The organism is Ruegeria sp. YTSC325 (genome assembly GCF_059609525.1).
This window is the reverse complement of sequence record NZ_JBXWLY010000012.1, coordinates 1-52940: the sequence shown is the minus strand read 5'-3', so window position 1 is coordinate 52940 and position 52940 is coordinate 1. Positions and strand designations below refer to the sequence as shown.

Below are 52940 nucleotides of genomic sequence, written 5' to 3'. Positions count from 1 at the left end.
TCGCGGTCACAATGAACATGAACAGGGTCATGACATAGGGGAAGAACTTGACGCCTTCCTTGCCGCAGATGTCTTCCAGCATCTTGTAGATGAAGCCGTAGGCCAGCTCGGCCACCGACTGCATCCGGGTCGGAACAATCGCGCGCTTCGAGGTCGGCACGATCAGCAGCAGAACAATCGCAACGATCGCAAAGAACAGCCACAGCGTCACGTTGGTAATGGTGAACATGCCCACCGCACCGTCGCCGAACAACGGTTTGACGATGAACTGGTCCATCGGGTGGAATACCAGGCTGCTGCCTTCTGCTGCGGTGGTCTCAGTTGCCACGTTCAGTCCCTCTCGTCCTTCTCGACAGCCGTCGCCGCCGTTTGTTTCTCTTGGACCTCTTTCGCGCTGCGGAGCATAACCTTCACGCCCGCGACAAGGCCCAGCAGTGTAAACAGCACCAGAAAGATCGGGATCGTCCCGAACAGGCTGTCCAGCCCGTATCCGATGCCAAATCCGATCCCCAGACCGGATACCATTTCGATGACCATCCTCCAGGCAAGCTCGCCCCCGGATACGTCACTGTCTGCGCGTTTGGGGGGCTGCTTGGCCTTTTTCACCGCGTCGATCTTGGCCTCCAGCTGCGCCATACGCTGCTTTTGGTCATCATCAGTCACGGGCGTTTCCCTCGCACAGTCTTGGGTAGGGTGCTAAGGCGATGCGGGCATAGAGTCAACGGTGTATAGGTCGCACCCGAATTGTATTTAATCCTTTGATTTTAAATATTAAAATATTCCACTGCCTCGCCGCAGGCGCACCCATTGATCCTGCGTGGGCATAAATGGACCGGATCTTCCATATTCAACCAAATGGTTGACCAAAGCAGACCGCTGTGATTGAGCGGAAGCATGTCCAGTGATCTCGATACTGTTTTCGCGGCCCTTGCCGACCCCACACGCCGCGCCATCCTTGCAATGCTGTTGGAGGATGACATGGCCGTCACCGATGTTGCTGAACCGTTCGAGATGTCACTGGCCGCGATCTCAAAACATCTGATGATCCTGACCAAGGCTGGACTGATCAGCCAGGAAAAACGCGGCCGGGTGAAATGGTGCAAGCTGGAACCCGACGCGCTACGGTCGGCCTCGGTCTGGATGCAGGGGTTCGGACAATTCGAGCCGGTCAATCTGGATGCATTCGAACGGTTTCTGGAAAGCCAATTGCCTTTGGCAGACGACACCTGACCGATTGACAATGGCAGGCGCATGTTTCGTGGTATGCTGCCAAAACCAAATCTATCTCTTCTGCGGATGACGCAAACGGTTCATGCCGCACAGGTCGAGACGTTTTGCGGCCTCGGCCTGTTGAGCACCCTTCAGTTCAGTTTCGATCGGCCTTAAAAACACGTTCCGCCCCTGTGGGTCCTTCGGGCCTGAGGAGCATCAACAAAGCAACGCATGTCAGAGCGACGCCGACCAAAACCAGTGCCACGGGGGCGCCGTTGCCCAGCGCAATCTCCCATAGAATGACCCAACTGGGGACAAGATAAGTATAGGCCATAACCTTGGCCGACGGCAGACGCAGGGCCGAAAACTGAACCAGAACAAAACTGGCGGCGGTCGCGAAGATCGACAGATACAGCAACCCGACCCACACGATCATGGGCAGGTTGGCCCAGTCGGTGTCGCGAATGTCGGACCACGCATAGATAGTCAAAAGCAGGCAACCTGCTACCATGGTTCCGAAACTGAACACCACGGCGGGTTCGCCGCGGTTCAGTTTACGCACCATCGGCGTATAAACAGCATGAGCTATACACCCCCAGAAATAAATGACCTCACCCTTGTTGATTTGAAAAGCCATGAACGCTTGCCAATCCGCCCGGAAGATCACCCAAAGCGCCCCAACGGCACCAATGCTTAGCGCCAGTGCCATCCTTGGCGTGGTGACCTGACGCAACAGAAACCATCCGGCGATCGCTGACAAAACCGGAGTCAGGGTAAAAACCGCAGCCGCGCTGACCGGAGGGGCGGTTTTCAACCCGTGAAACATAAGAACAAAATAGGTCGCAAAAAGCCCGCCCAGCACCAGGTAACGCCAAGGAGCTTGCGCAGCGCTGCGCGGCAAGCCTGTGGTCATCAACGCTGTTGCCCCGATCACGATGGCCGCAATTGCAAACCTCACGGCAGTGACCGCCTCGGGCGAGATCTGGTTGGCAATCATTGAGCCTAGTGAGAAACTGCCCGCGACCAAGGCAGAAAAGACCAGCATGGCCAAATGGCCACGCGCCGGAGGGGTCATGGCTGCCAGCCTTTGGATTGCTCTTTCAAATAGGAAAGGAACGACTGCACCTTGGTCGTGCGGTGCAAATCCACATGCGTCACCAGCCAAAGGTTGCCGAACCACTCGGACAGCGGCGGGATCACCTCGATCAGATTGGGGTCACGGGCAGCCTCCCACCGCGCCATGAAACCAATGCCTGCTCCAGAAAGAACGGCCTCGCGGATGCAGAAATTGTTGGTGCAGCGAAAAGTGATGCGATCAGCAGGGACCGTTTCGCGCAACCAACGCGAAAACGGCGCGCGGCTGGTTTCGTCATCGGTACTGACAAAGAAATGGCTGGCAAAATCCTCGACCCCGGCTGGTTTGCCGTGAAGTTCGATGTATGCCGTGCTCGCATATAAGCCGACCTCTTGTTTCATGAATGGCTGCACAACATTGTCGGGCTGACCCGGCGCCGACCCGGCGCGGATCGCCACATGTGCCTCACCATATTCCAGCCGGAATAGACGGTCACCAGTCAGATAGCGGACGATCAGATCAGGATGCAGGCGCTGGAATGTGCTCAGCACCGGCACAACCAACGGCGCCAACGAGGACAGAGAAGTCACCACCAGCTCTCCGGATACGTCATCTCCGCGGCCTTTCATGCGCCCAACCAACTGGTTGAATTGATCTTCGGTCGCTTGCGCTACGCGCAGAAGGTCGTCGCCCGCCTCGGTCGGCGTGTATCCACGGGCGTGGCGCTGGAACAATTTGACCCCCAGCCGCGCCTCGATCGCGTCGATATGGCGGATAACGGTGGCGTGGTGAACACCCAACACTTCGGCGGCACCGCTGACCGTCCCCATGCGCGCCACCTGATACGCGGTTCTCACTTCATCCCAATTGTCCATTGCATCTTGTCCATTGTGCAAATTTTAACACTTACTGTTGGGATATCAGAGTTTTGTTCATCAACGCAACATTCATATTGGGACCAGACACAGAATTCACCGCCTGAAGGAGGCCATCATGACAAAGACAGTTCTGCACATTGACGCCTCGGCCCGCCGAACAGGGTCAACGACCCGTGACCTTTCTGACCGTATCGTCAAGCACCTCGGTGCCAGCCGTATCATCCGCCGCGACCTAGCGACTCCGCTACCGCTACTGACCGAAGCGTGGATCAATGCCAATTTCACTCCCGCTGATCAGCGCGACGCGGTCCAGCGTGACCTTCTATCCCTTTCCGACGCTCTGGTGTCGGAACTGCAAGAGGCCGATACGGTCGTGATCGGCCTGCCCATCTATAATTTCTCGGTGCCTGCGGCGTTCAAGGCGTGGATCGACCTTGTCGCCCGCGCCGGACTGACCTTTTCCTACAGTGAAAACGGCCCGAAGGGACTGTTGGATGGCAAACGGGCAGTTCTGGCCATCGCTTCTGGCGGCACCGCAGTCGGGTCCGAGATCGACTTTGCCACCGACTATGCCAAGCATGTTCTGGGCTTCATCGGCATTCATAATGTCGACGTCATCGCAGCCGATAAAATGGCATTGGACGCTGAAACGACCCTTAGTAACGCGCAAAAGGCTGTTTCGGAATTGGCGGCCTGATTGACCGTTACGCCCTAAAACGTCCAGTCTGCACCTGAACAGACAATTGCAGACTGGACACCGGGCATGAAAAAAATCGGAATTCTGGGCGGTGTGGGCTGGGCCTCGACCGTGGACTACTACCGCGCCATTGCCGAGGGCGCGAGCCGCCATTTCGCTGAACGGGGTCATACATCTCCGCTGCCCATCCCTCCGATGACCATCGAATCCGTCACGCAGGCCAAAACGCGCGCTTTGCGCGGTATCGCCGGGGACGAGGAGAGTTGGTCGGCCTTCGACGCAGTCTTTCGCGAGGCACTGCTGACGTTGGAGCGGGCCGGATGTGATTTCGGCATCATCGCGTCCAACACCCCCCACGCTCGACTTCATTCGATACGACAAGGCGTGGCGATGCCGATTTTCAGTATTTTCGACGCCACTGCAGAGGTGACGGCGCACACCAAAGCCTCTGAAGCGCTGGTTCTGGGAACAACCGTCACGATGGAAGCGACCAACTATGCCGAAAAGCTGGCCGAACATGGCGTTGTCGCCAACAAGCGGCTGCCCGACGCCGAGATCGCCGAGATGCAAGCGATGATCGACAGCGACTTTTACGGTGGGGCGTCCGACGAAGCGCATGCCCGTTTGCTTGCGTTCTGCAACAAACATGCGCGCACTGGCACCGCGATCCTGCTGGCCTGCACCGAACTGCCGTTAGCCTTCCCCAACCATCTGGACGATCCGGTGTTTGAGGCAGATGGGCATCTTTTCATCAACCCTTCCGCCGCACATGTTTCGGCCGCCTTGGCCCAAGCGCTAGGGGACTGATCAAGGCAACCAGTTAATCTCGACCCCGATACGATCACAAAACGCCAGCAGATCGTCCCGTGGCATTGCAACGGTGCGGTCATTGACCAGCGGGTGCATATAGATGACATCCGCCTGCTTGGCTGCGCCGTCCATGAAGAACCGTACCTCGTTCTGCACCCCGTTGATCATCGCCAAAGGGCTCACCGCGCCGGGACGGATACCAAGGTTCTGCAGCAAACGATCCGCCGACCCAAAGGACAGGTTACCGACACCCAGTTCAGCCCCCAACGCCTTAAGGTCGATCTCGGCGTTCTGCTCCAGCGTTACAAGATAGTTCCGCTTTTTCTTGTCGCGCAGATACAGGTTTTTGACCCGCAACGCGTTTTCGCCGGGCACCATGAACTGATCCTCGACCGCCTTTGAATCCTCAACCGTGCGCAGCGGCACATGGGTGTGCAGCGTATAAGTCAGGCCCCAATCGTCCAGTTGCGCCAGCAGCGCGTCGGAACTCAGCGGTAATGTGTCCTGAAAAGCAGATGATGCGTCCATGGGTATCTCCTGTTTGGCGTGCTCATCGCGCAACGTGCGGACAAATTCAAGCCAGACAGCGTCGGAATTCAGTGCTAGCGTGCCGCCATGAAAGTCACGCGCAATACTCCGAACCAATTGATCCTTTCTAATACGCCCTGGTTCATTGGCATCTCACTGATCCTCTTCATCCTTGCCTTTGTCGGCGCTGGTCTGTTCATGGCAACCGAAGGCGGCGAGGGCATTCTGTTCGGTCTGTTCTTTGCTGTGTTTGGCGGCGGGATGGGCATCGGCGCTTTCTGCGTCTTTGTGCGGCGCGTACAGGTGATTTTGGATCGACCCAGCAACAGCGTTTTGATCCGCCGCCAATCCGTCTATGGCTATGACACCGTAGAACATGAGCTGTCGAACCTGTCCCATGCCGAGGTGGAAACCACCACATCGACCCGCGACAGAACCACGTCCAAGATGCACCGACCCGTTCTGATCCTGGAAAAGGGCATGAGTGCAGGCCGACACCCGATTGTCGAAGCCTATGTAAGCGGGCACGGGGCGCAGCGGCTGGTGGATGCGGTCAATGACTGGCTTCCGGCGCGAGCGGTTGACTCTGACAGCCAATCGGCCTAAAGCCCCCTTCAAACATCCGGAAGCGTCTGATCTTCCGGTCCCTTGAGTCGATCAGGGATCGCCCCCCACCAGCGAGTTTCGCCCGTGGGGGCAATGCCATTTGGCATGACCCCCACGTCAAATTCAGTGGGAGGGGGCGTTTGTGCATTTAACCGACGCATCCTATCTAGGAGGCGCCACCAGATAACCGGCTAAGGAGGCCGAAGGCATGTTTGAAAATCTATCCGAACGCCTTTCTGGCGTCTTTGACCGGCTGACCAAACAGGGCGCTCTGTCTGAGGAAGACGTCAAAACCGCCCTGCGCGAAGTTCGCGTTGCCCTGCTTGAGGCCGACGTCTCGCTGCCGGTGGCCCGTGCCTTCGTCAAGAAAGTGCAGGAACAGGCGACCGGTCAGGCCGTCACCAAGTCGATCACCCCCGGCCAGCAGGTCGTCAAGATCGTCCATGACGCGCTGGTCGATACCCTGCGTGGCGAAGAAGACCCCGGCAAGCTGAAGATCGACAACCCGCCTGCCCCGATCCTGATGGTCGGTCTGCAGGGCTCGGGCAAGACGACCACGACCGGTAAGCTGGCGAAACGCCTCAAAGAGAAAGAGGGCAAGAAGGTTCTGATGGCCTCGCTCGACGTCTATCGCCCGGCGGCGATGGATCAGCTGGCCGTTCTGGGGACGCAGGTCGGCGTTGATACGCTGCCGATCGTACCTGGTCAAAAGCCGGTGGATATCGCCAAGCGCGCCAAGCAGCAGGCCACTTTGGGCGGCTATGACGTCTATATGCTCGACACCGCAGGCCGTCTGCATATCGACGAAGTTCTGATGGACGAGGTCGAGCAGGTCCGCAATGTCGTCGACCCACGCGAAACCCTGCTGGTGGTCGACGGCCTGACTGGTCAGGTCGCTGTTGAAGTGGCCGAAGAGTTCGACGCCAAGGTCGGCATTTCCGGCGTGGTCCTGACACGGATGGATGGTGACGGTCGCGGTGGTGCGGCGCTGTCGATGCGCGCAGTCACCGGCAAGCCCATCCGCTTTGTCGGGCTGGGCGAGAAGATGGACGCGCTTGAGACCTTCGAGCCGGACCGGATCGCTGGTCGTATTCTGGGCATGGGCGACATTGTTGCCCTGGTCGAAAAAGCCCAGGAAACGATGGAGATCGAACAGACCGAGCGCATGATGAAGCGCATGGTCAAAGGTCAGTTCAACATGAACGACCTGAAAATGCAGCTGGAACAGATGATCCAGATGGGCGGCATGCAGGGCATGATGGGCATGATGCCCGGCATGGGCAAAATGGCCAAGCAGATGGATCAGGCCGGTCTGGACGACAAGATTCTGCGCCAGCAGATCGCCATGATCCAGTCGATGACCAAACGCGAACGCGCCAACCCTCAACTGTTGCAGGCCAGCCGCAAGAAACGGATTGCGGCGGGTTCGGGGATGGAGGTCAGCGACCTCAACAAGCTGCTAAAGATGCACCGGCAGATGTCGGACATGATGAAAAAGATGGGTAAGATGGGCAAAGGTAAGATGCTGAAACAGGCCATGAAAGGCATGTTCGGCAAAGGCGGCCCGTCGCCCGAGGACATGGCCGCAGGCATGGACCCCAAGGCGCTTGAGGCTGCAGCCAAGGCGATGGGTGGCAAGATGCCCGGTGGCATGCCCGGAATGGGCGGCGGCATGGCCCTGCCTCCGGGCCTTAGCGGGTTCGGGAAGAAAAAGTGAACACCCTCACCCCTCATATCCCCCGGCTTGAGACCGAGCGCCTGATCCTGCGCGCGCCCTCCGAGGCTGATCTGGACGCGGATACCGCGTTCTTCGCCAGCGAGGCGTCGCAGTTCGTTGGCGGCCCGTTGCGGCGGGATGAGACATGGCGGCTTGTCGCCAGCATCCTCGGCCATTGGGCAATCCGAGGTTATGGGTTCTGGAGCGTTGAGGAAAAAGAAACCGGCATCTATGTGGGCCGCGTCGGCCTGTGGTTCCCCGAGGGCTGGCCCGAGCCGGAAATCGGCTGGACCCTGATGAACCACGCCACCGGCAAGGGCTACGCGACCGAGGCCGCAACGGCCGCGCGCACCCACGCTTATGACGTGCTGGGCTGGGACACGGCGATTTCGCTCATCGCCCCGGACAATCACGCCAGCAAGGCCGTGGCCAACCGTCTGGGGGCCACCTTCGACTATCACTATGAACATCCGAAATTCGGCGCATCCGAAATCTGGCGGCACCCCGCCCCCGCCGATCTGGTGAATGGCGGCATGGAGGCTTACGCATGACCGACCCCGTAGCACAAGCTGCCGCGCTGCTGAAAGAGCATCGCGAAAGCATCGACCGGCTGGACGCGATCCTTGTCTATACGCTGGGCGAGCGGTTCAAGCACACGCAGGCCGTTGGCAAGCTCAAGGCCGAACACGACCTTCCCCCGTCTGATCCTACGCGCGAAGCCGCGCAGATCGCTCGGCTTGAAGACCTGGCGAAAGAGGCCGATCTGGACCCCGACTTCGCCAAGGCTTTCCTGAATTTCATCATTCAGGAAGTCATCCGACACCACCGGAAACATCAGGAATGACCCGTCGTTTCCACCCATAGAATACCCGGTCCGTGACCGGTCACGCCATCTTAAGGAGATACCACCATGGCAATGAAAATTCGTCTCGCCCGCGGCGGCTCGAAAAAACGTCCCTTCTATCGCATCGTTGCGGCTGACAGCCGTATGCCTCGCGATGGCCGTTTCATCGAGAAACTTGGCACCTACAACCCGCTGCTGCCCAAAGACAGCGAAGAGCGCGTGAAAATGAACCTGGAGCGCATCCAGTACTGGCTGGACCAGGGCGCCCAGCCCACCGACCGGATCGCACGTATGCTGGAAGCAGCTGGCGCACGCGACAAAGCCGAGCGCAACAACCCCAACAAGGGTACCCCGGGCAAGAAAGCTCAGGAACGCGCCGAAGAGAAAGCGGCCAAGGCTGCTGAGGCGGCAGAAGCTGCCGCTGCACCGGCTGAAGAAGCGGCTGCAGAAGAATAAGCAGGCAGGCGCGTGCGGGATCAGACTTTCACTGACGATTTTCGCGCGCAGTTTGACCTGTTGCTGCGGCTCCGGCGCGATGTGCGTCGGTTCCGCACCGACGCGATTGACGAGGCAGTGCTGACGCGCTGCCTCGACGCGTTTCGGCTGGCCCCTTCGGTGGGGCTGAGCGAACCCTGGCGCGTGATCCGCGTCGAAAACCAGCCCGCGCGCGACGCGGCGCTGCGAAATTTTCAAACTGCCAATGCGCAGGCATTGGAAGGGTATTCCGGCGAAAAGGCGCAACTCTACAGCCGCCTGAAACTGTCGGGGATGCAAGAGGCCCCGGTGCAACTGGCCGTGTTCTGCGACGATGCCACGGACAAGGGGCAAGGTCTGGGCGCAGACACGATGCCCGAGATGCGGCGCTATTCGGTGGTTTCGGCCATCACCCTGTTCTGGCTGGCCTTGCGGGCCGAAGGTCTGGGGTTGGGTTGGGTATCCATTCTGGACCCGGACCAGATGGCGCGTGATTTGGACGTACCCGAGGATTGGCGCCTGATCGGTTATTTCTGTGTTGGCCTGCCAGAAACGCAATCGGACACGCCCGAGCTGGAACAGGTCGGTTGGGAATGCCGCGACGACAGCCTGCCCATCGAGGTGCGATAGGCGCATGTTCGGGTTATTACGCCTTCCCATCCTGTTGATGACCGCCTTTATTGTCGGCGTGTTCTTCGAACGCTCGAACCAACGCGAGGCGTGCGAAGGGATAGGACAATGGGATGATGGGTTTTGTGTTACGGATGGGGCAAATGAGTGATCTGATCTGCGTCGGCAGCATTGCGGGATCGTATGGCGTACGCGGTGAAGTGCGGCTAAAGAGCTATTGCGCCATCCCCGAGGATATCGAAGCTTATTCCCCCCTGACGGACGAGGCCGGTGGCGAACGCTATCCGCTGGTCCTGACCCGGTCGATCAAGAATGGCTTTGCGGCGCGTCTGGGCGGAGTTGAAACCAAGGAACAAGCCGATGCGCTGAAAGGTCTGCGTCTGTTTGCGCGGCGTGATCAACTGCCCTCGTTGCCCGATGATGAATTCTATCACACCGACCTGATCGGGCTTGAGGTCTATGACACCGGCGGCACCCTGCTGGGCCGGGTAAAATCGGTGCAAAACCACGGCGCTGCCGACCTGCTGGAACTGCACGGGCCGGGGCTGAAGGCGACCGTTCTGCTGCCCTTCACGCTTGAGGCCGTCCCCACGGTCGATCTGGATCAAGGCCGCATCATCGCCGACCCGCCCGAAGGGCTGATCTGATGCGCCGCGTCCTGCTGCATCTGGGCCTGCACAAGACCGGCACCACTGCGGCACAGTCTTTCCTTTATGAAAATCGCGAGTTGATCTGGCCGCATTTCGCGTTGGTCCTGCCCTATCGGACGCGCAATTCGGGCCTGTCGCGGGCAGCGACCAACCATTCCGTTTATGGCACCGTCGGCACCTTGTCCGAGTTCGGCAGCCAGATGCGCGACTTCCTCGACTCGCTGGATTTCGGGGAAAAGCGCGGTTTGATCCTCAGCGAGGAAAACTTCGCGGGCCTCCGCCCCAGTCGCAATCTGGAACAGGGCTACGCGGCAGCCCCCGATCTGGCCGCCTGTCTTGTGGATTCGATCCACCAGAGGTTTTCCGGGCAAGAGGTCGAGATCACGCTTTACCTGTCTTTGCGTCAGCGGGGCAGTTGGTTGCGCAGCCTTTGGGCCCATGATTTGCAGCGAATGCGACAAGTGCAGGATTTCGATACATTCCGCGACAGCATCGACCATTTGCCCTCGTTGCAAGAAACCGTAAACCAGATTCGTGACAAGCTGCCCACCGTCACCGTGAACACGGAATGGCTGGAGGAGCTGCAATTGCGTCAATTCGGGCCGGGTGCGCCTTTTGCCGAGTATCTGGACTTGCCTCATGACAAGGCGCAGCAGCTGGTTCCGCCCTCCAAATCGAACACTCGACTGCCCGAGGACGTTTTGGCCGAATTACTGGACCTGAACAGATCACGTCTGGACGAAGCCGCCTTGGTCGCGCAAAAGGCCGCGGTAGTTGAACGGGCGCAGCAGGCGCTGATGGGTGCGACATGACCGAAAAACCATCGAAATCTCATGGGCGCAAGGCGATCCGCCCGACCCTGAAACCGCGTGAGCTGCTGACCCCAACGCCCGACCTGCATGGGGTGTGGAAGGCTAAGATCATCACTCTGTTCCCTTCAGCTTTTCCCGGTGTGTTGGGCGAAAGCCTGACCGGCAAGGCGCTGCAAGAGGGTCTGTGGCAGTTGGAAACCGTCGATCTGCGCCAGTTCGGCGTCGGTAAGCACCGCAATGTGGATGACACGCCCGCCGGCGGCGGCGCGGGCATGGTGTTGCGCGCCGATGTACTGGGCGAGGCGATTGAACACACGATGGCGGGGGCGCGGGGTAACTGGCCGCTGATCTACCTCAGCCCGCGTGGCCGCCGGATGGATCAGCGCATGATGCAGAATCTGGCGCGCTGTGACGGCATGACCCTGCTGTGTGGCCGGTTCGAAGGCGTCGATGAGCGCGTTCTGGAGCATTACGGCGTGCAAGAGGTCTCCTTAGGCGATTTCGTCATGACCGGCGGTGAGATTGCCGCGCAGGCTTTGATCGACGCCACCGTAAGGCTGATCCCCGGCGTTTTGGGCAATCAGGCTTCGGCTGAGGAGGAGAGCTTTTCCTCGGGCCTGCTGGAACACCCGCAATACACACGCCCCGCCGAATGGAAGGGCCGCCTGATCCCGGACATTCTGATGTCGGGCCATCACGGGCGCATTGCCAATTGGCGGCATGAGATGTCCGAGCGGATCACACAGGAACGCCGCCCCGACTTGTGGGACGCCTACTCCAAAGCCAAGTCCGAAGACTAGCCGTTCTTCCACCGCGCCCAAATCTCGGGCGGGCCGTTGAAGGTGTTGATGTCCACTGGTCCCTGCACACCGGGCACAAGCCCCGTGCCCGTGTATTGCCAGAACCGCCAAATCGCATTGGGATAAACGTTCCTTGGATGCCCGGCGACGGACCTCAGCCAGAACTCTGTCTTGGGCAGGCGCCCGATGTCTGTGTCAGCATAAAAGTCCACAGTCGTGTAGACAATCGGACGCCGCCCATAATGACGTTCGAGAATATCGAGAAACCGTTGAGCTTCGGCGCGAACGGTCGCACCGTCTGGGCGTAGAGTGCAGGTCTTGGAATGGGGCGTCCACTCCATATCCAGAACATGCGGAAGGTCCGATCCTTTGGGAACATTCTGGATGAACCACCGCGCCTGCTCGCGCGCTGGGCGGCAGAAATAGTAATAGTGATAGGCCCCCCAAGGCACTCCGGCGGCCTTTGCTCCGCTGCTGTGACTTGCAAACATCGGATCAGCTACATCACCACCCTCAGTCGCCTTGATGAACACAAAGCTAACACCCGATGCCTTGGCCTTTTGCCAGTCAATCGGCCCTTGCCAGCGCGACACGTCCAGCCCGTGCACGGGATAGTGGCCTGGATGGCGCCCCTCCCACGGGTGCGGATCAGCATCGCCGAAAGCCGGGAAAATCACCGCAGGTGAGGTCGTGTCCAGAAACGCGTTGGCCTCGACCTGTTGCGGCGGCGGACTGCTGCGACCGCAGGACAGGATGGCAAAAGCCGCGACAGCAAGCATCAATGCAGTGCGCATGATCAGTTCCTGTTTGAAATGACTGCTCTTGTAATTGCCCTCAGAATGCCTGATCGACAGATCAAAGCAACGATGCTGTTTTGAGGCGGCGGAATCCCACCGTTTCACAGCATTTTGGGCTTGATCCCTGCACATAATGCCCTTAAACGACCGCAATCCGGTGCCGCGTCATGCGACTCCGGTGTTTTGGTTTGGTCCATGTCGTGACGCCCGGCTTTCTTCGGCCACGGCGCGGCGGAACAAACTGGACTAAGGAACATTCGATCTGACCTCTGGCGGGCTGCATGCAGGACCCGGTGAAGACCAAGAGCTCTCAGCCCGTGCCCAAACTTCGTGGACCAACCACGAGCAGATAGGAGTGAATGCGATGGACCTGATCGCACAGCTTGAGGCGGAACAGATTGCCGCCCTGGGGAAGGACATCCCCGATTTCAAAGCCGGTGACACCATCCGTGTCGGCTTTAAAGTGACCGAAGGGTCGCGTACCCGTGTGCAGAACTACGAAGGTGTTTGCATCGCGCGCAAAGGTGGCAGCGGCATCGCCGGTTCGTTCACCGTCCGCAAAATCTCGTTCGGCGAAGGCGTGGAGCGTGTGTTCCCGCTGCATTCGACCAACATCGACAGCATCACCGTCGTCCGCCGTGGCCGCGTCCGTCGCGCCAAACTGTACTATCTGCGCTCGCGCCGTGGTAAATCCGCGCGTATCGCCGAAGTCACCAACTACAAGCCCAAGGCAGGCGCCGAGGCGTAAGGAGCGGAAAGATGAAAAAAGACATCCATCCCGACTACCACTTCATCGACGTCAAACTGACCGATGGCACAGTGATCAAGATGAAATCCACCTGGGGTGCCGAAGGCGACCAGCTGGCCCTGGAAATCGACCCCTCCGTGCACCCCGCATGGACCGGTGGCGGCGCCCGCCTGATGGACGCCGGCGGCCGCGTGTCGAAATTCAAGAAGAAATACGAAGGTCTGGGCTTCTAAGCCAGATCCATTTCAGATGCGAAAGGCCGTCCCAAGGGGCGGCCTTTTTGTTTATCTTCTCAGCGGCATGTGGCGCTGGCTACGGTTGGAATCGATCCGCCTGGTTCGATGCGAGCAGCTCCATCAAAGCCGCATCAGGAGCTGTGGCTTCATGTGTTCGGTCAATCAGTTCAACTTGCTTGAAGACGACTTCAATCGTTTCATCGTTGAAGGAGATCGTCCAAAAGCGGGGTTTCAAAGCCTTCCAGCGTTCGGTTTTTTCTGATCCCGTGACCTCTTGAAAGTCCCATGGTTTGACAGGGAACTCGGCGGCCCGCAAACCTTCGACATTCATTGGATCTATCCGAAATTCGATAACATCATCAAATTTCAGTATCGCGACCCCGCCGCCCGACACCGGTGCAATTTCGTAAGACAAAAATACAGTTCGCCCGTCATAGAAAACAGCGGGGCTTTCTACAGTCCCAATTTCGGGAAACTAACAGCAGGGGAAATGCCTTCAACAGCCAATGCTCACATCCTAATTTGATCCCTATTTTCCAAGTGACCATCCCACTTGGGTGCTCCTCGACGCTAGTGGCTCTAGTCTAATTGGCTGTCAAATCGGCAGCGCTGTGCAGTGGTGGAATTGGTCCACGCAGCAATAGCAGCGCCAACGCCATCCCCAACAAGGCTGCCATCGCTGTAAAGACCATGGCGCTGTCAAAGGCATTGTCCTGAAGATCCCGAAGGGCCTTGGCCAGCGCGCTTCCGGCATTTGGCTTCAGATCCGCCAGAATCTGCTGAATCTGACTGGGTGAACCATGGGTGAGCGCATGCGCCAGATCCTCGCGCGGGGCCGATCCGACAGGCAAGGCGTTGATTACTTCTGACAGTCCCTTACGGGTTGTGAGGGCCTCGGCCAGGCCACAAACGACGGCACCAAGCGTAGCGCCGAAATACAAACACGCATTGATCACACCGGAACCTTGCCCCACGTGCCTTTCGGGTAGCAGGCGCAACCCAAGGCGTGGCAGCAATGAAAAACAGATACCTAGACCAATGCCGACAATCATAAGTTTCCACCAAATCTCGGCGTATTGTGTTGTGTTCGTAGTTGCGGTCAGCGAAAGGAACCCAACCGCCATCAACCCCAACCCTATCGCAACAGGCCATTGGAAACTGTAGGGCGCGAGGAAACGCGGCGCGGTGACCGAGATGACAAACATGCTTAGACTAAGCGGCATGATCGCCAACCCGGCCTCGACCGACGTATATCCGAAGGCGTCGGGTGACTGTACGAACGTGTTGAAATAGACAAAAAATCCGAACAGGGTAAACCCGGTCAAAAACATGCCAGCCGCAGCCATGAAGTAACGCGGGTGGCGAAAGTATCGCAGTTCGATCAGAGGGTCTTGGCTGCGGCGCGAAGCGATGACAATACAAACCATTGCGAATGCGGAGACCGCCAGCGGCACCAATGTCGAAGGCGTATCCCATCCAGCGCTTTCGCCATTGCTGAGTGCAAAAGACAACGGCCCAAGAAACAATAGAACAGCGCTTGCGCCAACGTAGTCAAATCTTGCGCCCGCAAGCCGCGTGTCGGGTACATAGCCCCGCCTGCTGACCGTTAGACCTATGGCAAAAGCGCCGGCCAGCAAGATCAGGTCGGTGGCAAAAACGGCTCTCCAGCTGATGTAATGAGCAAATGCCCCACCCAAGATAGGGCCCACGCCAATCGCCAACCCTACAATTGCGCCCCAGGCCCCGGTGACGCTTGCCCTCTGATCTTCGGGCGTTGCAGCCGTCAGCAAGGAAAGAGACGTTCCGAACAAAGCCGCTGCCCCTGCACCTTGCGCGGCGCGTCCACTCAGTAGCATCGCTCCGTCATGCGCAAACAGTACAGTCGCTGAACCAAGGGCAAACACTATCATTCCAAAGAAGAACACGCCCATTTTGCCCGTTATATCGCCCAGTCGGCTAACAATTGTAACAAGCGAAGCACTAGCGACGGTATAGGTCGCCATCACCCATTGAAGCTCTGCGGGAGTAAGGTCAAACTCGGCCTTGAGGTTGGGCAGGATCGTGGCAACAGCCGTCGTATTGAAACCAACCACCATCATACAAATCGCCGTCATTGCCAAAACAACACGCGCTTTGTGCTGAGGTGATTTCGCATCCGACATCGCCAAGCCCTCGTATCCGCTGGGTATTTACCCGCCACATCAGAATCTTAGCAGAGTTCATCCTTCGACATAAGGTCAGATCCAGTAAGACAACGCCAACGGTAAAACGAGAATGGTTACCAATGTCGAAACCAGAATGAACCCCGCAACGTCCGGTCCGTATTCGGGCATGTGCTGATCAACGAACAGATAAGTTGCGACCGATGACGGCATCAGACAACACAGGATGACCGCCCCACGTTCAGCCCCTGTGAACCCGAAGGTCCAAACCAACACTGAGGCAATCAGTACCGCCATCCCAAGGTGCAACATGGTCAGCACCACTGACCGGCCCAAGCTTTGAACGCGTAGGCCAGCCAGTGTGTGGCCCAGCGTCAAAAGCATAAGTGGGATCGAAAGGCCGCCCAGGATGTCGAACGATTTGGCCACGGGTGCAGGCAAGCTGTACCCAGTCGCCATCAGGCCCAGCGAAATGGCGACAGCATAGATAATAGGCGAGGTTACCAGCTTTTTGGCCGAGAACGCTCCGGCCGGTATCCACATGCCTACGGTAAAGATACTGATCAACACGACGACCACGAACGCCATCGTGTAGGCCATCCCGGCATCGCCCAGCGCCAGCAGAGTAATCGGCAGACCGATATTCCCGACATTCCCATGCATCAACGGAGTCAGAAATGCCCGCACCGGCAACTGAATTGCCCTAAGCGCGACCAATCCCAAAATGCCGAAGCCCGCAATCGCCAGAGCCGCGGCAGCCATGACGTCGACAAATGTGCCAACGGCAATATTCGTTGTCGACAGATGCGAGATAATCAGCGTCGGATACCCGACCCGAGAAACGATCCCGCCAACAACTGTGTTGTCGAAAGGCGCCCGAGTGATGGCCAAAACGTAACCGATCCCCGCGCAGATAAGTACAGGCAGCACCACATTGAGCACATTCAGGAATATCTGTTCCATCTCAAGCCCTTCCCGCTGCCGCCTCAGGCCCACAGTGAGACAAGGGTGCCAAACTGGCAAGCAGCACGTCCATTCTTGGGTCTATGAATTCGCAACAGGCTTTCAGAATGGCGTTTCGGGTTCTTCCCTTCCACGTTTCCACAACATATAGTGGTGTTCAACAACGTGTGGTCAAACACGGCGGGACTTGGGAATACAGGCATGGCACACATTATCGTAGTGGGGAACGAGAAGGGCGGCGCGGGCAAATCGACCGTCTCGATGCATGTGGCCACTGCGCTGGCGCGGCTGGGTCACAAGGTCAGCACTCTGGATCTGGATTTGCGCCAACGCAGCCTTGGCCGGTACTTCGAAAACCGTGCCAATTTCCTGAAAAACTCGGACCTGTCTCTTCCCAGCCCCCGCCATCATGACCTGCCCGAGATTGACGCGACCAAGCTGAAACCGGGCGAGAACATTTATGACCACCGCCTTTCAGCCGCCGTGGCAGAACTGGAAAGCGACAGTGACTTCATCCTGATCGACTGCCCAGGCTCGCACACCCGTCTCAGCCAGGTTGCACATTCGCTGGCCGATACGCTGATCACACCGCTGAACGACAGTTTCATCGACTTTGACTTGCTGGCCCGCATTGACTCGAAAGGCGAGAAAATCCTTGGTCCTTCGGTCTATTCCGAGATGGTATGGAACGCGCGCCAGTTGCGGGCACAGGCCGGATTGAAGCCCATTGACTGGGTCGTCGTAAGAAACCGTGTCGGAACCCAGCGCATGGTCAACAAGGAAAAAATGCAGCGCGCGATCGAGATGCTGTCGCAACGCATCGGCTTCCGCGTCGCCTCGGGCTTTTCCGAGCGGGTCGTCTTTCGCGAACTTTTCCCACGCGGCCTGACTTTGCTGGACCTCAAGGATATCGGGGTCAAACAGCTCAACATCTCGAACATCGCGGCCCGTCAGGAACTGCGAGACATGATGAAAGAGCTGAACCTGCCGGGCGTCGAAATCGACTTTTAGGTACCTCTCGCAAGTCAAATTTACGGATTTTTCTGCCGCCCAAGCCCTCGGGTCGAACTGTCACAAACTGTACTACCGGACATTCGCGCCCGGCGAAGTATCCACTTTTGAAGTCCGAACTAATCATTGAAGTCTAGTCTGTGCGCGACTTTTTGTTGATGTGTCTTCGCCATTGCCCCATAGAGGCAGTGCGCTGGGTGTTTGTCAGGCCACGCGCCCAGAGGGCAGGCAGCGAAAGCCAGACGAAGGACCCTTGTGGCCATCCCCAGGACAGCAACACTTGCAACGGAATCCATGTCACTGCAACGTCCGGAAGAACGAGCCGCACCTGCGGCAATAGACTCAACCGGCGTGCGCATCATCAAGCGCATGACGCTGTTCCTGCTGGGCCCGGTATATTTCCTTTTCGTTGCGTTTGTGCCCTTACTCTGCAGTAAACGGCGGGGCTTTCGCGGCTGGTACTGGCGACTGGTCAAACGTGCTTGTTCGCGACTTTTATGGTTGCTGAGCATCCGGACCGAGATGACACAGGCAGAAGTGGCAATGTTATCCGCCGACACCGGCAGCATCATTGTGATCAACCACCGCAGCCATCTGGATGGCTTCGCCCTGATGGATGCTCTGCCAGAGGCCAAGTGGATCACCTTTGCCGCCAAGAAAGAACTCTGCGACGCGGCCCTTTTACGCCGTGGGTTCAAGGGCGCCGGGCTTGTTGAGGTTGACCGCAAGAGCGGCAGTGTAGCGCTTGAAACACTTACCGCTGCTATCCAAGCAATGCCCGCACGCTGCTCTGTCGTGCTGTTCCCTGAGGGCACACGCACCCGGTCCGAAAGTCTTGGCACCTTCAAGGCGGGAGCTGTATTGGCCGCGCGCAATACGGGCCGGACAATCCGACCCATCGTCATCCACGATTCTGATCGCTTGTTGCCACGCGGCAAACACCTCCCAAAAAGTGGAACGATCCGGGTCGAGGTTCTGCCGCCATTCGAATGCGACCCATCCGCTTCAGTAGACGAAGACGTGTCTCGATTGAGAAATTCGATGATGGCCGTTTTCAATAATCGAATGCGTCGCTAATCATCCAAGAGACGTTCACTGTTATGCCAGCAGATCGACTGGATCGACGCCTTCATTGACAACCTTTCGTCAGTAGCAGTTTTCTGATGTTAAGCGGAACCGGCTGCGGTGCGCTCGCAGCCGACGCCTAATCTCCTGGCCAGTAGACCGTAAACAGCTCTTTCGGTTCGGGCACGCCACGCAGCATGTAGCGCCCGACCGAGATCAATTCCTTGCCGCAAGGCTGAGCAGCCCGAGCCACGTCATCCGAGATCAAAATGCGCTGACCCAAAGACCGATGCATCCCGGCAATACGCGCAGTCTGGTTCACCGCCGGGCCAATGACAGTGAAATCCAACCGGCTTTCCGACCCGATATTGCCATAGAGAATTTCGCCGGAATGCAGGGCCAGCGTGTAATTGGCCACCGGCAAACCATCTGCTTCGCGCGCGGCATTCAACTCTTCGATCCGGGATTGCAGCATCGGCACAGCCTTCAGCGCAGCCCGCGCGTCCGCATCAATATCGCCAACATCAAACATGGCCATCAACCCGTCGCCCATGAACTTCAGGATATTTCCGTCGTTGTCATGCACCACGCCCACCGCAACCGCGAGGTAATCATTAAGCATGTCGATGATCTCGTTTCCCGGCAGCTCTTCGGACAGGCTGGTGAACCCTTCAAGGTCGAAATTCCAAATCACAGCATCGATTTGCTGCAATGACCCGCGTCGAATCTCGCCGGACAGCACGCGGCGACCGGCATCGCGGCCCAGATACACGCGCATAAGATCTTTGGAGACTCGCGCATTCGAAGCCGATTTCAGCGCCAACCCAAGATGAGGCAACGCGGTGTGGATCAGTTCCAGATCGCTGTCTCGAAATCCTTCCGGCGCGTTCGACGTCCAGGACAAAAGCACCCCGTCCACCGTCTTTTTGGCATCGGGCGGCATGTTGTGCGTTGGCACGTCAAAAGCCACGCTGGTGGCATAGTAATCAGTTGCACCAACCTCTCGAAGCTCATTGATCAGAGGGTATTTACTGGGTTCGTTCTGATCGACGATGCGTTCATGCACATAGTCGATGTCGTCATTGAGGATCGCGAACAAAGGACTGTTCTGCCAATCCTCGCTGACATCTTCGGAATACTTGAATTTTTGATAATCTCCACCTCGTCCCTGATACCAGCTATAGCCAGTACCGCCATAGACAGGGTGCAGGGCCGATTGGGCCGCGTGAAACCGCATCAATGGCACGCCAAGTTCGACTAGACGGGTACAATACCCATCCAGCAATTCTTCCTTGTCCGCGCCCTCAAGGCCGCGTGTCACTATCCAGTTGATCAAATCGGTTGATTTCGCCGCGTTGGGGTCCGGGGCTGCCATTTATTGTTATCCTATGTCCGCTCTGCACGTCATCTGGGGGCAATGGACGACAATTACCAGAGGTCACCCCATATCCGCCAGCTTTCTCAACATCCCGCGGAGCTGAGAGGCGTCATCCAGCCCAATCATGTTGGCCAATCTGGCGTCGTATCGCTTGGCGACCTCGCGCAGGTCCCGGTAAACCGACTGCCCCGCCGAGGTCAGCGTCAGATGCTCGACCCGGCGGTCATTCTGGCTGGGTGTACGCGTTAAGTATCGCCGTTGCTCAAGCTTGCTGACGGCGCGACTGATCTTGGTTTTGTGAATGCGAGCCCGCTCACCAATTTCTTTGGCCGTCATCTCGCCGTAATTACCCAAATGAAACAACACCCGCCATTCGGTGCGAAGCATCCCGTACCGTTCTTTGTAGACCCGTTGAAACTCCAACGAGCACTCCTCGGCCGCTCTATTCAGCAGATAAGGAAGGAAATCCTGCAGATCAAAGGCATCATTTTTTTCGGGGTCAGTGTCTGTCATGCTTGTTAGTTACAAAATCAACTATTATTTCACAAGCAACAAAGAGGAGGAGTACAGGATGAACCGTCCGACTGATCCACACCAGATGACCCAAGCCAGCAGCACCGTTGGCACACACGCAGGCTATATGCCCGGCTTCGGGAACGACTTTGAAACCGAGGCCCTGCCCGGCGCGTTGCCACAAGGCATGAACAGCCCACAACGCTGCAACTACGGCCTCTATGGCGAACAGCTGAGCGGAACGGCCTTTACTGCAAACCCGCCCGAACGGACGTGGTGCTATCGCATCCGGCCCTCGGTCAAGCATTCACACAGGTATGAGAAAGTCGATCTGCCACTGTGGAAATCTGCCCCTTGCGTTGATCCCGATGTGATCAGCCTGGGGCAGTATCGCTGGGATGCAGTACCGCATTCCGACGAGGGCCTGACATGGCTGTCAGGTATGCGCACCATGACCACGGCGGGCGACGTAAACACGCAAGTGGGCATGGCCAGCCACATCTATCTGGTCACAGATTCCATGGTGGACGAATATTTCTTCTCGGCCGATTCCGAGCTGCTGGTGGTGCCACAGGAAGGCCGCCTACGTTTCGCAACTGAGCTGGGGATCATTGATTTGGAACCCAAAGAGATCGCTATTCTACCGCGCGGACTTGTGTATCGCGTAGAAGTTCTGGACGGTCCTGCTCGCGGCTTTGTATGTGAAAACTACGGGCAGAAATTCGAACTTCCGGGACGTGGCCCGATCGGCGCCAACTGCATGGCCAACCCGCGTGACTTCAAGGCCCCGGTCGCGGCGTTTGAAGACCGAGAAGTGCCCTCGACCGTCACCGTCAAATGGTGCGGGCAGTTCCATAAAACTCAAATCGACCAAAGCCCGTTGGACGTGGTCGCATGGCATGGCAATTACGCGCCCTACAAATACGACCTGCGCACCTATTGCCCGGTCGGCGCGATCCTGTTTGATCATCCCGACCCGTCGATCTTTACCGTTCTGACGGCCCCATCAGGTCAGCCGGGGACGGCCAATATCGACTTTGTCCTGTTCCGGGAACGCTGGATGGTGGCCGAGGACACCTTCCGCCCGCCCTGGTATCACAAGAACATCATGTCCGAGCTAATGGGCAATATCTACGGCCAATATGACGCCAAACCGCGGGGCTTTGTTCCCGGCGGGATGAGCCTGCACAACATGATGCTGCCACACGGGCCGGACCGCGAAGCCTTTGACAAAGCGTCGAATGCAAACCTCGGGCCGGACAAGTTGGACAATACCATGTCCTTCATGTTCGAAACCCGCTTTCCGCAGCACCTGACCCCGTTTGCCGCAAACGAAGCGCCCCTGCAGGACGACTACATTGACTGTTGGACCTCTCTTGAGAAAAAGTTCGACGGAACGGCAGGGAAAAAGTGATGGATGCTGGTTACATAGTAATTGCTGTTTTCCTAGGCTTCGCATGCTTGTTTCTTTGGAGTCGGCGTGCGCGCTGGAACGGCAAGCGGGACCACTACAACCACAATCCAATGCCCGGCCACCGGCAGGACGGCTCATCCGGCGGAACCGACTTGAACGACTGATCAACAGAAACAGGCACAAACGGCGCGCCCCTTATCGAGTCGCACCGAAAAAGACGACAAGGAACGCCAATGACCCTTTTGAAATCCTGGATCGCCTCGGCCAATAACGCGACCCATCCCTTTCCGCTGAACAACTTACCTTATGGTATTTTCGCGACAGAAGGTGCCGAGCCGCGCTGTGGCGTTGCAATCGGGGACTTGATTTTCGACATCACCAGCGCCGAGGCCGAAGGTCTGATTAACCTGATTGACGAACCCCTGTTCGACCTGCCCTTCTGGAACCCGTTGATGGAGCAAGGCCCCGCCGTCTGGGCCGCCCTTCGCGCGCGCCTGACCAGCCTTTTGGCCGAGGGATCAGAAGAGCAAGACAGGGTTGAGCCTCTGCTTGTGGCGCAGAGCGACGCCGTATTGCATATGCCCTTCGCGGTCAGTGAGTACACAGACTTCTATGCAGGTCGTCACCACGCGCAAAATGTCGGCACCATGTTCCGCGGGTCAGAGAATGCCCTGCCCCCCAATTGGCTGCACATTCCGATCGGCTATAATGGCCGCGCCTCTTCTGTCGTTGTGTCGGGGACAGATATTCGCCGTCCCTGGGGCCAGCTGAAATCGCCCGATCATGACCGTCCCGCCTTTCTGCCCAGCCGCCGTTTTGACATTGAGCTTGAGATGGGCGCCATCGTAGGCACACCATCGGACGGTCCGATCTCGGTCCAAGAGGCGGACGACAACATCTTTGGTTATGTGCTGCTAAACGATTGGTCCGCGCGCGATATCCAGGCGTGGGAATACCAGCCGCTCGGACCGTTTCAGGCCAAAGCTACAGCCACGTCAATCAGCCCGTGGATCGTGACCAAGGCAGCGCTTGAGCCCTTCCGCTGTGAAACACCCGCGCGCGAGCATGAGCTGTTGGATCACCTCAAGGATTGCGGCCCAATGTTGTACGACGTCGACCTTTCCATCACGATGGCTCCGTCCGGAAAACCAGCAAGCACCATCGCCCGCACCAACTACCGTGAGATGTATTACTCTGCCGCGCAGCAACTGGCGCACCACACGACATCGGGCTGCCCAATGAACACGGGCGACCTGCTGGGCTCAGGCACCATCTCGGGGCCAACAAAACCTGAACGCGGCTCGCTATTGGAACTCAGCTGGGGCGGGAAGGAACCGCTGACGCTGGACACGGGCGAGACCCGCCACTTTATCGAAGACGGCGACACCATGACCCTGACCGGCGCGGCAAAAGGCGACGGTTATTCGATCGGCTTTGGCGATTGCGTGGGAACAGTATTGCCCGCACTAGAAAACCCATTCGCACGATAAGGAACCCAACATGGCCAAAGCATTCGCGTCCCAGGGGGACATGTCCGAGAAGAAGACCTCATTTACCGAAATCGGTGACGGGCTCTATGCGTTCACCGCCGAAGGCGACCCGAATTCCGGCGTGATTATTGGCGATGACAGCGTCATGATTGTCGAGGCCCAAGCGACACCACGTTTGGCACAAAAAGTCATCGACTGCGTCCGCTCGGTCACTGACAAGCCAATCACCCACGTGGCGCTAACCCACTATCACGCCGTGCGTGTGCTGGGCGCCAGCGCGTATGGAGCACAGCAGATCCTGATGTCGGACATGGCCCGTGCGATGGTCGTGGAACGCGGGCAGGAGGATTGGGATAGCGAATTCCAACGCTTCCCTCGCCTGTTTGAAGGGCACGAGAGCATTCCCGGCCTCACATGGCCCACCACCACCTTCAGCGACACAATGACGGTCTATCTGGGCAATCGCCGGGTTGACCTAATGCATCTGGGCCGCGCTCATACGGCGGGTGATATCGTCATTCATGTACCCGATCAGAACGTCATGTTCACCGGCGACATCATCGAATACCAATCGGCTTGCTATTGCGGCGATGGGCATTTCGGCGACTGGGGTGATACCTTGGATGCAATCAGCCTGTTCGACGTCGACGCCATCGCTCCGGGACGCGGAGACGCCCTGATCGGGAAAGAGATGGTGAATGCAGCTATTGAAAGCACCCGTGATTTCGTCGACAGCACATATCGCCCTGCAGCAAAGATCGCGGCACGTGGTGGTTCTTTGAAAGAAGCATGGGACGCCGTGCGCGCTGAATGTGACCCGAAATTCGCGGATTACGCGATCTATGAACACTGCCTGCCCTTCAACGTAGCCCGCGCCTATGACGAGGCGCGCGGTATTGACACGCCACGCATCTGGACCGCCCAACGCGATCTGGACATGTGGGAGGCCCTGCAAGGTTAAGGACAAACCGTCGCATTTGATCCAGATCGTTTTTCGTCGGCGTATTCGATGGAACCATTCCCATAGGGCTCTGGCTTGGCCTCGCCAGAGGCAAGCAGTTGCGTCAACGCATCGGGGAGAGAAACCATGAACAAGATCTTCGAAACACCGCTTTATGCTTATGAGCGCAGCCCGGATCAGGACACTGCGACACCTGTACGCCACAAAGTGATCGTTGTTGGCGCCGGTCCGGTCGGCCTGACCGCAGCCATCGACCTGGCCCAGCAAGGTGTTGGGGTCGTCGTTCTGGACGACAACGACAAGGTCAGCTTTGGCAGCCGGGCGATCTGTTTTTCGCAACGCACATTGGATATCGCCGACCGGTTGGGGTGCGGCAATCCGATGGCCGAAACCGGGGTGCAATGGGAGGCGGGCAAGGTCTTTTTCGACGACCGCAAAGTCTACGAGTTCGACTTGCTGCCCGAAAAAGGCTTTTCCAACCCCGCCTTCGTGAACCTGCAACAATATCATCTTGAGAAAATTCTGGTCGACCGTGTCCGCGCTTTGCAGGCCGAAGGTGCACCGATCGAAATTCGCGGCCGCAACAAGGTCGAGGCGATCGGCACCCATGACGACCACGTCAAGCTTGAGGTCGAGACGCCAGAAGGCCCCTATAACGTCGAAGCCGACTGGCTGATTGCGTGCGATGGCGCGCATTCTCCGACCCGCCGGATGCTGGGGCTGGATTTCGACGGGCGGATATTCGAAGACAACTTCCTGATCGCCGATGTGGTGATGGAGGCCGATTTCCCGTCCGAGCGCTGGTTCTGGTTCGACCCGCCCTTCAACAGGGGCCAGTCCGCCCTATTGCACAAACAGCCTGACAGTGTCTGGCGCATTGACCTGCAACTGGGATGGGACATCGACAAAGAGCGCGAGAAACGCCCCGAAAACGTCATCCCTCGCCTTAAGGCGATGCTGGGCGAGGATGTGGAGTTCGAACTCGAATGGGTCTCGATCTACACATTCCAGTGCCGCCGGATGGAGAAGTTCCGCCATGGACGTGTCCTCTTTGCCGGGGACAGCGCCCATCAGGTCAGCCCGTTCGGCGCGCGCGGGGCAAATTCGGGCATTCAGGACACCGACAACCTGTGCTGGAAGCTGAAACTGGTGATCGACGGGCAAGCACCTGAACTGCTACTGGATAGTTATAGCCGCGAGCGCGTTCAGGCAGCAGATGAGAACATCACCATGTCGACCCGCTCGACCGATTTTATCACGCCCAAATCCGAAATGTCCCGTTTACTGCGCGACGCGGTACTGGACCTGAGCGAGAAATACGAATTCGCACGCCCTCTGGTAAATTCCGGACGTCTTAGCGCGCCCTGCACGTACAAGGGATCATCGATCAGTTCGGCGGACGCATTGAATGGCCCGGATATCACATGCCCGGGCTCGGCCTGTCCGGACGCGCCTTTGGGCGACGAATTCCTGCTGCCTAAACTGGCCGGAAAATTTACGCTGCTGACGATAGACGCCGAAGCGCCTGAGCGCCTTGAAGAAGGCGGCATCCAAGCCACGCGCTTGGCATTGTCCGTGAAGGATGACCTGACGCTGGAGTTAAAGCGTCGCTATCTGGGGGATGCGGACAGCGCCGTCTATTTGATCCGCCCCGACCAGCACGTGGCCGCCCGGCGGGACACTTTCGAAGAAAACGCATTTCGGCAGGCGATGCGCCGTGCAACCGGAAAGGAGTAAGTGGGATGGCTGACTTGATCCTCACACCGAATTTCGACAATGCGGACGACTTTTATGCCAACCTGCTGGCCCTGCATGACGGGCTGGACAAGACAGACAGCGACGCGCTCAACGCACGGCTGGTTTTGGTGCTGGCCAACCATATCGGTGACGCCGGCGTCTTGTCTCAGGCTTTGAAAACGGCAGAATTACCTGACGACCAAAACTGACAGGAGGTAAGGATGAGCGTCATACTGTATGACTTCTGGCGCTCTTCAGCCAGTTACCGCGTGCGCATCGCGCTGAATTTGGCTGGGGTCGCCTATCGCGCGGTTTCTGTCGATCTGGCCAGTGGTGACCAAAAGTCTGACACGCATCTGGCACGTAATCCGCAAGGGTTGGTTCCCGTGCTTGAGATTGACGGCCTGCGGCTGACTCAATCGCTGGCGATCATAGATTATCTGGACAACACGCGGGGGCTGGGTCTGTTGCCCGCTGAACCCGCAGCCCGCGCACAGTCATTGGCCTTGGCACAATCCATCGCGGTGGATCTGCACCCGGTCTGCAACCTTTCGGTCGCGCGCCACGCCACCACGCTGACCCGCGATGCAGGCGATATGCCCGGCGACTGGATGCGCCATTTCATCCGCCCCGGCCTTTTGGCGTTCGAAACCCTTTTGGGCGATTTTGAACAATCCCCCTACTGCACAGGCGCACAGCCCGGTTTGGCCGATCTGTGTCTGATCCCTCAGCTATACAACGCACGTCGCTGGCAGGTCGATCTGACCGGACTACCCCGTATCCTGAGTGTCGACGCTGCCTGCGCAGACCTGCCCGCCTTTGCACAGGCGCACCCGGACCGGCACGAGCCTGACTGACTGCACAGGGTCTGTGTGCGCACGTTAGTAGGAAATAGAACCGCCGCGGCATAAAGTCTTCTCAGCAAGGATGGAGGCCCCTATGCCCGAGATCACCGGCTATCACGCCCATGTCTATTTCGATGCTGATACTCAAACAATCGCGCAACAGCTTTGCCAAGAAGCAGGTCGCCTGTTCCCTGTTGAGATAGGTCGGATGCACGCCAAAAATGTCGGCCCGCATCCGCGGTGGAGTTGCCAATTGGCCTTTGCCCCGGACGCCTTCGATCAGGTCATTCCATGGCTGATGCTGAACCGGCAAGGATTGACCATCTTTACGCATCCCGAAACCGGCCAACATCTTGAGGACCACCGGGATCGCGCCATCTGGATGGGCGAGATGCTGAAGCTGGACCTGTCGATCTTTGACCGAATGGGTGCTTAGCCCAGCGCTTTAGCCTGATCCCGCAGCTTGAACTTTTGGACCTTGCCGGTCGACGTCTTGGGTAGCGGCCCGAACACCACCGTCTTGGGCGCTTTGAAATGGGCCATGTGATCGCGACAGAATGCAATGATGTCTGCGTCACTCGTCTGCGCGCCGGGCTTGAGTTCGACAAATGCACAGGGCGTCTCGCCCCATTTATCATCGGGCCGGGCGACCACGGCAGCCTCCATCACGGCGGGGTGTTTATACAGGATATCTTCCACTTCGACCGACGAAATGTTCTCGCCCCCCGAGATGATGATGTCTTTGGACCGGTCTTTGAGCGCAATATAGCCATCGGGGTGCATCACCCCCAGATCGCCCGAGGCGAACCATCCGCCGTTGAACGCCTTGTCGGTCGCATCTGGGTTCTTGAGGTATCCCTTCATCACGACATTGCCCTGCATGAATATCTCGCCCATGGTCTCGCCATCGGCAGGCACAGGGGCCAGCGTTTCAGGGTCGGCTACCATCAGCCCGGACAAAGCCGTGTACCGCACACCCTGCCGTACCTTCAACGCAGCGCGTTCGTCTGCATCTCTAGTGTTCCACTCGTCTTTCCAAGCGCAGACAACCGAAGGGCCGTATGTCTCGGTCAGCCCATAGACATGGGTGACCTCGATCCCCATCCCTTCCATATTCGCGATAACTGCCGCAGGTGGCGGAGCACCAGCGGTCATCACTTTGATCTGGTGGTCGAAATCCTTGAGGTGATCCGGCGCGTTCGCCAGCATGTTCAGAACGATCGGCGCGCCGCAGAAATGCGTGACCTTTTCATCGCGGAAAGCAGCATAGATCGGCTCGTCCCGCACAGCGCGCAAGCAAACCGAAACCCCCGCATTCGCCGCCATCGCCCACGGAAAACACCAACCGTTGCAGTGAAACATTGGCAAGGTCCACAGATAGACCGAGTGTTTGGGCATATCCCAATCCAACAGATCAGACTGCGCGTTCAGCATCGCACCCCTGTGATGGTACACAACACCCTTGGGATTGCCCGTTGTACCCGACGTATAGTTCAGGGTGATTGCGTTCCATTCGTCATCTGGCAAAGACCACGCGAACTCTGGGTCGCCTTCAGCAAGCAGCGCGTCATAGGTCAGCGCCCCAAGCTTTTCACCGCCCTCAAAGCTGTCATCTTCTATGTCGATCAGCAGTACGTCGTGATCGACCTGTTTCAACGCCTCTTTGACGACGCCCGAGAATTCTGGGTCAACCAGCAGGGCCTTGGACTCTGCGTGATTCAAGATAAACGCGATGATCGGTGCATCCAGTCGCGTGTTGATGGCGTTCAGCACCGCCCCGGACATTGGGACACCGAAATGCGCCTCGTACATTTCGGGGATGTTGGCGGCGATGATCGAGACGGTGTCGCCCTTGCCGATCCCGCGCGCGGCTAAAGCGCCAGCCATTTGGCGGGACCGGGTATATGTCTCGGCCCATGTGTACCGGCGCGCGCCGTAAACAACGGACGGATAGTCGGGATAAATCTGCGCGGTCCGCTCTATGAAACTTAGCGGCGACAAGGGCGTATAATTTGCCCGGTTCCTATCCAGGTGACGCTCATAGATATTGGCTTCGGTCATCGTTTGCCCCTCCCTTATTGCACGGGACTTGATCACAATCCCGCAGGCAAGACAAATTCGTAGAAATACGCGCACAGTCATGGACTGGCGATACGCGATGATGCAATCTGGCCCTATCTACGGATGGCCATTCGCGGTGATCTGAGCCATCAAGAACACACAGGCCGGGACCCAGTTCCCGCACCTTGCGCACCCATACTTTGTGAAAGGACATGTCATGGACGGCACGTTCAACGAAAACGATCTTTCCCGCGTGGTCGAAGCCGACCGCGCCCATATCTGGCACCACCTGATCCAGCACAAACCCTTTGAAACCAATGATCCGCGCATCATTGTCGAAGGCAAAGGCATGCGCGTTTGGGACCAGAACGGCAAGGAACATCTGGATGCCGTATCCGGCGGGGTCTGGACGGTCAACGTGGGCTATGGCCGCGAATCGATCTGCAAGGCGGTCTACGACCAGCTGATGAAGCTGTGTTACTTCGCCAACTCGGCCGGGTCGATTCCGGGCTCGATCTTTGCGGAAAAGCTGATCAGCAAGATGCCGGGGATGAGCCGCGTTTACTATATGAACTCGGGCTCTGAGGCGAATGAGAAAGCCTTTAAGATGGTCCGCCAGATCGCCCACAAGAAATACGGCGGCAAGAAGACCAAGATTCTTTACCGCGATCGCGACTACCACGGCTCAACCCTCGCGGCGATGTCGGCGGGTGGTCAGGATGAGCGTAACGCTCAATACGGCCCCTTCGCGCCGGATTTCGTGCGCGTGCCGCACTGCATGGAATACCGCAAGCACGAGCTGGACGGCGCCCCCGAAGAGAATTTCGGCGAATGGGCTGCTGATCAGATCGAAGAGGTCATCCTCCGCGAAGGCCCCGATACTGTCGGCGCACTGTGCCTCGAACCCGTGACCGCTGGCGGTGGTGTGATTGAGGCCCCCGAAGGCTATTGGCAGCGCGTGCAGGAGATTTGCGACAAGTATGACATCCTGCTGCATATCGACGAAGTTGTCTGTGGCATTGGTCGTACCGGCACATGGTTTGGCTATCAGCAATATGGTGTGAAGCCTGACTTTGTGACCATGGCCAAGGGCGTCGCCTCGGGTTACGCCGCCATCGCTTGCATGGTCACCACCGAGGAAATCTTTGACATGTTCAAAGACAATGCAGACGACCCGATGAACTATTTCCGCGACATCTCTACCTTCGGCGGCTGCACTGCAGGCCCGGCGGCGGCGATCGAGAACATGCGGATCATCGAAGATGAAAACCTGCTGCAAAACTGCACCGACATGGGCGCGCGCATGATGGGTAACCTGCAAGAGCTGATGGAAAAGCACAAAGTCATCGGCGACGTGCGCGGCAAGGGCCTGTTCCTTGGCGCAGAACTGGTTGCGGATCGTTCCACCCGCGAGCCGGTGAACGAAAAGATGGCACAAGCAGTTGTGGCCGACTGCATGGCGCAGGGGGTGATCATCGGTGTGACCAACCGTTCGGTGCCAGGCAAGAACAACACGCTGTGCTTCTCACCCGCGCTGATTGCCACTCCGGACGATATCGACCAGATCACCGACGCGGTGGACGGTGCGCTCGGGCGTGTGTTTGGGTAGACTACTAGTTGATTACAGCCCAGAAACCGGTGCCCATGGCGCCGGTCTTTTGGTCGTAACGAGAAACAACGAGCCAACTATAGCTCTACTGCTCCGTTGCTATAGCTTACGGCCGCTGACGACGAAATGAGTTAGAGAAAAGAAAAACTTTCCTTGCATAGCCAAGGCTCTCTGTTCATCTGCCCAGGCGGCCGCTTCCTCATCAGGTAAAAGCTGCTTGGACTTAGTGAACCTTTCCATCAGGACAATCAACATATTGGCCAGCCCATCTGGCCGGAGTTGAGTATCGCAAACGGTAACGGGAGCTACTCCCTCCACTTCAAAACCAGCATCCGTCAGGATTGGAGGCAAAAGAGCTGGCACTCCTCTCTCAACAAAATGCTCATCCCATGCCCTTACCATCCGCGCCATCCGAGCAGGATCTTCACTGAACCATATCAAACTGTCGAAATGGATATCGCCTATGACGAGCACCCCCCCTGGTTTTAAGCACCGATAGGCTTCGCCCACCGCGGCCGGAATATCGTCCAGGTACTCATACACCTGCACTGATACGGCCTTGTCAACCGAGGCGTCTTTGACGGGAAGGCGTCCGGCTTCGCCTTCAACGATCTTGACCCAATCATAAGTTTGACATCTATTTTCGGCCGAATGCCGCATAGCGTCACTAGGATCAATTCCTATGACATGGCCGGTTCCACCAACTGCCCGAGCTAGCTCTGCCGTTAATAGGCCGTTGCCGCATCCTATGTCCGCTATGGTATCACCGGGGGAAGGCTTTAGCGCATCAAAGGAACCGCGACGTCGACGCGTTACGTCGGCGCCTTCATAGACACTATCCAAAAGACGGGTTGTCTCCTCATCAAACTCAAGCATGTCGCCGACCCCGAAGAAATTAGTTTAACCAGTGGTTCGACATCTAACATTTCCTGACAAATAAGTCTGCCGGCAGAGCAAAGCCAACTTTCAGACAACCGCCGAACAAAAAAGCCGCCCCGAATGGGACGGCCTTTCATTCACTGTCTCTGTATCAGAGGATCAGGCAGCCAGAGCGGCCTGAGCTTTGGCGACGATCGCGCCGAACGCTTCCGGTTCGTGCACGGCCAGGTCGGCCAGAACTTTGCGGTCCACTTCGATACCGGCCAGGTTCAGGCCGTTGATGAAGCGGGAATAGGTCAGAGCCTCGTCATGCGAACGGACAGCAGCGTTGATACGCTGGATCCACAGCGCGCGGAAGTTGCGCTTGCGGTTCTTACGGTCGCGGGTTGCGTACTGGTTGGCCTTGTCGACGGCCTGACGGGCAACCTTGAAGGTGCTCTTGCGGCGGCCATAGTAACCTTTGGCGGCCTTGATGACCTTCTTGTGACGGGCGTGAGTTACGGTTCCACCTTTAACGCGGGACATGTTGGTATCTCCTCTTAGCGGTCGTAGGGCATGTAGCCCTTGACGATCTTGGCGTCGGGGGCGGACAGGGTGGTGTTGCCACGGGCGTCGCGGATGAACTTTTTGGTCCGCTTGATCATGCCGTGCCGTTTGCCGGCCTGGCCAGCAAGGACCTTACCGGTCGCAGTCACCTTAAAGCGCTTCTTGGCGCTCGACTTGGTCTTCATCTTAGGCATTTCCGTCTCCTTCCAGGGTTCGGTTTCAGACGCGACTCGGCATGCCATCTCGGCCGGTCACGCAACAGATGCGCCGTTTACGCAAGTTCGATCATACTGGCAAGGGGGTTTGGACCAGAATCTGCGGATTCTGCAACTGGTCAGGCACCGGGGCGACGCAAACCGCCCCGGTGAAATGATTTAGTGGCCAAATTTGCGGATTTCGCCGCTTTTCAGCCGGGCCGCATAGCTCGCCAGCTCTTCGCGCACGACCTTCATCAGGAAATACAGCGCAAAGACGTTCACAACCGCCATGGCAAAGATCGCCGCGTCCGAGAAATCGATGACCGGACCAAGGTTGGCCGCCGCACCGATCACCACGAAGACACAGAAGATGATCTTGAAGATCAGCTCTTTGGTATGACCCTCGCCAAACAGGTAGGTCCAGGCCTTGAGGCCGTAGTAGGACCAGCTGATCATGGTCGAGAAGGCGAACAGAACCACCGCGATGGCCAACACGAACGGGAACCAGCCAAAGGCGCTGCCAAAGGCCGCCGAGGTCAGACTGACGCCCGAATTGCCGTCAACGGTTGCGATACCGTTGCCCGCTTCGTTCAGCACGTACAGGCCAGTTGCCGGATCAACGATCAGCTGTTGGGTGATGATGATTACCAGCGCTGTCATGGTACAGATCACAACCGTGTCGATGAACGGCTCCAACAGGGACACGAACCCTTCGGTTATCGGCTCGCTGGTTTTCACCGCCGAGTGCGCGATCGCAGCCGAGCCCACGCCCGCTTCGTTCGAGAATGCCGCACGACGGAAGCCCTGAATCAGCGCACCGACCATACCGCCAGCAACGCCGAGGCCGGTGAAGGCGCCTGCGAAAATCTGACCAAAGGCCCACCCGATCTGATCCGCATGCATGATGATAATGACCAGAGCGGCCAGAACATACATGACACCCATAAACGGCACGACTTTTTCGGTCACACGCGCAATGGACTTCAGGCCACCCACGATCACAGCGAATACGATACCCGCAAAGACCAAACCGGTGATCCAGCCGGGATAATCTCCGACGATGCCCGCGATCTGCTGGTGCGCCTGGTTGGCCTGGAACATGTTGCCCCCGCCCAGCGCGCCAAGGATACAGAAGATCGAAAACAGAACCGCCAGGATCTTGCCACCTGGCAGGCCTAGTTCAGCAAAGCCCTTGGACATGTAATACATCGGGCCACCCGACACGGTGCCGTCGTCGTATTCATTTCGGTATTTCACGCCCAGCGTACATTCTGTGAATTTCGAGGCCATGCCCAGAAGGCCCGCCATGATCATCCAGAAAGTCGCGCCCGGCCCGCCGATCCCGATGGCCACGGCCACACCGGCAATGTTGCCCAGACCGACCGTACCTGAAAGCGCAGTCGCCAGCGCCTGAAAGTGGCTGACTTCGCCGGCGTCATTCGGGTCGGAATAATCGCCTTTGACTAGGCTGATCGCGTGCCCAAAGAAACGGAACTGCACAAAGGCGAAATACACTGAAAAGACCGTCGCGGCGACAACCAGCCACCCCACGATCCATGGGAAACCAGTGCCGGGAAACGGCGCGAAGATAAAGCTGACGAACGGGCCGGTAAAATCGGCAAAAGCCTGATTGATCCTGTCGTCCAGACCCGCGGCCTCTTGCGCCATTGCGGGGCTTGCGCCCAGCATCACGGCGGCGGCCAGCGCTGTTTTCTGATAGATACTCATTTTCATCGCTCTCCTCAGTTCACGACAGTGACCGGTACATCGGCATGCATGACCAGATTCTGGGTCGAACTGCCGAACAGCCGTTTCTTGAACCCATCTGCCGATGCTCGCCCGACGATGATCTGGGTGCCGCCATTTTCGACCGTGATCGCGTTCAGCGTTTCGGCCACGTCGCCGTGGCGCACGATGCCCTGGGCCGTGAACCCGCCCGAGGTCAAAGCATCAACCGCAGGCGTAACGATGCGCGAAGTCGCCAATGCAACTTCTTCTTCGCGCCGCTTGTGTCTCTGGGCGTTTTCTTCAGGTGTCTGAAAAGTAAAAGGGGACCATTCGATGACGTAAACCACAAGTAATTCACACGTTCCGATCCGCTCAGCCAAGTCTTTGGCAAAGGCGATCGCGCGCTCTCCGGTTTCTGTCCCGTCCAGTCCGATGACAATCTTGGTTGTCATGACGTTTCTCCAATATTGTTGATTATACCGGGGCCCGTGCCCCCGGGCGGGCAGCCGGAGTCTGGAACGAATTCAATAGACTACCCGTGAAAATCAGTATCCGAGAAAAACAGCGAAAAACAGAGGGGAAACTGCTGATTACCCTCAAATTTCATCTATATATATGTTTTTAAAGTGTATATTTTGCCTATTTATTGAGCAACACAGGGCCTCAACCCGGATCTGTGTTGTAAATCAAACGCTCATCACAGGGCGCGATACGTAGGATATTGGTGGTGCCCGGCACATTAAACGGCACACCAGCAGTCACCACGATCTGATCAGTTTCAGCGGCAAAGCCCCCAGCACGAGCTGCACGGGCTGCATTCACAACCGCGCCCTTGAAACGCTCCAGCTCGGGCGTCATCACACAATGGCACCCCCAGCTCAGGCATAGTCGCCGCGCAGTGCCGGTGGCCGGGGTCATGGCGATAATCGGCACTTCGGGCCTTTCTCGGGCAGTCAGCAAAGCAGTAGTCCCGCTTTGGGTGAAGCAGCAGATCGCCTTGATATCAGTCTTTTCTGCAATCTCGCGCGCAGCGGCAACGATCCCATCGGCGATCGTTGTCCCCTTGGCCGTACGAGACGAGGCAATAATCTGGCCATATGTCGGGTCCGCCTCGACCTCGATGGCGACCTTGTTCATTGTCTGCACGGCTTCGATCGGGTAGGAACCCGCAGCCGACTCGGCACTGAGCATGATAGCATCGGTGCCCTCATAGATCGCGGTTGCCACGTCCGAAACCTCGGCCCGCGTGGGCATTGGACTTTCAATCATGCTTTCCAGCATCTGCGTCGCGACAATCACCGGTTTGGCCGCGCCCCGGCACTTGCGCACCAGACGTTTCTGAATGGGCGGTACTGCTGAAACGGGCAGTTCAACCCCCAGATCGCCACGCGCCACCATGATCCCATCAGACGCATCCAGAATGTCGTCAAATGCCTCGACCGCGGCGGGCTTTTCAATCTTGGACAGGATCGCCGCCCGACCATCGGCCAGCGCGCGCGCCTCAAAAACGTCCTTGGCGCGCTGCACAAAGCTCAGCGCCAGCCAGTCGACACCCAATTGGCAAACAAATTCCAGATCGTCGCGGTCCTTGGCCGACAGGGCCGCCAACGGCAGCACCACATCAGGCACATTCACGCCTTTGCGGTTAGAGATCGTGCCACCCACCTCAACGGTACAATTGGCGAAATCCTGACCGCACTCCTGCACGATCAGGCGGATTTTACCGTCATTGACAAGCAGGCGTGCGCCGGGTTCCAACGCGGCGAAAATCTCGGGATGCGGCAGGCAAACGCGATTGATGTCCCCGGCCTCCGGGTCAAGGTCCAGCCGGAACGCCGCCCCCTCTTCCAAGTCCTCAGAGTCGTTGGCAAAGACGCCGACACGCAGTTTCGGTCCCTGCAAATCGGCCAGAATGGCAATCGGGCTGTCCAGATCCTTTTCAACCTGACGGATAATCCGGTGCCGCTCGCGGATTTCATCATGGCTACCGTGGCTCATGTTCAAGCGGAACACATCGGCCCCGGCCTCGTGCAGGGCTCGGATCATGTCATAGTCATTCGACGCCGGACCCAGCGTCGCCACGATTTTCACATTTCTCAGGCGTCGCATTGTTGGTGCTCTCCTCACGTATTCCCTGGGCGTCGCGCAAATGTTACCGCAAACATTGCTTCAAGCTGCTTATTGCGCAATTCCCTTTTATTAGCAACTGCCCTACACCTGCGACGAACCAGATGACAGGCTTATGACGTATTCTCCGTTTTTTATCCACGGCGCAGATCGCCCTTCGCGTTGGCTGATCACATGTGACCACGCCACCAACACCGTCCCGCATGACATCAACGGCGGAGACCTCGGCCTGCCGCGCGAGGATATGGAGCGTCACATCGCCTATGACGTGGGGGCGTACGAGGTCTCGAAACATCTTGGGGAAATCCTGAACGCGCCTGTAGTGGCGGCCAATTTCTCGCGTCTGGTGATCGACCCGAACCGGGGCGAGGATGACCCGACCCTGCTGATGAAGCTGTATGATGGGTCGATCATCCCCGGCAATCGTCACGCCGACGCGACCGAGCGGGAACGGCGACTGAACATGTGTTATCGCCCCTATCACAATGCTTTGGCCGAGCTGGCGGCCTTACCCCATGCGGTGATCGTGTCCATGCACTCCTTTACCCGACAGCTGCGGGGGCGCGACCCCCGCCCGTGGCATGTGGGCGTTTTGCACACCCCGGACGAGCGTTTTGCGCGCCCGCTGATCACCCGGTTGCAGGCAGAAGACGACCTGTGCGTCGGCGTAAACGAACCCTATACCGGTGTCCTGCCCGGAGATGCCATCGACAAGCACTGCACCGCCTTTGGTCGCCCCAATGCCCTGATCGAGCTGCGCAATGATCTGATCGCCGATCACGCTGGACAACGGGCTTGGGCGGAACGTTTGGCAGTTGTGCTGCAGGACGCACTGGATACCAGCGACCTTTGACCACACCTCATTGTGAGGATACCACCTGATCCCCATATATTCGTCGAAAGGGGATCGCCATGACCCAGGAATTCGCAACCTCTGTGTTTGGTTGGATGGCCGCGCTGAACATCGCAGTGCTGTTGTTCACAACATTAATGGTCCTACTGCTGCAGGAGCAGATTGCGGGCATTCACAGCAAGTTATTCCAGATGGAGCGGTCGGAAGTGAAACGAGCGTATTTCCGGTATCTGGCCAACTACAAGATCCTTACATTGATCTTTTTCATCGTACCTTGGCTGGCCTTGAAACTGGCCTGACATCCTGTTTGTTGAAACATCGCCTCCGGACCGCTAGGTCAAGGACAACGATACTGTCATCCGGAGTCAGCGCATGGACAAGCAAACCGAAATCGAACTTCAGGCCGCAGCCTTCCGCCGGTTGCAAAAGCACCTGATGGAAGACCGCACCGACGTGCAGAACATCGACATGATGAATCTGGCCGGGTTCTGCCGCAACTGCTTGTCGCGCTGGTATCAGGAAGCGGCGAATGAAAAGGGCATCGAGATGGGCAAGGACGAAGCCCGTCAAATTTTCTACGGCATGACCATGGATGAGTGGAAAGCCAATTATCAGACCGAAGCCAGCCCCGAAAAACAGGCCGCCTTCGAGGTCGCCTTTGACGAAAACGTCACCAAAAAAGGTTGAACGCTGAAATCAAAAAGGCCCGCCGGTTTGGCGAGCCTTTTGCTTAGATCGCCGCCTTGCGGCTTTCATCCAGATAAATCTCACGCAGACGCTTGGCAATCGGCCCTGGCGTGCCATCGCCTAGTGCGACGCCGTCAATCTCGACTACCGGCATGACAAAGGCGCTGGCCGAGGTGGTGAACGCTTCATCCGCCTCTTTCGCCTCATCGATCGTAAACAGGCGTTCTTCGACTTCCATCTGCGCCTCGGCAGCCATACGCAACACGGCCTTGCGGGTGATCCCATGCAAGATGTCGTTGGACAGCGGGCGGGTCACGATCTTGCCGTCCTTTACGAAATAGGCGTTGTTACTGGTGCCTTCGGTGACATAGCCATCCTCAATCATCCACGCATCATCGCATCCGGCGGCCTTGGCCATCATCTTGCCCATCGACGGGTACAGCAACTGCACTGTCTTGATATCACGGCGGCCCCAGCGAATGTCATCAATCGAGATGATCTTAGCGCCCTTCTGCGCGGCCGGGCTGTCGGCCAATCCCGGCTTGTTCTGGGAGAACAGAACCAGCGTCGGCTTGGTATCGGCCGCAGGGAACACGAAATCCCGGTCCCCGTCGCTGCCACGCGAGACCTGCAGGTAGATCAGACCTTCTTCGATCCCGTTCAGCTCGACCAGTTTGCGGTGAATAGCCAGGAGTTCATCCTTACTGCATGGCTCGGCCATCTGCAGCTCGTCCAGAGAGCGTTTCAGGCGCACGGCGTGGCCTTCGAAATCGATCAGCTTGCCGTCCAGCACGCTGGTCACCTCATAAACGGCGTCGGCCATCAGGAAACCACGGTCAAAGATCGAGACCTTGGCCTCGGTCTCGGGCAGGTACTCTCCGTTCACGTAAACGGTGCGGGTCATGTCACTCTCCTCAGCCCCAGAGCGCCGCTTTTGGCGGATGCACTCCGGCGTCATCAAAAATAAGCGGGTTGGTGCGGTCTTCGGCCAGAAGAAGCGGGCCGTCAAGGTCCGTTACCATCGCACCCTGCGCCAACAAGGTCGCAGGGGCCATCGCAAGCGAGCTGCCAACCATGCAACCGACCATGACCTTATAGCCCTCGGCCAGCGCCTGCTGCCGCAGCGCCAGAGCCTCGGTCAGACCGCCGGTTTTGTCGAGCTTAATGTTGACCACATCATATTTGCCCTTGAGGCCGGGCAAGCTGCTGCGATCATGACAGGACTCGTCGGCGCACACGGGCACCGGACGCTCCATTCCGATCAGCGCGTCATCTTCACCGGCAGGCAAGGGTTGCTCGACCAGAGCCACACCCAAACGCACCAGATGCGGGGCAAGGTCGGCATAAACAGCGGCCGACCAACCCTCATTCGCGTCGACGATGATCCGCGCGTTCGGCGCGCCCGCGCGAACGGCTTCAAGCCGGGGCATGTCATCCGGTGTGCCCAGCTTGATCTTGAGAAGCGGACGATGCGCGTTGGCGGCTGCTTGCGCCTGCATCGCCTCGGGCGTGTCCAGCGACAGAGTATATGCGGTGATCTCGGGGCCAGGCACTGGCAAACCGGCCAAGTCCCACGCCCGTTTGCCCGCACGCTTGCATTCCAGATCCCACAGCGCGCAGTCCACAGCGTTTCGAGCCGCCCCAGCGGGCAGCAGGTCCATAAGCGATTGCCGGGTGAAATCCGCAGGCAATCCCGCGATCTCGGCCTCGACCGACTCGAGCGTTTCATCATAGCGCGCATAGGGCACACATTCGCCCCAGCCCTGATGCACCCCGTCCGAGATCCGAACGGTCAGCACCTTGGCCTCGGTCCGCGACCCGCGCGAGATGGTGAACACCTGCGCCAACCGAAACACATCCCGCGAAACGTCTATCCGCATCACAAATCTTTCCCCTGCAGAGTGACCAAGATTTTTCGACGAAAAATTTTGGTCCGACCGTGTTACAGCGCCGCCAGCGCGTCAACCAGCTTACCCGCACCAAAGCGGTACGGGTCGGTTGCGGGCAAGCCCATCTCGGCCTCGACCTCGGCGATATAGGCATGCGCCTCGTCTTCGCTCAGGTTCTGGGTGTTAATCGACACACCGACAACCTGACAGGCCGGGTTGGCGATCCGCGCCAGCGGCAGCGCCGCGTCACGCAGATCCGGCAGCGACGGCAGGGAATATTCGGGCAGGCCGCGCATATGCGTCCGTGTGGGTTCGTGACACAGGATCAGCGCATCGGGCTGACCGCCGTGGATCAGCGCCATGGTCACACCGGAATAGGACACATGATACAGTGACCCCTGCCCTTCGATGTGATCCCAGTGATCGGCGTCATTTTCGGGCGTCAGGTATTCGACCGCCCCGGCCATGAAATCGGCCACGACCGCGTCGAGCGGAACCCCTTGCCCGGTGATCAGAATGCCCGTCTGCCCCGTGGCGCGGAAAGTGGATTTCATGCCCCGCTTGCGCATCTCGGCGTCCATCGACATGGCGGTATACATCTTACCCGCCGAACAATCGGTCCCCACGGCCAGACACCGCTTGCCGCTGCGCTTTTTACCATTGGCAATCGGATAGCCAACAGTCGGCACACGCACGTCGTGCAACGTGCAGCCATGGGTTTGCGCCGCGGCCACCAGATCGCCCTCATCGCGCAACAGGTTATGTAGGCCAGAGGCCAGATCAAACCCCATCTCGAGCGCCTCGATCAGCACTTTCTTCCACGCCGCACTGATCACGCCGCCCCGGTTGGCAACGCCAATGACCAGCGTTTTCGCCCCAGCAGCTTTGGCCTCGGCCAGAGTCAGGTCGGTCATGCCCAGATCGGCCTTGCAACCCTCCATCCGGTACTGGCCCACGGCGTTCTCGGGACGCCAGTCCCGGATGCCGATGGCGACTTTTGCGGCCAACTGGTCGGGCGCATCGCCCAAAAACAACAGATACGGTGTCTCGATCATTGCGGTGCACTCCTTTGATTCCGACGCAGGCTAGTGGAGCCGGCAGGCGAGAGTTTCGCGAATTCCTTGGGCAACATGAGGCCGGTTGGGAAATTTTTGCACAACTACCCTAAATTCCGCAAAAATCTTTCATGTTCTCAAACCGATTAAACTTTAACCACCGGGGACGCAGCGTATTTTGGTGAATGCTGCGAATGCAATGCCGCATCTGCACAAAGGCGCTTGCGCAGGCTTGCGCAATTTAATACCCAATGAGGCAAGAAAATCGTAATTTCCTTACTCGCACGAGGTCCAGATGAGCTTTCGCCTTCAACCCGCCGCCCCTGCCCGCCCTAACCGCTGTCAGCTGTTTGGCCCCGGATCGAACACCAAGCTGTTCCCGAAAATGGCGGCCTCGGCGGCCGATGTGATCAATCTGGACCTTGAGGATTCCGTCGCCCCCACCGACAAGGACGTGGCCCGTGCCAATGTGATCGAGGCGCTGAACACAATCGACTGGGGCGGCAAATACATGTCCGTCCGCATCAACAGCCTCGACACGCCCTACTGGTATCGCGACGTGGTTGATCTGCTGGAACAGGCCGGCGACCGTCTGGACCAAATCATGATACCCAAGGTGGGTTGTGCGGAGGACGTCTATGCCGTTGACGCGCTGGTCACGGCGATCGAGCGCGCCAAGGGCCGCACCAAGCCGATCAGCTTTGAAGTCATCATCGAATCCGCCGCTGGTATCGCCCATGTCGAAGCCATCGCGGCCTCCTCCCCGCGTCTGCAGGCCATGAGCCTTGGGGCAGCAGACTTTGCGGCCTCGATGGGGATGCAAACCACCGGCATCGGTGGCACGCAGGAAAACTATTACATGCTGCGCGAGGGCGAAAAGCACTGGTCCGATCCGTGGCATTGGGCGCAAGCCGCCATCGTCGCCGCCTGCCGCACCCATGGCGTGCTGCCGGTTGACGGCCCGTTCGGCGATTTCTCGGATGATGAGGGGTATATCGCACAGGCCAAGCGCTCGGCCACGCTGGGTATGGTGGGCAAATGGGCGATTCACCCTAAGCAGATCGCGCTGGCCAATCAGGTCTTCACCCCGTCGGACGAAGCGGTGTCCGAGGCGCGCGAGATCCTGGCGGCAATGGAACAGGCCAAGGCCAATGGCGAAGGCGCAACCGTCTACAAAGGGCGTTTGGTCGATATCGCCTCGATCAAACAGGCCGAGGTGATCGTGGCACAGGCCGAACTGATCGCCGCCAACGGTTAACGAAGCAAGGCGCCCCCCGGGGCGCCTTTTTCTTTACCGACCGAAGACGTCGTTGGGCGTCCATGTAAAACGCTCGCCCTTTTTGCCCGATTTCATCATCAGGCAGGATGTGCCATATTTCTGAAAATATGTGATCTTCAGCGGATACCACCCGGCTTGTGGCACTTCGACCTCGGTTCTCTGATTGGCTTCGCAGCCTTGCCGCCCATTGACATAGCCGATCTGCTGCCCCCCGACCCAAGCGTCGATACCGTCATTCGACCAAGTCTCAAGCTCATAGACACCGGGTGAGTCGAACTTGATATACCCAGTGACTTCGGCTGCGACGTTGAACGCCTCGTTGAATGTCAAAACCGGATCGCCTTCGGTCGTATCACGATAATCCAAGCCACGCAGTGGTTTACCTGACTTGGCTTTCTTCAGAAGAAAACCAACTTTGGCCAAGTTTTGAATTTTGCGAGGAGGGTTCCCTTCCCATGCGTATTTCACATCCAATCCGGGTTTGGGATTGGGTTGCGGGTTTGCCGGTTGCAGTTTCAAGGGTGCAGCCAACGCACCCCCGGCGAAAATCGCCAAGGCAGCGGCAAGTGCTCCGGTTCGAACGAGGTTCATGGTCTTCTCCCTGATACGGTCCCTTTGAGGTTATTCCCCATTTCGGTGGGACATTTGTTCAACACTAGGACGTCGGAAATTACCCGGCAAGAGAGTTAACAATCACATTTTCGCAGTCATCCGCGCATATCTTTGGGAGAACCCATCACCACGTATGACGTGATCGAGGTGACATGCGGCAGTGTTCCCAAAACGTCGGTGTGGAATGTTTTGTAGGCGGGCAGATCTTGGCACTCTACGCGCAACAGGTACTCGATCGTTCCGGTGATGTTGTGGCATTCAACCACCTCGGGCGCGTTTTGCAATGCGCGTTCGAACCCTTCCTGCGCCGCTTTTGTATGCTCGCCAAGCCCCACACCGATATAGGCCACAAAGCCCACCCCTAACGCCGCAGGGTTCAATACTGCGCGGTAACCTGAAATTACGCCTGAGCGCTCCAGCTCCTGCACCCGGCGCAAACAAGCCGAGGGGGACAGACCCACACGGTCGGCCAATTCCAGGTTGCTGATACGGCCATCTCGGGTCAATTCACGCAATATATGTTGGTTTTTTTGATCTATCTTCGACATTTGTTGCTAAAAATAAAGACACACGCACAATTTTGCAATTTCATTTGCCGTTTTCTGGGCAATGCTGCGCGCCATGACCTATGACTTGCTTCTGGCCCTGATCACCTTTGCCTTTGTCTCTTCAATTACACCGGGACCGAACAACCTGATGCTGATGGCCTCGGGCGCAAATTTCGGGTTCCGCCGGTCAATCCCTCATATGCTTGGCATCGGGCTGGGTTTCACCTTCATGGTTGTTTTAGTTGGACTGGGTCTGGCGGCTGTCTTCGACCAATACCCAACCAGTTACACGGTGCTGAAAATCGCATCCGTAATCTATCTGCTATTCCTGGCCTGGAAAATCGCCAATGCCGCACCTTCAGGTCAAGCGGCCGAGGCTGGAACGCCCATGACGTTTCTGCAAGCTGCCGCATTTCAATGGGTCAATCCAAAAGCGTGGGCCATGGCCCTGACAGCGACCACGGCCTATTCACCGGGCCGTACGCCCGAGGCCATTTTGATCGTGGCGCTGATCTTTGGCGCCGTCAATCTGCCATCGGTCAGCACATGGACGGTACTTGGGCAGCAAATGGCGCGAGTCCTCACGAACCCGCGCCGTTTGTTGGTTTTCAATTGGACCATGGCCACGCTGCTGGTTGCGTCGCTCTATCCGGTCCTTTGGCCTGCTTGATTTACTTGAGCGGCAGGCAGATTTCCGTCAGCAGTTCATCGGGCGGCGTATCGCGTGGGTCGTTGAGGTAAATCTCATAGCAGGGTTGATCCGCAGGCTCTTCGCCTGAGTCCGGCAGCCAATTGCCGAACAGGCTGTGATAGGCGGCATGAATACCGGAATACGGACCTTTGTAGCGCAAGACAGCGGTCTTACCGCCGGGGATACTGAGGTCTTCCATCCCGTCCGGGGCCGCGTCTCCACGATATTCCGCGCCTGCGTAGCTGCGCAGGTCCTGCTCGGGCACCTCGTCGGGGCTGTCAAGGTAAAGACCAATGACCGGGCCTAATTGAGGCCAAAGCTTGCGGGATTCGCACAACGCGCCGAAAGTTTCAAAACTCCTGCCGATCTCGGCATAGTTGCCGCGGTGCTTCAACGCGACAATCCGGCGGGCAGGTTCAGTACGGGTTTCAACGGGGTGCATCGGGTAGTCTCCTATTTTGAAATGTGGATGTGCTGGCAGGAACAGACCGGCCTTGCGAAAGGCGGCAGGGCTGGTGCCATAGGCGTCAGAGAACGCCCGCGCGAAGGAGTTCAGGTTCGGATAGCCCACGTCGTTGGCCACTTGCGCAACCGGCACGTCGGTCTGCACCAACCGGCTGGCGGCACGGTGCAAACGGATCCGGCGCACTGCCTGCGCACAGGTTTCGCCCGTTATTGCCCGAAACACACGGTGCCAGTGAAATCTCGACATCGCCGCCACATCCGCAAGTGCATCCAATGACAGATCCCCTGCGGGGTTGTCGTGGATATATTCAAGCACACGCAGGATGCGGGTTTCATAGCTGTTTGCCATCCGGTTTCGTCCTTCTTCCTTGCCCCCTCACACAAACATATTGCCGATCCACAAATCTTGCTGAGTTGCATCCCAGGCGACGTCAGGTCATATAGCAGGGAACTTCCGCGTTGAGAGGCGTCATGACCCAGTATCTGGATTTCGAAAAACCGCTGGCCGAGATCGAAGGCAAGGCCGAGGAACTGCGCGCGCTGGCCCGCGCCAACGAAGAAATGGACGTGGCCGAAGAAGCCGCCGCGCTGGATGCCAAGGCCGCCAAGCTGCTGGATGAGTTGTATGGCGATCTGACCCCGTGGCGCAAATGCCAGGTGGCGCGGCACCCCATGCGCCCTCATTGTCAGGACTATGTCAAAGAGCTGTTTACCGAATTCACCCCTCTGGCCGGCGACCGCAATTTTGCCGACGATCTCGCGGTGATCGGCGGGTTGGCGCGGTTCAACGATCAGCCCGTGATGGTGATCGGCCACGAAAAAGGATCAGACACCAAATCGCGGATCGAACGCAATTTCGGCATGGCCCGCCCAGAAGGCTATCGCAAAGCCGTTCGCCTGATGGAAATGGCGGGGCGTTTTGGCCTGCCGGTGATCACCCTGATCGACACGGCCGGGGCCTATCCCGGCAAAGGGGCCGAGGAACGCGGCCAGTCCGAAGCCATCGCGCGGTCAACCGAGATGTGCCTAAAGATCGGTGTGCCGCTGGTTTCCGTGATCATCGGAGAAGGAGGTTCGGGCGGTGCGGTTGCGTTCGCGACGGCTAACCGTGTCGCGATGCTGGAACATTCGGTCTACTCGGTGATCTCGCCCGAGGGCTGTGCCTCGATCCTGTGGAAAGATGCCGAAAAGATGCGCGAGGCCGCCGAGGCGTTGCGCCTGACCGCCCAAGACCTATACAAACTTGGCGTCTGCGACCGGATCATTACCGAGCCCAAGGGCGGGGCCCATCGCGATCCCTCGGCCACTGTTGATTCGGTGCGTGCAGCGATTGCCTCGATGCTGCAAGAGCTCGACGGCAAAGACCCGGCAGCCCTGATACGCGACCGCCGCCAGAAATTCCTGGATATCGGCTCGAAAGGTCTGGCAGCCTAAAGCGCCTAGCCGCCCAACCTGCGCAACAGCGCGACCGAGGGCTCTCCGGTCACCGGAAGGCCATTGGCGCTCTGATAGCCGCTGATGGCGGATTTAGTGTTGTTACCAATCACCCCATCCGCGCCTTGCGTGTCGTAACCCGCAGCGGTCAGACGGCGCTGAAGCTCTTTGCGGTCCTCCAGCGTCAGCCCGGTCGCATTCGGCCCGAACGAGGCCTGAAACGGCGCGCCCCCCGCGATCCGATCTGACAGGTGTCCGACGCCAATCGCGTAGCTATCCGAGTTGTTGTACCGCTTGATCACCTGAAAATTGCGGAACACGGCAATGCGCGGCCCCGGCACCTGCGGCTGCAGCACCGCGACGGGTGTACCGGAAACCGTGCCGACCTCGCCCCCCCAGGGCTGCCCACGCTTCCATCCCGAACGGGCCAGATAGGCCGCTGTCGACGCGAGCGAATCTGAGGGGTCCTCGGACCAGATGTCACGCCTGCCGTCGCCGGTATGATCCACTGCAAAGGCCAGATACGAGGTCGGGATGAACTGAGTATGCCCCATTGCACCGGCCCAACTGCCGGTCATCTTGTCCGGCGTCGTATCCCCCGCCTGAATGATCTGAAGCGCCGCGATCAGCTGTTTTTCAAAAAACGCACCGCGTCGCCCGTCATAGGCCAATGTGGATGTTGCCGAAACCACCGGCACATCCCCGCGCCGCGCGCCATATCGGCTCTCTAACCCCCAGACAGCGACGACAACCTCTTTGTCGACACCATATTGCGCCTCGATCTGCGACAGAGTTGCGGCGTGCCGAACCATCATCTGCTGGCCTGTCTCGATCCGCTCATCCGAGGCTGCGATAGCCAGATAATCCTCGAGCGAACGCTTGAACTCGACCTGATTGCGGTCACGTTCGATAACTCCGGGCAAATAGCCTGCCCCCTGGAACGCACGGTTTAGGGTTGTTTGCGAAATCCCCTGCGATGCGGCGCGTGTTTTGAAACCGGCTACCCAGGCGTCCCACCCGGCATTCGGAACCGGCCGCATCCGCGATGCAGGAGCTGTGGTTTGCGTGCCACCTGAACAGGCGGCCAAGAGGGTCGATCCAAGACCGACAGAAAATACCCGACGATTGATCATGATTGAAATCTGCTCTTGTTGTGGTTTGGGATCAGAGTAACCCAGACCACCCGTCCAAGCCAGAACTGCTGTAGCGAAACAAACGTACGCGGCAATGTCGGCAAATCGCCGCTTAAGTTACCAGCATCCGCAGACCCTGCGTCACGTCCGAACGCACCGCCAGACGCAAACCGGGTTCATCCCCGGCCTTGAGCGCGGCGATGATCAGTTTGTGATAATGCGGGGGTTCTGTACGCCGCAGCCGCCCATAAAGCGCCCGCATGGTCGGCCCAAGTTGCAGCCACACAGTCTCGGCCATCGCCAGCATCGCTGGAGCCTGCGCCCTTAGGTACAAAGTGCGGTGAAATTCGAGATTTGTGCGGATATAGCCGACGGCATCGCGCTTGGTAACCATCTCGGCAACGGTCATGTTGATGCTCTGCAATCGGTCGATCAGGGCCATGTGCGCGCGCGGCAGGGCCCGGCTGGCAAGCTCGACCTCTAGCAGCGCGCGCAGAGCAGCAAGTTCCTCGATACGGTCATTGGTCAACTCTGGTGTCGACACCCGTCCGGATGAGGACAGGAACAAGGCACCTTCGGCCGCAAGACGCCGCACAGCTTCGCGTGCGGGCGTCATGGACACCCCGAATTCTTTACCGATCCCACGCAGGGTCAACGCATGACCCGGAGCGATTTCCCCATGCATGATCCGCGCACGCAGGGTCCGATACACCCTGTCATGCGTAGCTGTCTGCGAGTCGGAAGAACGCGTGTTTAACATTTGACCATGTGATCACAAATTGATTTGGGGTCAACTCACAGGAGCGTCAAATCTGTACTGATGCAACTGCGCCCCGTTGTCGCGCAACCAACGCCGCTGTTCACGGTAGTCACCAAATATCCGCTCAACCTGATCCCAGAACGCTCGGGAATGGTTCATCTCGACCAGATGGGCCACTTCATGTGCAGCGACATAGTGCAGAATTTCAGACGGCGCGAGGATCAGCCGCCATGAAAACATCAAACCACCAGCCGAGCTGCATGACCCCCAGCGCGACCGCGTATCGCGAATAGTCAGGCCAGAGTAACTGCGCCCCAACATCGCCGCGTAGTCATCGCAGGCACCGGTCAACCGGTCGCGAGCGAGCTCTTTCAGAAACCGGGCCAAACGCTTTGCCTCGGCACCCTCGGGCACGGCGATTTCGTCGCCTCTGAGAAGCACGCGCCGACCTTCTGCTGGGACGATTCGCCGTTCGGTTCCTTCGATTGGTAACATCTGACCAAATTGCACCACCGCAGGATCCGGACGATCTTGCAGATGTTGGCGTATCCAGTCTGCCTTGAGATGCGCAAAATTCAACGCCTCAGACTCGGGCACACCATCGGGGTAAGTTAGTGTAACACGTCCATCCAATTGGGAAATCCGCAGGCTGATCCGCCTGGCACGCGCTGATTTGCGCAGTGTCAGCCGCACACGGGGTGTGCCGGGCAGTGCGTGCTCTCCCATTGGTTATGTTCTCCTGTGCAAAGGCTTTGACAGTGCCCGCTGCATGTGGCACGTGACCTGAATCGTTATTACGACTCACCTGATATCAAGGGGATTTCACATGCCCAAGGAAGAATGGGGCGTTAAGCGCATTTGCCCAACAACCGGCAAGCGGTTTTACGACCTGAACAAGGACCCGATCGTCAGCCCCTATACCGGCGAGATCGTTGAGCTGGACACCGGCAAAAGCCGGATGATTGCGGCTGACGCGGAAGATGCGGCCTCGGCCAAAGCGCGCGAGAATGCGTCGAACGAGGATATTGTTCTGGACGATGACGACAATGTCGACGTCGATCTGGACGATGACCTGCTGGATGATGATGACGACAACAATGATGACGTCTCTCTGGACGACATCAAAGACATGTCGTCTGAAGACGAAAACTAATACCGTTCAGAGGCGGCCCAGAGCCGCCTCGAACCTTCCCAGACGATGAGCGGAAAGATTTTGCCAGAATTCATTTTTGGACTTGCACTCGCTGCCGCCGTCTCATAAACGTCCGTCCACTGCTTCGGCAGTCCCTAGATGGGGCCTTAGCTCAGTTGGGAGAGCGCTTGCATGGCATGCAAGAGGTCAGGGGTTCGACTCCCCTAGGCTCCACCAAATCCCCATGATATGCTTTGAACTCAATAACTTCATGGTTTTCAATGGTTTCTCCAAGGGTCTGTTACATTGAGGTGTTACAGTGAGGAACCTTGAGAAGATGTCTGGACACCCCCGTCTGTACCGCCGTGGATCAACCTATTATCACCGTGCAGCCGTCCCGAAGGACATTGCTGAATCGTACGGTAAGGTCGAAGAAACCTTCTCTCTACGCACCAAAAACAGGGCTGAGGCTCTCGTTAGGGTTCGTATAGAAGCAGCCCGCATTGACCGCCTGTTTGAGGAACACGGGAGAGCGCTGAGCAGGCAACAGGAGAAGGACGCAGAGGAGCCTCTGGAAGAACTCACCCCCATCCAGATAGCCCGGGCAAAGCAAGCCTACCTGCATCATCTCTTGGATGAGGACGAAGAGGCTCGGTTGGAAGGCTTCGAGGACCCAGAAGATCCAGACGAACACATCGCCTATGAACCACGCCCAACCTTTGAGGAATGGAAACAGGTCAATCAAGACATGAACGAGGTCAACCGAGCCAACCTCGCTCGAGGCAAACGCGATGAGTTCTTCCGGTCAGAGGCCGTGGAGATTCTCACGTGGGAAGGCATTGACCTGAAACTGGCCGAAGGTTCCCCAAGTTGGCCAAGGTTGATCCGGGCGCTCCAAGAGGCATCTGTGGAAGCCCATGAGACGACGAAGGATAGAGACCTTGGCAATCCAGTTGCTACCCCGCCCTACCCCGAGGTTACTCCAAGCGAAACTGACGGTGGCACGGCGGGTCCTCTCCTGTCTGACGCAGTAACGAGTTGGGAAGCCGAGAAGTCACGAGGCGCATGGTCACCCAAAGTACGCGATGATCATTTGGCTTGGATGGCCGCGCTCAAGGAGATCGCAGGCGACAAGGCCCTCTACCAACAGGGGCGGGGCGGTTGACGCTCAGTGAACTCGAAGCATGGGCAAAACGGGTGAAGAGAGGAACCAAGGCCGATGCTCAGGATCAAGAGAGCCGACACCTACCTGCGAACAACGATGTTCGCTACGTTGCCCCGCGAGAAAACCACGGGCCTATTCGTCAGGTACACCCATCATCCAGCCGATCCGCAAATTGATGCGTCGATCATCGTTGTCGAACATGCAAGGACCGGATGCTTCGGGATCGGTTGGCACTATCTGGTACTTGTTGACGGAACGGTCGAGGTATGTCGCCACCCCCTGACGTGTGGCGCAGTCGGTCGAGAAAACTTCACAAGAAGTCATATCCAGATTGGCGTGGTCGGTGGACGGGATCGTGAGACAGGTAAGTTCTCCGAGACGTTGACACCTGCTCAGCGTGACGCGCTGGAATGCCTCTATCAGAAACTCGCGGATACACTTGGTGTCCCTCTCGAGATCGATGAGAGCCTCGAGAAGTTCACCCTCGTGCAATATGACCAGTCCGAAGCTGCCGAAGCTGAACTCGAAGAACGCCTCGACCGCAACGAGACACTTTCAATAGGCCCTCATTAAATCCCTCGTTTCCCGGCGAAACGTACAATCACCCATTCCCACAGAAAATCAGAAAATTGTGGTTGAGAAAATCTGTTCCCTCAAGGGGTTACAGGAGGCGTTCTCATGTCCTCAGCTTTCGCACCATCCCTGCAATCAAGGAACCTAGCAAATGTCCTTAGAGACACTCCCTGCATCCGCCAAGAAGGCGACCCAATACTTCATCGACAACAGCAAGCTCCGCAAAGGTAAACGCCGAGATGCGTTGACCAACCAGATCGCACAAGCCAAGCGACCCATGGTTCACGCCAAGAAACTCCTGGACACCTTCGGCAAACCCAAGCCCGCATCCCTGACAACTAAAGAATTTGAGCGTTTGTTCCTTGAACACGTCGCCAAGTCCGGCATACCTGATCCCACTATCCTGCCGATGATCAAGAAGGCTAAGCTCCGCGCTCGAGATGAAGACCTGACGCTGGATCAAGCCAAACACGTTCTCAGAATCGCTGGCCGCGCCTTCAATGGCCGCTGCCAAGATGAGATTGATCAGAGCCGGGACGTTGCTCGGCTTTCTCTGGGCCTAGCCCCCTACGTCAAACCCGAGATCGCCGCCCGGAAACCTGAGGTTCATCCCTCACCCAACATGGCTGAGAAGAGCGTTGCTGCTGCCATTAGCTACAACGAAGACACTGCATCGGAAGCAGACCGCCGGTTATACGCGAAGGCTATCGCGGAGAATACCCGAGGTGAACTCACGGTTCACCGGGTAGACCAGATCGCTCGGCTTATTGGAGTTCGATGATGTCGAACTTCGCAACCCAACCTCTGCTTCCTGTATCAATCACCAAATCCAAAGGACTCAACATGACATCCAAACCCAAAACCACACCGCAACCGCTGAGTGACGATAGTCAAAGCTGGCAGCGTACATTGGCCATTCTCGCGGGTATCCGGCAAGTGCGCCAAGAGATGCGCGAAGAGGCAGACCAGATCACAGCCGCATATCCCAACCAAATGATTGTTCCGGGTCGTGGCGAACGTGCCGACATCGTGTCCGTCCTGGATGAGGGTTACGCGTCGATGGTCAATGACCTCCGCCGGATTGCCATAAGTTGCGGGCTTACTATGCCGGAGGACTTGAGGTGAGGCGCACCACGGTCCAAGAACATCCACGCATCAGGCTAACACGCATGCTGGAAACTCTCGGCAGTGCCGTCTTCAAAGTTGGTAACGCGAAGCTGACGGGCGGCACCCACGTTCTTCAGCAGCCCTTCGGTCTAGTTTTCACAAGCGGTGATTGCGGATGGACCTTTGATCTCTCCGAGGCCCGTGCGTTCCAAGCTGACGATGCCCCGATGTTTGGGGCAGCAATCGTCCCATTGAGTGAAGCTCGTCAAATCATCGTCACTGTCCTCAACCAGCAACGCGCAGAAGTCGAGCAGACACTCATCGCGCAAAGCCAAGGGTACACCAACCAATGATCTTGGAGTGACCCCCAAGGACCCTACACAACTCGACCGCAAACCCACCACGGTAGCACCTGCGTTGAACTCAGCGTTTACTGCAGGTCGCCTGGTGAAGTGTCCGCAGCTTGAGACCTCGGCGAAGAACAGAACGGAGACGTGTTTCCTTTCATAGCCCAAGCCGACTGGGTCGTTGATATCCCCCTAGAAAGGTTGAAAAGGGTGCCATCTCGGCGCAATCATTAGGTTGATGAAATGTGTTTGCTTATTTTTTTGTGCTTTCGCTTTTCCTGCCGTCGCGGCGGAGGTCTCTGTGGTTGATGGTGACACTCTTGAGATCGGAGAGGTTACATACAGGATCAACGGAATAGATGCTCCGGAGTTCGGACAGAAGTGTAATTCCTCCGCGGGAACGTGGCCTTGTGGAAAGGCAGCGGTGAAGGCGATGGCTGACCTTGTGGAGGGTCGATCGGTGCGATGCGAACCTTTATCGACCGACCGTTATGGGAGGATTATCGCCACGTGCTACTCAGATGGACAGGACGTAGGCGCTGAGATGGTCAGTCAGGGTTATGCTTGGGCGTACGTCAGGTTTTCCGAGGTTTATGTCCCAGAAGAAACCGAGGCACGATCCCGGTCACTGGGGATTTGGCAAGGTGAAACACAGCCTGCTTGGGAGTATCGCGCTGCCAAATGGAAAGAGGCATCAAAAGATGCGCCAGAGGGCTGCCCGATAAAGGGAAACATCTCGCAGAACGGTATGATCTATCATCCGCCTTGGTCTCCTTGGTATTCCCGAACCAAGATCAACGAAGAGAAAGGTGAGCGTTGGTTTTGCGATGAAGAAGAGGCCCTCGCAGCGGGCTGGCGAGCGCCGAAATGGCGGTAGGTACAATCGCTAGTTGGAAAGCGGTCATTCAGGAGAATTCGCTTAAAGTCCGCTGAGAGCCCAAAGCGGACAGCAAGGTGAATTTCGTTCAGCGGCCTCGCAAGCCGAACGCAAAGCGGAGTTCGGTTGTGCT

At 57.9% G+C, this 52940-nt stretch carries 65 protein-coding genes and 1 tRNA gene (1 of these 66 running past the window's edge); 39 read left to right on the top strand and 27 right to left on the bottom strand.

Annotated features, from left to right (window positions below; genetic code table 11):
• Nucleotides 1-328: the 5' end (the start) of a F0F1 ATP synthase subunit A gene (locus tag AC2FF7_RS16540; protein WP_170356118.1), read on the bottom strand. 431 nt of this gene lie to the left of the window's left edge; 328 of the gene's 759 nt are visible here — the first part of the coding sequence; the start codon lies at nucleotides 326-328; its stop codon lies off the left edge, out of view.
• Between the two features lie 2 nt (nucleotides 329-330).
• Nucleotides 331-663: an AtpZ/AtpI family protein gene (locus AC2FF7_RS16535; RefSeq protein WP_480868068.1), complete on the bottom strand. Its 333-nt coding sequence runs from the start codon at nucleotides 661-663 to the stop codon at nucleotides 331-333.
• Between the two features lie 231 nt (nucleotides 664-894).
• Between AC2FF7_RS16535 and AC2FF7_RS16530 the strand changes: the two genes are divergently transcribed.
• Nucleotides 895-1230: an ArsR/SmtB family transcription factor gene (locus tag AC2FF7_RS16530; RefSeq protein WP_170755014.1), complete on the top strand. Its 336-nt coding sequence runs from the start codon at nucleotides 895-897 to the stop codon at nucleotides 1228-1230.
• A gap of 136 nt (nucleotides 1231-1366) precedes the next feature.
• Here AC2FF7_RS16530 and AC2FF7_RS16525 read toward each other — a convergent pair whose 3' ends face one another.
• Both AC2FF7_RS16525 and AC2FF7_RS16520 read right to left on the bottom strand, forming a co-directional pair.
• Nucleotides 1367-2287 carry a DMT family transporter gene (locus AC2FF7_RS16525; protein WP_480868070.1) on the bottom strand — a complete coding sequence of 307 codons (921 nt, stop codon included), beginning with the start codon at nucleotides 2285-2287 and terminating at the stop codon, nucleotides 1367-1369.
• A complete protein-coding gene (locus tag AC2FF7_RS16520) occupies nucleotides 2284-3162 on the bottom strand; it encodes a LysR family transcriptional regulator (protein ID WP_480868072.1) in 879 nt (292 codons plus the stop codon). Before AC2FF7_RS16520 ends, AC2FF7_RS16525 begins: the two co-directional genes overlap by 4 nt.
• A 118-nt stretch (nucleotides 3163-3280) precedes the next feature.
• Here AC2FF7_RS16520 and AC2FF7_RS16515 point away from each other — a divergent pair, with 118 nt between their 5' ends.
• Both AC2FF7_RS16515 and AC2FF7_RS16510 read left to right on the top strand, forming a co-directional pair.
• Nucleotides 3281-3862: an FMN-dependent NADH-azoreductase gene (locus AC2FF7_RS16515; RefSeq protein WP_170755007.1), complete on the top strand. Its 582-nt coding sequence runs from the start codon at nucleotides 3281-3283 to the stop codon at nucleotides 3860-3862.
• Between the two features lie 66 nt (nucleotides 3863-3928).
• Nucleotides 3929-4669 carry an aspartate/glutamate racemase family protein gene (locus tag AC2FF7_RS16510; protein WP_496905968.1) on the top strand — a complete coding sequence of 247 codons (741 nt, stop codon included), beginning with the start codon at nucleotides 3929-3931 and terminating at the stop codon, nucleotides 4667-4669.
• On the opposite strand, the gene AC2FF7_RS16505 is transcribed toward AC2FF7_RS16510, so the two are convergent.
• On the bottom strand, nucleotides 4670-5200 hold the full coding sequence (locus tag AC2FF7_RS16505; RefSeq protein ID WP_170755003.1) for a prolyl-tRNA synthetase associated domain-containing protein: 531 nt from the start codon (nucleotides 5198-5200) through the stop codon (nucleotides 4670-4672).
• An 87-nt stretch (nucleotides 5201-5287) separates the two neighbouring features.
• Between AC2FF7_RS16505 and AC2FF7_RS16500 the strand changes: the two genes are divergently transcribed.
• From AC2FF7_RS16500 to trmD, 10 genes are all read left to right on the top strand, one after another.
• Nucleotides 5288-5806, top strand: a complete 519-nt coding sequence (locus AC2FF7_RS16500; RefSeq protein ID WP_480868078.1) for a hypothetical protein — start codon at nucleotides 5288-5290, stop codon at nucleotides 5804-5806.
• Between the two features lie 208 nt (nucleotides 5807-6014).
• The gene (ffh, locus tag AC2FF7_RS16495) at nucleotides 6015-7523 is read left to right on the top strand and encodes a signal recognition particle protein (RefSeq protein ID WP_170754999.1); all 1509 of its coding nucleotides are present in this window, start codon (nucleotides 6015-6017) and stop codon (nucleotides 7521-7523) included.
• The gene (locus AC2FF7_RS16490) at nucleotides 7520-8074 is read left to right on the top strand and encodes a GNAT family N-acetyltransferase (protein ID WP_480868079.1); all 555 of its coding nucleotides are present in this window, start codon (nucleotides 7520-7522) and stop codon (nucleotides 8072-8074) included. The genes ffh and AC2FF7_RS16490 overlap by 4 nt, the downstream gene beginning before the upstream one ends.
• Nucleotides 8071-8367: a chorismate mutase gene (locus AC2FF7_RS16485; protein ID WP_170356107.1), complete on the top strand. Its 297-nt coding sequence runs from the start codon at nucleotides 8071-8073 to the stop codon at nucleotides 8365-8367. The genes AC2FF7_RS16490 and AC2FF7_RS16485 overlap by 4 nt, the downstream gene beginning before the upstream one ends.
• A gap of 66 nt (nucleotides 8368-8433) precedes the next feature.
• Complete coding sequence (rpsP, locus tag AC2FF7_RS16480) at nucleotides 8434-8823, top strand: 30S ribosomal protein S16 (protein WP_170356106.1); 390 nt, start codon at nucleotides 8434-8436, stop codon at nucleotides 8821-8823.
• A gap of 12 nt (nucleotides 8824-8835) precedes the next feature.
• A complete protein-coding gene (gene bluB / locus AC2FF7_RS16475; protein ID WP_480868081.1) occupies nucleotides 8836-9471 on the top strand; it encodes a 5,6-dimethylbenzimidazole synthase in 636 nt (211 codons plus the stop codon).
• Nucleotides 9472-9475: 4 nt separating this feature from the next.
• Entirely contained in the window at nucleotides 9476-9622 is a 147-nt protein-coding gene (locus AC2FF7_RS16470) for a hypothetical protein (protein WP_480868083.1), read from the top strand.
• Nucleotides 9615-10118, top strand: coding sequence for a ribosome maturation factor RimM (rimM, locus tag AC2FF7_RS16465; RefSeq protein WP_170754989.1), 504 nt, complete (start codon nucleotides 9615-9617; stop codon nucleotides 10116-10118). The genes AC2FF7_RS16470 and rimM overlap by 8 nt, the downstream gene beginning before the upstream one ends.
• On the top strand, nucleotides 10118-10933 hold the full coding sequence (locus AC2FF7_RS16460) for a hypothetical protein (RefSeq protein ID WP_496905967.1): 816 nt from the start codon (nucleotides 10118-10120) through the stop codon (nucleotides 10931-10933). Before rimM ends, AC2FF7_RS16460 begins: the two co-directional genes overlap by 1 nt.
• Nucleotides 10930-11733, top strand: coding sequence for a tRNA (guanosine(37)-N1)-methyltransferase TrmD (trmD, locus tag AC2FF7_RS16455; protein ID WP_170754985.1), 804 nt, complete (start codon nucleotides 10930-10932; stop codon nucleotides 11731-11733). Before AC2FF7_RS16460 ends, trmD begins: the two co-directional genes overlap by 4 nt.
• Here trmD and AC2FF7_RS16450 read toward each other — a convergent pair.
• The gene (locus AC2FF7_RS16450) at nucleotides 11730-12527 is read right to left on the bottom strand and encodes a glycoside hydrolase family 25 protein (RefSeq protein ID WP_170356100.1); all 798 of its coding nucleotides are present in this window, start codon (nucleotides 12525-12527) and stop codon (nucleotides 11730-11732) included. The two genes, trmD and AC2FF7_RS16450, sit on opposite strands and share 4 nt — an antisense overlap.
• 367 nt (nucleotides 12528-12894) lie before the next feature.
• Between AC2FF7_RS16450 and rplS the strand changes: the two genes are divergently transcribed.
• Both rplS and rpmE read left to right on the top strand, forming a co-directional pair.
• A complete protein-coding gene (rplS, locus tag AC2FF7_RS16445) occupies nucleotides 12895-13278 on the top strand; it encodes a 50S ribosomal protein L19 (RefSeq protein WP_170328369.1) in 384 nt (127 codons plus the stop codon).
• A gap of 11 nt (nucleotides 13279-13289) precedes the next feature.
• Nucleotides 13290-13511 (top strand): 50S ribosomal protein L31, encoded by a 222-nt coding sequence (gene rpmE, locus AC2FF7_RS16440; protein WP_170356099.1) that lies wholly within the window; start codon nucleotides 13290-13292, stop codon nucleotides 13509-13511.
• Between the two features lie 79 nt (nucleotides 13512-13590).
• Here the strand turns inward: rpmE and AC2FF7_RS16435 are convergent, their stop codons facing one another.
• From AC2FF7_RS16435 to AC2FF7_RS16425, 3 genes are all read right to left on the bottom strand, one after another.
• Nucleotides 13591-13908 carry a hypothetical protein gene (locus AC2FF7_RS16435; RefSeq protein WP_496905966.1) on the bottom strand — a complete coding sequence of 106 codons (318 nt, stop codon included), beginning with the start codon at nucleotides 13906-13908 and terminating at the stop codon, nucleotides 13591-13593.
• A gap of 190 nt (nucleotides 13909-14098) precedes the next feature.
• Nucleotides 14099-15676 (bottom strand): MFS transporter, encoded by a 1578-nt coding sequence (locus AC2FF7_RS16430; protein WP_170756529.1) that lies wholly within the window; start codon nucleotides 15674-15676, stop codon nucleotides 14099-14101.
• A 75-nt stretch (nucleotides 15677-15751) separates the two neighbouring features.
• Nucleotides 15752-16639: an AEC family transporter gene (locus tag AC2FF7_RS16425; RefSeq protein ID WP_480868089.1), complete on the bottom strand. Its 888-nt coding sequence runs from the start codon at nucleotides 16637-16639 to the stop codon at nucleotides 15752-15754.
• Nucleotides 16640-16840: 201 nt separating this feature from the next.
• Between AC2FF7_RS16425 and AC2FF7_RS16420 the strand changes: the two genes are divergently transcribed.
• Nucleotides 16841-17650, top strand: coding sequence for a division plane positioning ATPase MipZ (locus AC2FF7_RS16420; RefSeq protein ID WP_170356096.1), 810 nt, complete (start codon nucleotides 16841-16843; stop codon nucleotides 17648-17650).
• A gap of 294 nt (nucleotides 17651-17944) precedes the next feature.
• Entirely contained in the window at nucleotides 17945-18727 is a 783-nt protein-coding gene (locus AC2FF7_RS16415) for a lysophospholipid acyltransferase family protein (protein WP_496905965.1), read from the top strand.
• A 127-nt stretch (nucleotides 18728-18854) separates the two neighbouring features.
• Here AC2FF7_RS16415 and AC2FF7_RS16410 read toward each other — a convergent pair whose 3' ends face one another.
• Together AC2FF7_RS16410 and AC2FF7_RS16405 are read right to left on the bottom strand one after the other, a co-directional pair.
• Nucleotides 18855-20090 (bottom strand): adenylate/guanylate cyclase domain-containing protein, encoded by a 1236-nt coding sequence (locus AC2FF7_RS16410; protein ID WP_496905964.1) that lies wholly within the window; start codon nucleotides 20088-20090, stop codon nucleotides 18855-18857.
• A 63-nt stretch (nucleotides 20091-20153) separates the two neighbouring features.
• Nucleotides 20154-20606, bottom strand: coding sequence for a MarR family winged helix-turn-helix transcriptional regulator (locus AC2FF7_RS16405; RefSeq protein ID WP_480868096.1), 453 nt, complete (start codon nucleotides 20604-20606; stop codon nucleotides 20154-20156).
• A 58-nt stretch (nucleotides 20607-20664) separates the two neighbouring features.
• Here AC2FF7_RS16405 and hmgA point away from each other — a divergent pair, with 58 nt between their 5' ends.
• The 7 genes from hmgA (at nucleotide 20665) to AC2FF7_RS16370 (ending at nucleotide 27489) form a co-directional block, all read left to right on the top strand.
• Nucleotides 20665-22020: a homogentisate 1,2-dioxygenase gene (gene hmgA / locus AC2FF7_RS16400; protein WP_480868097.1), complete on the top strand. Its 1356-nt coding sequence runs from the start codon at nucleotides 20665-20667 to the stop codon at nucleotides 22018-22020.
• A gap of 233 nt (nucleotides 22021-22253) precedes the next feature.
• The gene (gene fahA, locus AC2FF7_RS16395; RefSeq protein ID WP_480868098.1) at nucleotides 22254-23510 is read left to right on the top strand and encodes a fumarylacetoacetase; all 1257 of its coding nucleotides are present in this window, start codon (nucleotides 22254-22256) and stop codon (nucleotides 23508-23510) included.
• A gap of 10 nt (nucleotides 23511-23520) precedes the next feature.
• Complete coding sequence (locus AC2FF7_RS16390) at nucleotides 23521-24471, top strand: MBL fold metallo-hydrolase (RefSeq protein WP_496905963.1); 951 nt, start codon at nucleotides 23521-23523, stop codon at nucleotides 24469-24471.
• Nucleotides 24472-24597: 126 nt separating this feature from the next.
• Nucleotides 24598-26208: an FAD-dependent oxidoreductase gene (locus tag AC2FF7_RS16385; protein ID WP_480868102.1), complete on the top strand. Its 1611-nt coding sequence runs from the start codon at nucleotides 24598-24600 to the stop codon at nucleotides 26206-26208.
• Between the two features lie 5 nt (nucleotides 26209-26213).
• Nucleotides 26214-26417, top strand: a complete 204-nt coding sequence (locus AC2FF7_RS16380) for a DUF2783 domain-containing protein (protein WP_480868104.1) — start codon at nucleotides 26214-26216, stop codon at nucleotides 26415-26417.
• A gap of 12 nt (nucleotides 26418-26429) precedes the next feature.
• Nucleotides 26430-27065 carry a maleylacetoacetate isomerase gene (gene maiA / locus AC2FF7_RS16375; RefSeq protein WP_480868106.1) on the top strand — a complete coding sequence of 212 codons (636 nt, stop codon included), beginning with the start codon at nucleotides 26430-26432 and terminating at the stop codon, nucleotides 27063-27065.
• Between the two features lie 82 nt (nucleotides 27066-27147).
• Nucleotides 27148-27489, top strand: a complete 342-nt coding sequence (locus tag AC2FF7_RS16370; RefSeq protein WP_480868108.1) for a DOPA 4,5-dioxygenase family protein — start codon at nucleotides 27148-27150, stop codon at nucleotides 27487-27489.
• On the opposite strand, the gene AC2FF7_RS16365 is transcribed toward AC2FF7_RS16370, so the two are convergent.
• A complete protein-coding gene (locus tag AC2FF7_RS16365) occupies nucleotides 27486-29114 on the bottom strand; it encodes an acyl-CoA synthetase (RefSeq protein ID WP_170724724.1) in 1629 nt (542 codons plus the stop codon). The genes AC2FF7_RS16370 and AC2FF7_RS16365 overlap by 4 nt on opposite strands.
• A 217-nt stretch (nucleotides 29115-29331) precedes the next feature.
• On the opposite strand from AC2FF7_RS16365, the gene AC2FF7_RS16360 reads away from it, so the two are divergent.
• Nucleotides 29332-30723, top strand: coding sequence for an aminotransferase family protein (locus tag AC2FF7_RS16360; RefSeq protein ID WP_170754961.1), 1392 nt, complete (start codon nucleotides 29332-29334; stop codon nucleotides 30721-30723).
• A 99-nt stretch (nucleotides 30724-30822) separates the two neighbouring features.
• Here the strand turns inward: AC2FF7_RS16360 and AC2FF7_RS16355 are convergent, their stop codons facing one another.
• The 6 genes from AC2FF7_RS16355 to pyk form a co-directional block, all read right to left on the bottom strand.
• Nucleotides 30823-31599: a methyltransferase domain-containing protein gene (locus AC2FF7_RS16355; RefSeq protein WP_170754959.1), complete on the bottom strand. Its 777-nt coding sequence runs from the start codon at nucleotides 31597-31599 to the stop codon at nucleotides 30823-30825.
• A gap of 162 nt (nucleotides 31600-31761) precedes the next feature.
• Nucleotides 31762-32127 (bottom strand): 50S ribosomal protein L20, encoded by a 366-nt coding sequence (gene rplT / locus AC2FF7_RS16350; protein ID WP_008756009.1) that lies wholly within the window; start codon nucleotides 32125-32127, stop codon nucleotides 31762-31764.
• 14 nt (nucleotides 32128-32141) lie between these two features.
• A complete protein-coding gene (gene rpmI, locus AC2FF7_RS16345) occupies nucleotides 32142-32342 on the bottom strand; it encodes a 50S ribosomal protein L35 (RefSeq protein WP_010443552.1) in 201 nt (66 codons plus the stop codon).
• 180 nt (nucleotides 32343-32522) lie between these two features.
• Nucleotides 32523-34073 (bottom strand): alanine/glycine:cation symporter family protein, encoded by a 1551-nt coding sequence (locus AC2FF7_RS16340; RefSeq protein ID WP_170754957.1) that lies wholly within the window; start codon nucleotides 34071-34073, stop codon nucleotides 32523-32525.
• Nucleotides 34074-34087: 14 nt separating this feature from the next.
• Nucleotides 34088-34525 carry a universal stress protein gene (locus tag AC2FF7_RS16335; RefSeq protein WP_170356081.1) on the bottom strand — a complete coding sequence of 146 codons (438 nt, stop codon included), beginning with the start codon at nucleotides 34523-34525 and terminating at the stop codon, nucleotides 34088-34090.
• Nucleotides 34526-34736: 211 nt separating this feature from the next.
• Complete coding sequence (pyk, locus tag AC2FF7_RS16330; protein WP_496905962.1) at nucleotides 34737-36182, bottom strand: pyruvate kinase; 1446 nt, start codon at nucleotides 36180-36182, stop codon at nucleotides 34737-34739.
• A 133-nt stretch (nucleotides 36183-36315) separates the two neighbouring features.
• On the opposite strand from pyk, the gene AC2FF7_RS16325 reads away from it, so the two are divergent.
• The 3 genes from AC2FF7_RS16325 to AC2FF7_RS16315 all read left to right on the top strand — a co-directional run bounded on the left by AC2FF7_RS16325 (nucleotide 36316) and on the right by AC2FF7_RS16315 (nucleotide 37740).
• Nucleotides 36316-37053: an N-formylglutamate amidohydrolase gene (locus AC2FF7_RS16325; protein WP_496905961.1), complete on the top strand. Its 738-nt coding sequence runs from the start codon at nucleotides 36316-36318 to the stop codon at nucleotides 37051-37053.
• Nucleotides 37054-37112: 59 nt separating this feature from the next.
• Nucleotides 37113-37352: a DUF6868 family protein gene (locus AC2FF7_RS16320; RefSeq protein WP_480868118.1), complete on the top strand. Its 240-nt coding sequence runs from the start codon at nucleotides 37113-37115 to the stop codon at nucleotides 37350-37352.
• A 73-nt stretch (nucleotides 37353-37425) separates the two neighbouring features.
• Nucleotides 37426-37740, top strand: coding sequence for a DUF1244 domain-containing protein (locus tag AC2FF7_RS16315; RefSeq protein ID WP_170754950.1), 315 nt, complete (start codon nucleotides 37426-37428; stop codon nucleotides 37738-37740).
• A gap of 43 nt (nucleotides 37741-37783) precedes the next feature.
• On the opposite strand, the gene AC2FF7_RS16310 is transcribed toward AC2FF7_RS16315, so the two are convergent.
• The 3 genes from AC2FF7_RS16310 to dgcN form a co-directional block, all read right to left on the bottom strand.
• The gene (locus AC2FF7_RS16310; protein ID WP_480868120.1) at nucleotides 37784-38644 is read right to left on the bottom strand and encodes a D-amino-acid transaminase; all 861 of its coding nucleotides are present in this window, start codon (nucleotides 38642-38644) and stop codon (nucleotides 37784-37786) included.
• Nucleotides 38645-38654: 10 nt separating this feature from the next.
• Nucleotides 38655-39620, bottom strand: a complete 966-nt coding sequence (gene dgcA / locus AC2FF7_RS16305) for an N-acetyl-D-Glu racemase DgcA (protein ID WP_480868122.1) — start codon at nucleotides 39618-39620, stop codon at nucleotides 38655-38657.
• Between the two features lie 62 nt (nucleotides 39621-39682).
• Complete coding sequence (gene dgcN, locus AC2FF7_RS16300; RefSeq protein WP_480868124.1) at nucleotides 39683-40684, bottom strand: N-acetyltransferase DgcN; 1002 nt, start codon at nucleotides 40682-40684, stop codon at nucleotides 39683-39685.
• 295 nt (nucleotides 40685-40979) lie between these two features.
• Between dgcN and AC2FF7_RS16295 the strand changes: the two genes are divergently transcribed.
• On the top strand, nucleotides 40980-41942 hold the full coding sequence (locus AC2FF7_RS16295) for an L-malyl-CoA/beta-methylmalyl-CoA lyase (protein ID WP_170754941.1): 963 nt from the start codon (nucleotides 40980-40982) through the stop codon (nucleotides 41940-41942).
• Nucleotides 41943-41975: 33 nt separating this feature from the next.
• Here AC2FF7_RS16295 and AC2FF7_RS16290 read toward each other — a convergent pair whose 3' ends face one another.
• Together AC2FF7_RS16290 and AC2FF7_RS16285 are read right to left on the bottom strand one after the other, a co-directional pair.
• Nucleotides 41976-42554, bottom strand: coding sequence for a PA14 domain-containing protein (locus AC2FF7_RS16290; RefSeq protein ID WP_170754939.1), 579 nt, complete (start codon nucleotides 42552-42554; stop codon nucleotides 41976-41978).
• Between the two features lie 116 nt (nucleotides 42555-42670).
• On the bottom strand, nucleotides 42671-43123 hold the full coding sequence (locus AC2FF7_RS16285; RefSeq protein ID WP_496905960.1) for an Lrp/AsnC family transcriptional regulator: 453 nt from the start codon (nucleotides 43121-43123) through the stop codon (nucleotides 42671-42673).
• A gap of 73 nt (nucleotides 43124-43196) precedes the next feature.
• On the opposite strand from AC2FF7_RS16285, the gene AC2FF7_RS16280 reads away from it, so the two are divergent.
• Nucleotides 43197-43793 (top strand): LysE family translocator, encoded by a 597-nt coding sequence (locus AC2FF7_RS16280; protein WP_496848260.1) that lies wholly within the window; start codon nucleotides 43197-43199, stop codon nucleotides 43791-43793.
• 1 nt (nucleotide 43794) lies between these two features.
• On the opposite strand, the gene AC2FF7_RS16275 is transcribed toward AC2FF7_RS16280, so the two are convergent.
• The gene (locus AC2FF7_RS16275) at nucleotides 43795-44628 is read right to left on the bottom strand and encodes an AraC family transcriptional regulator (protein ID WP_496905959.1); all 834 of its coding nucleotides are present in this window, start codon (nucleotides 44626-44628) and stop codon (nucleotides 43795-43797) included.
• 122 nt (nucleotides 44629-44750) lie between these two features.
• On the opposite strand from AC2FF7_RS16275, the gene AC2FF7_RS16270 reads away from it, so the two are divergent.
• The gene (locus AC2FF7_RS16270; RefSeq protein ID WP_480868132.1) at nucleotides 44751-45713 is read left to right on the top strand and encodes an acetyl-CoA carboxylase carboxyltransferase subunit alpha; all 963 of its coding nucleotides are present in this window, start codon (nucleotides 44751-44753) and stop codon (nucleotides 45711-45713) included.
• Nucleotides 45714-45718: 5 nt separating this feature from the next.
• Here AC2FF7_RS16270 and AC2FF7_RS16265 read toward each other — a convergent pair whose 3' ends face one another.
• From AC2FF7_RS16265 to AC2FF7_RS16255, 3 genes are all read right to left on the bottom strand, one after another.
• Nucleotides 45719-46846, bottom strand: a complete 1128-nt coding sequence (locus AC2FF7_RS16265) for a lytic murein transglycosylase (protein WP_496905958.1) — start codon at nucleotides 46844-46846, stop codon at nucleotides 45719-45721.
• A gap of 112 nt (nucleotides 46847-46958) precedes the next feature.
• Nucleotides 46959-47606, bottom strand: coding sequence for a GntR family transcriptional regulator (locus AC2FF7_RS16260; RefSeq protein WP_170356067.1), 648 nt, complete (start codon nucleotides 47604-47606; stop codon nucleotides 46959-46961).
• A 30-nt stretch (nucleotides 47607-47636) separates the two neighbouring features.
• A complete protein-coding gene (locus tag AC2FF7_RS16255) occupies nucleotides 47637-48332 on the bottom strand; it encodes a M48 family metallopeptidase (protein ID WP_496848259.1) in 696 nt (231 codons plus the stop codon).
• A gap of 100 nt (nucleotides 48333-48432) precedes the next feature.
• Between AC2FF7_RS16255 and AC2FF7_RS16250 the strand changes: the two genes are divergently transcribed.
• The 8 genes from AC2FF7_RS16250 to AC2FF7_RS16215 all read left to right on the top strand — a co-directional run bounded on the left by AC2FF7_RS16250 (nucleotide 48433) and on the right by AC2FF7_RS16215 (nucleotide 52807).
• Nucleotides 48433-48759: a TIGR02300 family protein gene (locus tag AC2FF7_RS16250; protein ID WP_496905957.1), complete on the top strand. Its 327-nt coding sequence runs from the start codon at nucleotides 48433-48435 to the stop codon at nucleotides 48757-48759.
• Between the two features lie 140 nt (nucleotides 48760-48899).
• A tRNA-Ala gene (locus AC2FF7_RS16245) sits at nucleotides 48900-48975 on the top strand.
• 100 nt (nucleotides 48976-49075) lie between these two features.
• Nucleotides 49076-49903 carry a DUF6538 domain-containing protein gene (locus tag AC2FF7_RS16240; RefSeq protein WP_496905956.1) on the top strand — a complete coding sequence of 276 codons (828 nt, stop codon included), beginning with the start codon at nucleotides 49076-49078 and terminating at the stop codon, nucleotides 49901-49903.
• A gap of 54 nt (nucleotides 49904-49957) precedes the next feature.
• On the top strand, nucleotides 49958-50476 hold the full coding sequence (locus AC2FF7_RS16235; protein WP_496905955.1) for a peptidoglycan recognition protein family protein: 519 nt from the start codon (nucleotides 49958-49960) through the stop codon (nucleotides 50474-50476).
• Nucleotides 50477-50627: 151 nt separating this feature from the next.
• On the top strand, nucleotides 50628-51257 hold the full coding sequence (locus AC2FF7_RS16230; RefSeq protein ID WP_496905954.1) for a hypothetical protein: 630 nt from the start codon (nucleotides 50628-50630) through the stop codon (nucleotides 51255-51257).
• A 62-nt stretch (nucleotides 51258-51319) separates the two neighbouring features.
• Nucleotides 51320-51601: a hypothetical protein gene (locus AC2FF7_RS16225; RefSeq protein ID WP_496905953.1), complete on the top strand. Its 282-nt coding sequence runs from the start codon at nucleotides 51320-51322 to the stop codon at nucleotides 51599-51601.
• Between the two features lie 44 nt (nucleotides 51602-51645).
• Complete coding sequence (locus AC2FF7_RS16220) at nucleotides 51646-51936, top strand: hypothetical protein (RefSeq protein ID WP_496905952.1); 291 nt, start codon at nucleotides 51646-51648, stop codon at nucleotides 51934-51936.
• A 232-nt stretch (nucleotides 51937-52168) separates the two neighbouring features.
• Nucleotides 52169-52807 (top strand): thermonuclease family protein, encoded by a 639-nt coding sequence (locus tag AC2FF7_RS16215; RefSeq protein WP_496905951.1) that lies wholly within the window; start codon nucleotides 52169-52171, stop codon nucleotides 52805-52807.
• The last annotated feature ends 133 nt before the right edge of the window (nucleotides 52808-52940 follow it).

Coding starts and splice junctions, on each gene's coding strand:
- AC2FF7_RS16290 (WP_170754939.1), bottom strand. CDS start 42,554: ATGAACCTCGTTCGAACCGGAGCACTTGCCGCTGCCTTGGCGATTTTC.
- AC2FF7_RS16450 (WP_170356100.1), bottom strand. CDS start 12,527: ATGCGCACTGCATTGATGCTTGCTGTCGCGGCTTTTGCCATCCTGTCC.
- AC2FF7_RS16275 (WP_496905959.1), bottom strand. CDS start 44,628: ATGGCAAACAGCTATGAAACCCGCATCCTGCGTGTGCTTGAATATATC.
- AC2FF7_RS16515 (WP_170755007.1), top strand. CDS start 3,281: ATGACAAAGACAGTTCTGCACATTGACGCCTCGGCCCGCCGAACAGGG.
- AC2FF7_RS16250 (WP_496905957.1), top strand. CDS start 48,433: ATGCCCAAGGAAGAATGGGGCGTTAAGCGCATTTGCCCAACAACCGGC.
- AC2FF7_RS16390 (WP_496905963.1), top strand. CDS start 23,521: ATGGCCAAAGCATTCGCGTCCCAGGGGGACATGTCCGAGAAGAAGACC.
- AC2FF7_RS16225 (WP_496905953.1), top strand. CDS start 51,320: ATGACATCCAAACCCAAAACCACACCGCAACCGCTGAGTGACGATAGT.
- AC2FF7_RS16340 (WP_170754957.1), bottom strand. CDS start 34,073: ATGAGTATCTATCAGAAAACAGCGCTGGCCGCCGCCGTGATGCTGGGC.
- AC2FF7_RS16355 (WP_170754959.1), bottom strand. CDS start 31,599: ATGCTTGAGTTTGATGAGGAGACAACCCGTCTTTTGGATAGTGTCTAT.
- AC2FF7_RS16260 (WP_170356067.1), bottom strand. CDS start 47,606: ATGTTAAACACGCGTTCTTCCGACTCGCAGACAGCTACGCATGACAGG.
- maiA (WP_480868106.1), top strand. CDS start 26,430: ATGAGCGTCATACTGTATGACTTCTGGCGCTCTTCAGCCAGTTACCGC.
- AC2FF7_RS16215 (WP_496905951.1), top strand. CDS start 52,169: ATGAAATGTGTTTGCTTATTTTTTTGTGCTTTCGCTTTTCCTGCCGTC.
- AC2FF7_RS16425 (WP_480868089.1), bottom strand. CDS start 16,639: ATGGAACAGATATTCCTGAATGTGCTCAATGTGGTGCTGCCTGTACTT.
- AC2FF7_RS16470 (WP_480868083.1), top strand. CDS start 9,476: ATGTTCGGGTTATTACGCCTTCCCATCCTGTTGATGACCGCCTTTATT.
- AC2FF7_RS16295 (WP_170754941.1), top strand. CDS start 40,980: ATGAGCTTTCGCCTTCAACCCGCCGCCCCTGCCCGCCCTAACCGCTGT.
- AC2FF7_RS16235 (WP_496905955.1), top strand. CDS start 49,958: ATGCTCAGGATCAAGAGAGCCGACACCTACCTGCGAACAACGATGTTC.
- AC2FF7_RS16315 (WP_170754950.1), top strand. CDS start 37,426: ATGGACAAGCAAACCGAAATCGAACTTCAGGCCGCAGCCTTCCGCCGG.
- rimM (WP_170754989.1), top strand. CDS start 9,615: ATGAGTGATCTGATCTGCGTCGGCAGCATTGCGGGATCGTATGGCGTA.
- dgcN (WP_480868124.1), bottom strand. CDS start 40,684: ATGATCGAGACACCGTATCTGTTGTTTTTGGGCGATGCGCCCGACCAG.
- AC2FF7_RS16285 (WP_496905960.1), bottom strand. CDS start 43,123: ATGTCGAAGATAGATCAAAAAAACCAACATATATTGCGTGAATTGACC.
- AC2FF7_RS16240 (WP_496905956.1), top strand. CDS start 49,076: ATGTCTGGACACCCCCGTCTGTACCGCCGTGGATCAACCTATTATCAC.
- rpmI (WP_010443552.1), bottom strand. CDS start 32,342: ATGCCTAAGATGAAGACCAAGTCGAGCGCCAAGAAGCGCTTTAAGGTG.
- pyk (WP_496905962.1), bottom strand. CDS start 36,182: ATGCGACGCCTGAGAAATGTGAAAATCGTGGCGACGCTGGGTCCGGCG.
- AC2FF7_RS16335 (WP_170356081.1), bottom strand. CDS start 34,525: ATGACAACCAAGATTGTCATCGGACTGGACGGGACAGAAACCGGAGAG.
- ffh (WP_170754999.1), top strand. CDS start 6,015: ATGTTTGAAAATCTATCCGAACGCCTTTCTGGCGTCTTTGACCGGCTG.
- AC2FF7_RS16415 (WP_496905965.1), top strand. CDS start 17,945: ATGTCACTGCAACGTCCGGAAGAACGAGCCGCACCTGCGGCAATAGAC.
- AC2FF7_RS16365 (WP_170724724.1), bottom strand. CDS start 29,114: ATGACCGAAGCCAATATCTATGAGCGTCACCTGGATAGGAACCGGGCA.
- AC2FF7_RS16500 (WP_480868078.1), top strand. CDS start 5,288: ATGAAAGTCACGCGCAATACTCCGAACCAATTGATCCTTTCTAATACG.
- rpsP (WP_170356106.1), top strand. CDS start 8,434: ATGGCAATGAAAATTCGTCTCGCCCGCGGCGGCTCGAAAAAACGTCCC.
- AC2FF7_RS16385 (WP_480868102.1), top strand. CDS start 24,598: ATGAACAAGATCTTCGAAACACCGCTTTATGCTTATGAGCGCAGCCCG.
- AC2FF7_RS16520 (WP_480868072.1), bottom strand. CDS start 3,162: ATGGACAATTGGGATGAAGTGAGAACCGCGTATCAGGTGGCGCGCATG.
- AC2FF7_RS16370 (WP_480868108.1), top strand. CDS start 27,148: ATGCCCGAGATCACCGGCTATCACGCCCATGTCTATTTCGATGCTGAT.
- AC2FF7_RS16430 (WP_170756529.1), bottom strand. CDS start 15,676: ATGTCGGATGCGAAATCACCTCAGCACAAAGCGCGTGTTGTTTTGGCA.
- rplS (WP_170328369.1), top strand. CDS start 12,895: ATGGACCTGATCGCACAGCTTGAGGCGGAACAGATTGCCGCCCTGGGG.
- AC2FF7_RS16230 (WP_496905954.1), top strand. CDS start 50,628: ATGTCCTTAGAGACACTCCCTGCATCCGCCAAGAAGGCGACCCAATAC.
- dgcA (WP_480868122.1), bottom strand. CDS start 39,620: ATGCGGATAGACGTTTCGCGGGATGTGTTTCGGTTGGCGCAGGTGTTC.
- AC2FF7_RS16410 (WP_496905964.1), bottom strand. CDS start 20,090: ATGGCAGCCCCGGACCCCAACGCGGCGAAATCAACCGATTTGATCAAC.
- rplT (WP_008756009.1), bottom strand. CDS start 32,127: ATGTCCCGCGTTAAAGGTGGAACCGTAACTCACGCCCGTCACAAGAAG.
- hmgA (WP_480868097.1), top strand. CDS start 20,665: ATGAACCGTCCGACTGATCCACACCAGATGACCCAAGCCAGCAGCACC.
- fahA (WP_480868098.1), top strand. CDS start 22,254: ATGACCCTTTTGAAATCCTGGATCGCCTCGGCCAATAACGCGACCCAT.
- AC2FF7_RS16405 (WP_480868096.1), bottom strand. CDS start 20,606: ATGACAGACACTGACCCCGAAAAAAATGATGCCTTTGATCTGCAGGAT.
- AC2FF7_RS16360 (WP_170754961.1), top strand. CDS start 29,332: ATGGACGGCACGTTCAACGAAAACGATCTTTCCCGCGTGGTCGAAGCC.
- AC2FF7_RS16530 (WP_170755014.1), top strand. CDS start 895: ATGTCCAGTGATCTCGATACTGTTTTCGCGGCCCTTGCCGACCCCACA.
- AC2FF7_RS16255 (WP_496848259.1), bottom strand. CDS start 48,332: ATGGGAGAGCACGCACTGCCCGGCACACCCCGTGTGCGGCTGACACTG.
- AC2FF7_RS16320 (WP_480868118.1), top strand. CDS start 37,113: ATGACCCAGGAATTCGCAACCTCTGTGTTTGGTTGGATGGCCGCGCTG.
- AC2FF7_RS16505 (WP_170755003.1), bottom strand. CDS start 5,200: ATGGACGCATCATCTGCTTTTCAGGACACATTACCGCTGAGTTCCGAC.
- AC2FF7_RS16280 (WP_496848260.1), top strand. CDS start 43,197: ATGACCTATGACTTGCTTCTGGCCCTGATCACCTTTGCCTTTGTCTCT.
- AC2FF7_RS16525 (WP_480868070.1), bottom strand. CDS start 2,287: ATGACCCCTCCGGCGCGTGGCCATTTGGCCATGCTGGTCTTTTCTGCC.
- AC2FF7_RS16510 (WP_496905968.1), top strand. CDS start 3,929: ATGAAAAAAATCGGAATTCTGGGCGGTGTGGGCTGGGCCTCGACCGTG.
- AC2FF7_RS16460 (WP_496905967.1), top strand. CDS start 10,118: ATGCGCCGCGTCCTGCTGCATCTGGGCCTGCACAAGACCGGCACCACT.
- AC2FF7_RS16485 (WP_170356107.1), top strand. CDS start 8,071: ATGACCGACCCCGTAGCACAAGCTGCCGCGCTGCTGAAAGAGCATCGC.
- AC2FF7_RS16220 (WP_496905952.1), top strand. CDS start 51,646: ATGCTGGAAACTCTCGGCAGTGCCGTCTTCAAAGTTGGTAACGCGAAG.
- AC2FF7_RS16270 (WP_480868132.1), top strand. CDS start 44,751: ATGACCCAGTATCTGGATTTCGAAAAACCGCTGGCCGAGATCGAAGGC.
- AC2FF7_RS16380 (WP_480868104.1), top strand. CDS start 26,214: ATGGCTGACTTGATCCTCACACCGAATTTCGACAATGCGGACGACTTT.
- AC2FF7_RS16310 (WP_480868120.1), bottom strand. CDS start 38,644: ATGACCCGCACCGTTTACGTGAACGGAGAGTACCTGCCCGAGACCGAG.
- AC2FF7_RS16325 (WP_496905961.1), top strand. CDS start 36,316: ATGACGTATTCTCCGTTTTTTATCCACGGCGCAGATCGCCCTTCGCGT.
- rpmE (WP_170356099.1), top strand. CDS start 13,290: ATGAAAAAAGACATCCATCCCGACTACCACTTCATCGACGTCAAACTG.
- AC2FF7_RS16265 (WP_496905958.1), bottom strand. CDS start 46,846: ATGATCAATCGTCGGGTATTTTCTGTCGGTCTTGGATCGACCCTCTTG.
- trmD (WP_170754985.1), top strand. CDS start 10,930: ATGACCGAAAAACCATCGAAATCTCATGGGCGCAAGGCGATCCGCCCG.
- AC2FF7_RS16420 (WP_170356096.1), top strand. CDS start 16,841: ATGGCACACATTATCGTAGTGGGGAACGAGAAGGGCGGCGCGGGCAAA.